Here is a 57,671-nt window from a genome sequence, read left to right as displayed (position 1 = left end):
TTTTTGATTTGGTCTTTCGCTTTCCTGCTACGGCCATACATCAAACGGATTTACAAACTTCGAATCAACATTAACCTATAAATATAGGGGCTTCGACCTGACAACCCATGATTTCTTATTAACATTCCATCAACACCGGAAGGTTCTTACCTTTACGCCATATGCGAAAGCTTCAAAACAAAGAACTGGGCCGGCTGGATGCTGATCAATTCAGAAAAGCAGACAAGCTTCCCTTGACGATCGTGTTAGACAATATCCGTAGCGCTCATAACGTGGGCTCTGTATTCAGAAGCGCGGATGCCTTTCGCGTTGCTGCTATATACTGTTGCGGTATCACCGCGGTGCCACCGCAAAAAGAATTACTAAAAACCGCATTGGGTGCGACAGACACCGTGACATGGAAATATTTCGGCACGACCGGGGAAGCCATTCACGAATTGAAACAATACAGCACCCGCATTATCGGAATTGAACAAACGGACATCAGCACATCGCTGAATGACTTCCGCATAGATCCAACGACATCCTATGCGATCGTTCTGGGACATGAAGTTAAGGGCGTATCCGCTGATATTCTTTCATTGTGTGATGCCGTTGTAGACATTCCTCAGGCTGGCACCAAGCATTCCCTGAACATTGCCGTTGCTGCAGGCATCGTTTCCTGGGCCTTCTTCAGACAACATTCCCTCGTATCCGAACAGACCCGTTGAGACGTTATCCTCCTCCGCTATAATTGATGGAAACCAAATCCGGTCGGTTCATCAAACAGATTATTGTCTATTAGCGACCGAATCTTAAACAGATTCCACCGAATTCTCATTTCCACCGGATGCATATGGAACTATACCCGTTCTTTGCTTCAGCTACATAAGGAATTTGCATCCGTGTAGTCAAAGAATCTGAAATAACACCCTGTGCATTCAAAAGTGCGGGAATGACATGGGGTGTTAGCACACCGATCGAAGGGATTAGGTTTGATCGGGGCAGAACGGGACATGACCATGTCCCGTTTTTTTTAAGTGTCCGGAAACTTTTTCATTCCCGCCGGATTCTTTGTGTCGCTTTATCAGGCTACGGCTAAAGCAGATCTTTGATCATGCAAACCTTCCGGCACATGAACATTAACGTAATCGTTCATTATAAAACGTACTCCTGACCGGGCAAGTTCTGCAGTCTGTTCAGGAACCAGGCCCCTCTCATTATGAGAGGGGCTTTATCATATCCATCCAATAAAAAAGCCCGCCGCAATGCGACGGGCTTTTATGCCTAATGAAAAACTAACATCTTAGAGCGCCTGGAAACCGGCATCTTCGAAGAACTTATGGAATTCCAGATCTTCCTTCGCCATGGTTTTGAATTTGGCATCAGCCTGGATTGCACTTTTCAGGTTTGAAAGGGTCTCATCTTTGTTACCGTTACGCGCAGCGGCAATGGCTTTCAGGTAATAACCCAATCCTGTTTTGGCATCGTCGGAGCAATCTACCGCTTTTACAGCGCCTGCTGTGTTTCCGCTCAGCAGCTTGGCAAGTCCTGCGTTGAAATCACATGCTTCACCAAGGTATTTGTTGGCTGCTGCATAGTCACCGATGATGATGCTGCAGATACCCAGGTTGTAGCTGGTTTCGGCACCTGGCTTGGATACTGATTTGTAAAGCTCCATGGCTTTGGCTACGTCACCACCTCTGCGGGCAATGATACCCATGTTATTTACAACGGCAGACTCTTCCGCGGCCAATACTTTTGCCTTCTTGAATTCAGTTTCAGCTTCACTCACTTTACCATCAAGTAGCAGGATAGCGCCTACGTTGTTAGGTCCTCTCCAGTCATCCGGATATTTACTTGCGAAAGCCTGATAAATCTGCAGTTTCTTAGCGTTATCGTCGAACAACGTTGCAGCATAAAGAATTTCAGTGTCATTCAGCGTGTCCATTGTAGAGAACACATAGTCCTTCAGTTGGTCTTGAGTAAATTCCTTCTTCTTCACGGAAACGCGAACCTCTGACCTTCTGAGTTGAGGGAAAATCTCTTTCTCCAGCATTTTATAGTTGGAAGACACTTCACGAATTTTCTTGTCACGTGAATTCGGATTGGGATCGTTCTTTACGATATTCATCACCTCACCTTTGGCATCCAGATCGGAGTTGTCGAGCAGTTTTTTGAAACCGTCCCAGTCACCAGCCTTGTTGGATTCTTTGAAGAAATCTTCCTTTGCAGTAGGTGCTACTTTTTTCTTGGCAAGTTGTCCTTTAATGCTTGATGTGGCAGTTGTGGCTCTTTTTTCGGAAAGCTTTTCATTCAAATCCGCGCTACCCTCAGGAGAAGCCCAACCAACGGTGGAAACACTCTGGAAGGTACCTTCTTCTTTTACATACTTGGCCACAAAGTCACGGAAATCATCCATTTGATCACCGTTGAGTTCTGAACTACGAACATTAGAGCTGTTCTTTTGATAGTAAATCTTCGCCAAATGCACAATCGGAGGCATGTTCTCATAATTATGCTGACCGAACATTGGCTTTTCATCGCTCTTCACCAGCAGTGGCGTTACGATTGTACCCTCAGCGATCTTTCTTTCAGGGAAAGACTGGGTTTTACTGCCCATGGCACCGTCGATCTTCAGAACCAGGTCGCAATTCTTCATACCGGCTTCATACTTCACCTGATCGTTGTATGAAAAACTTCCGCCTTCCGCTTTCTTGATCACCTGACCATCGCCATCTGCCTTCTCACCTTTGAGCGTAACAGACTTCAGTTCTTTGGAACCACCGTCTTTGTATTTAAGGACCGGTGTAGCCTTAACGATCACCTTTTTCTGAAAATATTTAGGAGGAATCTTACCATTTATGGCCACTTTCACCGTATCACCGTGCATCTCAAGAGGGTTCGGAGTAACATTGATCGTTACTGAATCTGCCTTCTTGATCATCGTGCCCAAACCTCCACAACCTGCCATCACAGTGGCAAGGGTGAAAGACAAAGCGTATACCAAATGCTTTTTCATCGTGCTTGAGTTATAGTACAAGAATTAGGGTTTTGTTTGGTGCAAGTATAGGCATAGTTTTTTAAAAATAAAACCTTTTTTGCCGGGAAAAGCTACTAATTTTCAGTCATATAGAGGGTGGTCACCGTACCAATTGGGTTGATCAGGTCGGGTAACCGAAAATCAAATCTTATTCACGCCGCCTTCATCCCGGCATTCCGCTAACAAATCCGCAATTGCCTTATTCATAAGGGGATGTCGCTGTTCTGCCGCTATCTCGGCAAGAGGGATCAATGCGAACCGCCGTTCATGCAAACGCGGGTGGGGTACCTGAAGATCCGTTTCGGAAATGACCATCTGCCCAAACAGGAGTATGTCTGCATCCAAAGCCCTCGGCCCCCATCGAACATGATCCTCATTTCGTCCGGCCTTCTGCTCCATCTCCTTCAATTCCTTTAAAACGGCTTGAGGGGAAAGGCTTGTTATCAATTCAACCGCCTGGTTCAGGAACACCGGCTGGTCCTTCAACCCCCACGGTTCAGATTCATAGATGGCTGATGTTTTAGTGATCTGTCCCACGTTTACCTCAACGTGCGCCCTTCCCAACGCCAGGTTTGCGTGACGATCGCCCAGATTACTGCCAAGCAACAAAAAAATCGTTGTCATGAGATTACAATCTCTTTGAAATGGAACGAATCGCATCCGCTTTCCACAGGGCAAAATCACCGGCCAGAATATGCCTGCGGGCTTCTTCCATCAGCCTAAGGTAAAAACGGAGGTTATGCAAACTGGTGATCATGGCACCCAGCATTTCTCCGGATATATGAAGATGGCGTACATAAGACCGGGTATATTGCCGGTCAACAAAAGCATCGCCACCAGGATCCAGAGGTGTATGATCGTTCTTCCATTTTTCATTGCGGATGTTGATCATCCCGTCCATCGTATATATCAAACCATTCCGCGCATTACGGGTAGGCATCACACAGTCAAACATATCAATACCCAATGAAATGCATTCCAGCAAATTCACCGGTGTTCCCACACCCATGAGGTACCTGGGCTTGTGCTCCGGTAATATGCGGCACACCATGTCCGTCATGGCATACATATCTTCATGGGGTTCGCCAACGGATAATCCGCCTATGGCATTACCTGCGCAATCCAATCCGGCAACATATGCTGCGGACTTCTCCCTCAGATCAGGATACACACTGCCTTGCACGATAGGGAAAAGAGATTGCTCATAACCATATCGCGGTTCCGTTTCTGTGAATTGTTTGTAGGAACGATCCAGCCAGCGATGCGTAAGTTCCATCGACTTCTTTGCCTGATCATATTCGCAGGGATATGGTGTACACTCATCAAACGCCATGATGATATCAGCACCAATGGTCCGCTGCACGTCAATGGCATGTTCCGGACTGAAGAAATGCCGGGAGCCGTCTATATGTGATGTAAACGTGGCTCCTTCTTCCTTTATCTTTCTGATCTCCGACAAAGAAAAGACCTGATATCCTCCGCTATCGGTAAGTATGGGGCCTTCCCATCCCATAAACCGGTGCAGACCACCTGCATCGGCAATCACATCCATACCCGGTCTCAGATAGAGGTGGTATGTATTTCCCAATATGATCTGCGCCTGAACATCAGCGCTCAGCTGCTGCTGGTAAAGCCCTTTGACAGTCCCCGCAGTACCAACCGGCATAAATATCGGGGTTGCGATGGATCCATGATCCGTTTCCAGGATCCCGGCTCGTGCGCGGGTTTTAGAATCCGTTATGTCCAGTCTGAACTTCATCATACGGCCGAAATACGGCATTGAGGCGGCCAAAGATAGTCAATTGATGCGCTTTGCATTACTTTTGCAACATGCAGGATCTGTTATCCATGCAACCACATCCCTGGATCATTGTCACATCAGTGGCGGTTGTGTTGCAACTTGTGTATTACCTCCTCTTCTTTTCCCGACTGGCACGCTATGACCAGAACAATGAACAGCCGGCTTCTTCTCCTCAACCGGTATCCGTAATCATATGCGCCCATAATGAAATAACCGCCCTTCAAAAAAACCTCCCGGTAATCCTGTCACAATCCCATCCGCACTATGAAGTGGTCGTGGTTGATGACTGTTCCAACGATGGCACCACCGGTTTCCTGGATCAACTGGCCGCCAATCACCCACGGCTTATGGTAATACACAAAACAGAAGCTGGCGGAAAAGGAAAACGCGCTCCGTTGACCCTTGGAATAACAAAGGCCTCGTATGACCGAATGGTGCTCACCGATGCAGATTGCCGGCCAACGCATGCAGACTGGCTATTACGCATGACCGCCCCATTCGACAATGGCAAGCAGATCGTACTTGGCTTTGGTGCTTATGAGAGAAAAACCGGATGGTTGAATCGTCTGGTACGCTTCGACACCTATTTAACCGCCTTGCAGTATTTTTCATTTCATCTGAGTGGGATGACCTATATGGGTGTGGGTCGCAACCTGGCTTATACCAAGGATGTTTTCAAAAAATCCGGGGGACTGGGATCCGGAGGAAAATTGCTCTCAGGTGATGATGACCTGTTTGTTAACCGGGCAATCAAATATGCGGACGCCGATATACGCCTTCATCCGGACTCGTGGACGATCAGTGCGGCACCGCAAACATTTACAGAATGGATCCATCAAAAACGCCGTCATGTAAGCACCGGACCCTCATATCGTCTCAAACACAAGATGGTGTTGGGCCTCTTCCTTTTTAGCCAGACCTTTTTTTATGTGATGATGATCGGCGGAATGTGCCTTATACCACAAAATGTATTCCAATGGTCACTGATTCTGATGAGATTATTAACAATCGGAGTGTTAAACAATTACTGCCTTAACAAATCGGGGGGACGGGATTTATTTTTATTTTCGCCAGTACTTGACCTGTTCTTCGCATTCTTTTACCCCGTAATTTTTACAATCGGACTCGTTTACAAAACCCGTACATGGAAGACGAATTAGATCATCTGTCAGAAAAAGCCATGCTTGACTACAAGCTGGTCCAGCAAGCCATCCATGATAAAAACCAGCAGGCTTATGCCAAGCTCATGGATCGGTACAGGGATTCTATATATTTCATGCTGCTGAAAATGGTGAATAACAAGGATGATGCGGATGATCTCACCATTGAGGCATTCGGCAAAGCCTTTAAAAACCTGCATCAGTATACACCCAATTACGCCTTCAGTACCTGGCTTTTCAAGATCGCTTCAAACAACTGCATCGATTTCATCCGGAAAAAGAAAAAGAATTTGCTTTCTATTGACCGGCGTTATGAAAATGATGAAGGCGGCGAAATGAGCATCGATCTCAAATCGGAATTTCTGGATCCGGAAGAGAAATTGATGAAAAAGCAAAAGATCAAGGTGATGCGCGAAGTGGTGGAAAAGCTGAAGCCGCGGTATCGCACGCTTGTTGAGCTGCGCTATTTCAAGGAGTATTCCTACGAAGAGATCGCCGACCAGCTGGATATTCCGCTGGGAACAGTCAAAGCCCAGTTGTTCCGGGCCAGGGAATTTCTTTATAACATCATGAAAAACACCGAAGGCAGTATCTGATCCTTCCAGTCCACAAAGGTGAACCTCGTCCGTCACTACTTTCCCCACCTCACTTCCGAACAGATCACGCACCTCGAGGCCCTGGCTCCGTTGTTTCTTTCATGGAACCAGCGCATCAACCTGATCTCCCGAAAGGATGAGGAACATCTTGAAACCAGGCATATCCTGCACTCCCTGTCCATAGCCAGATTTATCACATTCAACCCCGGCGCCACGGTGGCAGACCTGGGAACGGGAGGTGGCTTTCCAGGACTTCCTCTGGCCATCCTTTTTCCGGAAACCCATTTTGTTCTCGTGGATAGTATCGGAAAAAAGATCAGAGCTGTTCAGGCGATGATAGATGAACTGGGATTATCCAATGTGCGGGCCGTCCAATCACGTTTCGAAGACCTCGACATCAAAGCGGATTTCGTTACCTCACGGGCCGTAGCTCCGTTTCAGGATCTGATCAAATGGACACGCAATTCTTTCCAAAAAGAAAACAAGCATGTCATAAAGAATGGGCTGATATGTCTGAAGGGGCGGTCTGACGAAGAAGAAGCACGCTTGCTCAAACGCCCCTACACCCTGGTATCACTGACGGAGTATTTTCAGGAAGATTTTTTCAGTGAAAAAGCACTGATACATATTCCCATCATTTAAGCCGTCTCGAACTGGAGCTTGCTGAGGTGCGCATATAAACCTTCATCATTTCTGATGAGTTCCTCATGCCGACCCGTCTCCACCACTGTTCCATGATCCAGCACGACAATCTTATCGGCGCTTCTGATCGTGGAAAACCTATGGGCAATGATAATGGACGTGCGTCCCTTCATCAGCTTATCGAGCGCATCCTGTACCAATCTCTCCGATTCCGAGTCGAGTGAACTGGTGGCTTCGTCCAGAATAAGAATGGATGGGTCCTTCAATACGGCACGGGCAATGGCAATCCGCTGACGCTGACCGCCTGACAATTGGATACCACGCTCTCCCACAACGGTGTCGAGTCCATCGGGGAATTCTTTGATAAACGCCAGGGCATTGGCCTTATCTGCCGCAGCGATAACCTCTTCCTCCGAAGCATCTTTTTTCCCGTAGGCGATATTTTCACGAATGGTCCCACCGAACAAGAGCACCTCCTGGGGAACAATTCCCATGTTGCTCCTGACCTTATGTAAGGTCATGCTATCAATAGGTTTTCCATCCAACAGGATCTGACCGGAATCTGCATCATAAAAACGAAGCAACAATGCCGTTAACGTAGATTTCCCGGCACCACTGGGTCCAACGAAGGCCACCCTTTCTCCTGCGCGGATATTCAAACTGACATTATTGAGAACCGTAACCTCTTTCCTGCTGGGATATGCGAATGACACATCCTGAAAATCCACATCTCCCTTTAACCGTTCCCCATCAGATGATGGTTGCATCACATCTTCCTGTTCACCCTGCTGTATTTCCCTGAGTCTTTCTGTGGCACCAAGTGCCTGTTGAATCTGTGCATATTGCGCTGCAATGCCACCGGTGGAAGCGCCGACAAAAACCGTATACAACATAAACTGGATCAACAGACCCAGGTTCAGTTCCCCGGATTGTACCATTCTCAGGCCATACCATATCACGACAACAATGGAACCGAACAGACAAAAGATGATGAACGACGAGAATGCACCGCGCCATACCGCACCTTTCATCGCCTTTTTCACAATGCTTCGGGTGCTGTTACTGAAGCGTATCCACTCAAAGACTTCATTGGTATAAGCTTTCACGCTTGCGATGGCCTGAAGGGTCTCATCCAATATGGTATTGGAAACAGCTACCTCCTCCTGTACACTTTTGGATATCTTCCGGATATACCTTCCGAAGAATACAGCCAGTATGGCCATGGGTGGAATCACCATGACCATGATTCCGGTTAGTTTGAGGGAGGTGAAAGCAAGCAAGCCGATGCCACCGACGATGATGATCAGTTGACGGACAAACTCAGCGACATTCGTGGTAAAGGTACCCTGTAATTGGGTGATGTCGGCTGCCACCCGGCTGTTCAGTTCACCAACCCGGGTTTGCGAGAAAAAGGACATGGGCTTGCCCAACAGTTTCCGGTAGGTGTCCTGCCGGAGGTCGGCCAGCATATTTTCGGTAACCTGCACAAACAAATAAACCCGCATAAAGGAGAAAAAGGCCTGGGCTACAAACAGGATCATCAAAACGAGGGCCGCCTTGTCTATGTTTTGCGTCAGGTTTTGCTCCGCAGTACCAACAAGATCTCCCATTAATTTAGGAAAGATAAGCGCCGTTGCACTTGTAAGAACGAGAAACAGCGACCCGATGGCCAAACGCCAGCGGTAGGGTCTTACATAACGGAACAACCATAAACTTTCTTTCCACGACACCCTTGGCGCCTTCGTCTTTCGCTCTTTCATGGCAGCAAAGGTAATGACGGAAGTTTAAGGTTCAAGATTTAAGGTTCAAAGTTCGACACAACCTGCAATGTTAACCCTTAAACCTTGAACTTTAAACTTAATTTTTTTGCACTTAACCAAAAAGGATGTATTTTTGCAGTCCGAAAAAGTTATAACGGTTATGAAACGCACCTTTCAACCCTCAGTCAGGAAACGCAAGAACAAGCATGGTTTCCGCGAACGTATGTCCACTGCCAACGGCAGAAAGGTATTGGCTTCACGCCGTGCAAAGGGCCGCAAGAAATTAACCGTGAGCGACGAAAAGCGTTAATCAACGACTTAACATATATGAAAAGGCTACCATTTGGTGGCCTTTTTCATTTTAGAACTACCGTATCCGGGCCAATCTTCTCCACGCATTACCTGTTTCTTCTGTAAGTAATTCATGGCCTTCATTCACAATCAGGGTTCTGCCGTAGGCACCCATTTCTTTGGCCCACGGCGTACCCAGATGGGCCGGAATAATGCGATCGTGTTTTCCGAATATAAACCAGCAGGGAATGCAGCGCGCCATGATATTCCTGATGGCCCGTTTGCGATCCGGTTGCATTTGGCGTAGTGTCCACCACACGTCATACACGAATTGCCTGCGCTCCCGTGTATCCATATGCAGTTTCACGAACTTACGCAAAGGGCGTTTCAACAAACCCACGCTACCCAGAAGCGATGAAAGGCCAAACAACCAGCCGGGATACCGGATGGTGAACCTGAACAACATACGCCCCACCGTGGTATTGGTCGCCCACTTATTCCACACGGCAGGTCTGAGCCCATCCGGCGCGATCAACACCAACTCGGTGCACCGCCCATCCAGGTAGGGCAGTGCGGACAACACCACCCGGCCTCCGATGCTATACCCGATAACCCCGAAGGAATTCAACTTTTCGCGATCCGCAATCTCATGCACCCAATCTGCAATGTCTTTCGGCATCAGATCATGACCTTCGGTAATCTCGGTTGGCCCCTGACATGGCAATTCAAAAGCGATGATCCGATGATCCTCCCCCATTCCTTTCCAAAGTGATTCGTAATCCGAAGCCGGGCGACCATAACCGGGAAATGCAAAAAACACCCGACTGCCTTTTCCAAATGAAAGTCCGTGCACCCGGGAATGTTTCAATTCAATCTTAATCTTTTCAAATACGGGTGATTCCATACCAATGGCTTCGGGAAATTTCGGAATGTTCATAAAAGAATCGCGTTGCACACCACATTTTTCAGGCAAAAAATGTACTTTCGCCCCCGATTTTCGGGAAGCTAATATACGCTGAAATCTCTCATACTATGCCCAAGGATACTTCCATTAAATCGGTACTTATCATAGGAAGCGGCCCCATCATCATCGGACAGGCCTGCGAATTCGACTATTCGGGATCTCAGGCCGCAAGGTCACTCAAAGAAGAGGGCATTGAGGTCTCCCTTATCAATTCAAACCCGGCCACCATCATGACCGATCCGGTCACGGCGGATCATATTTACCTGCGTCCACTGGAAGTGGCATCCATAGAAGAGATACTGAAGGAACGTCACATAGATGCGGTATTGCCTACGATGGGTGGACAAACAGCATTGAATCTCTGCAAGGAAGCGGCCGAGACCGGTCTTTGGGAAAAATACAACGTGAAGATCATCGGTGTTGATATCGATGCCATAGAAACGACCGAGAACCGCGAGGCCTTCAGGAAACTGATGGTAGAGATCGGCGTAGGTGTGGCTCCCTCACAGATCGCAACATCCTTCCTTGAAGGAAAAGAGATTGCACAAAAACTGGGATTCCCCCTGGTGATACGTCCCTCCTATACCCTTGGTGGTACCGGCGGCGCGTTCGTACATCAAAAGGAAGATTATGATAAACTCCTGAACCGTGGTCTGCATGCTTCCCCCATCCATGAAGTCCTGATTGAAAGAGCGGTTTTGGGCTGGAAAGAATATGAGCTGGAGCTGCTTCGCGACAGCAACGACAATGTGGTGATCATCTGTTCCATTGAGAACATGGACCCCATGGGTATTCACACCGGAGACTCCATCACCGTTGCCCCGGCAATGACCCTTTCCGACCGCACATACCAGCGTATGCGGGACATGGCCATCAAGATGATGCGTGCCATCGGTGACTTTGCAGGCGGCTGCAATGTACAGTTCGCAGTGAATCCTGAGAATGATCATATCATTGCCATCGAGATCAATCCACGGGTATCCCGCTCTTCTGCCCTGGCCTCGAAAGCCACCGGGTACCCGATTGCAAAGATTGCAGCCAAGCTGGCCATCGGTTATAACCTGGATGAACTCCAAAACCAGATCACCAAAAACACATCTGCATTCTTTGAGCCCACCCTGGACTATGTAATCGTAAAGGTGCCGCGCTGGAACTTTGATAAATTCCAGGGAAGCAACAGGGAACTGGGACTGCAAATGAAATCGGTGGGTGAGGTCATGGCCATCGGTCGCAGTTTTATTGAAGCCCTTCAGAAGGCCTGTCAATCCCTTGAGATGAGCAGGCTCGGATTGGGTGCCGATGGAAAAGACTGGGTAAAAGTACAGGATGTGGTGGAAAGTCTGGAGCGTCCGTCCTGGGATCGCCTCTTTCACCTGAAGGATGCCTTTGGTTTCGGCCTGCCGATCAAAACGATGGTGAAGCACACCCGTATGGATCGCTGGTTCCTGCTTCAGATACAACAGCTGGTCAAGATCGAACAAGAAATCCGCCGTTATTCCCTTGAGAATATTCCGCGTGAGTTCATGATGGATATCAAGCAGAAGGGCTACTCCGATGCACAGATCGCCCACCTGTTGGGTAATGTTTCGGAAGATGAGGTCTATGAACACCGGAAGAAACTCGGGGTACGCCGGGTTTACAAAATGGTGGATACCTGTGCCGCTGAGTTTGCAGCGCAAACACCTTATTATTATTCCACATTTGAGAACAATGTGAATGATCAGGCAGAGAACGAATCCATCGTCAGCGACAAGAAGAAAGTGATCGTGCTGGGTTCCGGACCTAACCGGATCGGGCAAGGCATTGAGTTCGACTATTGCTGTGTGCATGGTATTCTTGCTGCACGCGAGGCAGGATATGAGGCCATCATGGTGAACTGTAACCCCGAAACGGTCTCAACCGACTTCGACATCGCGGACAAGCTTTATTTCGAGCCGGTTTTCTGGGAACACATTTACGAGATCATAGAGTATGAGAAACCGGAAGGCGTTATTGTACAGCTGGGTGGTCAAACCGCTTTGAAGCTGGCAGAGCGCCTGCATGAAAAGGGCATCAAGATCATCGGCACCTCATTTGACGACATGGATCTGGCGGAAGACCGCGGTCGCTTCTCAGATCTCCTGAAAGAGCTGGACATCCCTTATCCGAAATATGGTGTGGCACTTACTGCCGAGGAAGCCATTCAGGTGGCCAATGAAGTAGAGTACCCCGTACTTGTGCGCCCATCTTATGTATTGGGCGGACAAGGCATGAGCATCGTGATCAATGATGATGAATTGGAAGACAAGGTGATCCGTCTGCTCAAAAGCATTCCGGGTAATCGGGTTCTTATCGACCATTTCCTGGACAGGGCGGAAGAAGCGGAAGTTGACCTGATCTGTGACGGTGAAGATATTTGCATCATCGGTATGATGGAACACATTGAACCTGCAGGAATTCACTCCGGGGATTCATTTGCCGTCCTGCCCCCTTTCAGTCTGAGCGAAAAAACGAAGGCGCTGATGGAGGAACATGCGCGTAAACTGGCATTGGCATTGAACATACGCGGACTGCTGAATATCCAGTTTGCCGTGAAAGATGAGAACGTATACGTTATTGAAGCCAATCCCCGTGGGTCCCGTACCGTACCTTTCATCGCCAAATCTTATGGCGTACCCTATGTTAACATGGCCACCAAGGTGATGCTGGGAACACACAAGCTGAAGGATTTTGATATCCAGCCCAAACTCGAGGGCTATGCGATTAAGGAACCGGTGTTCTCATTCGATAAATTCCCGAATGTAAACAAAGAACTCGGCCCCGAGATGAAGGCAACCGGAGAAGCGATCCGGTTCATCAAAGACTTGAAAGATCCTTACTTCCGGCATCTTTACAACGAAAAATCGATGTACCTCAGCCGCTAGGTAGCTGGATATCCGGGAAGAATCTTTGTACCTTCGCTTTCAATAAGTAAAGCCAAGTATTACACGATGCGAAATATTCTCATCCTGGTAGCCATCTACCTTGTTTACCGGATCATTGCAAATTCATTGCGGCGAAGACAAACAAATCCTGCCGATACCATTTCCACTCCACCACCCGGACAAGCCAATCGGACTGAAAAATACAGTAACAAAGGAGAGTATGTGGATTACGAGGAAGTTGAGTAATTGTGTTAACCTCCCGTACACTTTTTCCTGAAATACCGTTGGCTGCCCGTTCGTAAGGGTTTCTTATCTTCACCCAAACTTTTTGGCCCCATGAACATGAGGAAATTTGCCCCACACATTATTGCGGTTATTGTATTTCTGCTCATCAGTATCATACAATTTGCACCCCTGCTTAAGGGGAAAGCGTTATATCAGGGTGACATTGCGCATTTCAAAGGAATGTCCAAAGAGATTGCGGATTACAGGGAAGCTACAGGCGAAGAGCCATTATGGACCAACAACATGTTTGGTGGTATGCCTGCATACCAGATCTCGGTTATCTATACAGGCAATCTGATGCGCTGGATAGATAAGGTTTTATACCTTGGACTGCCTAGTCCGATGCGGTATTTATTCCTATACTTCGTCGGGTTTTATATTCTTCTGCTCTGTTTGCGTGTAAATCCCTGGTTAAGTTTAGCCGGTGCCCTCGCCTTTGCGTTATCCTCCTATAACTTTATCATCATTGAGGCTGGCCATAACAGCAAAGCCCACGCCATTGCCTACATGGCTCCTGTGGTAGGTGGCGTCCTGCTTATCTTCAGAAATAGACTATTCTCAGGATTTATTTTAACGACTGCCTTTCTCTCCCTGCAGATCATGGCCAATCACCCCCAGATAACCTATTACCTGGCGCTTTGCCTTCTTGTTCTGGGGATCATCAAAGGGGTTGAGGCGATACGACAGAAAACCCTGCCTGCATTTGCCAAACAAGCAGGCATTTTGGTCGCCGCAGCCATACTGGCATTGGGTACCAACATCGCCAGTTTGTGGGCCACCCTCGAATACGGTAAGTATACCACCAGGGGACCTTCGGAGCTGACCATAGGAAAACACGATGAACGTACATCCGGGCTGGACAAGGACTATGCCATGGCCTGGAGTTACGGAATACCGGAAACCATGACCCTCCTCATCCCCAATTTCATGGGAGGATCGTCATCAGGAGAACTGGGCACCTCTTCTGAGATGTATAAATTTCTGCAACAAGCCAATGTTCCGAATGCCAAAGAAATGATCAAACGTCTTCCGATGTATTGGGGAGATCAATCCTTTACAAGCGGACCGGTTTATGCAGGTGCCATGGTGATCTTCCTTTTCGTACTGGGACTGCTTATCCTCAAAGGACCGATAAGATGGTGGTTATTATCAGCAACCATCCTATCCATCTTACTTGCATGGGGAAAAAACTTCTACGGATTCTCCGAATTCTTTCTGGATTACTTTCCCGGCTATAATAAATTCAGAGCGGTGTCCATGACTTTGGTCATTGCCAGCTTAACCTTGCCGCTGCTGGCATTCCTTACCCTTCATCACTTGTTTAAAGAACAACCGGACCCTGTTCTTTTCAGAAAAAAATTAATGCGTGCACTGTACATCACCGGCGGAGTTACCCTTGTGGTTGCTGCCATGGGTCCGTCATTTTTTGATTTTCACGGACTGAGTGATGATCAACTGAAGGCATCGGGATGGCCGTTGGATGCATTGATCAAAGACAGAAAGTCTATGATGCGGATGGATGCCCTGAGATCGTTGTTTTTTATTTTACTAACTGCCGGAATTCTATTCTACACCTTCATTAAGACAAAGCTGACGCATCGCAACGCGGCCATCTTGCTTGCGCTTGTGGTCGTTATTGATCTTTGGCCGGTAGGCAGAAGGTATCTCAACAATGATGATTTTGTGGCCAAACAGGAAATGAAACAACCCTATCAGGCAAGCCAGGCCAACCTTCAGATTCTGCAGGACAAAGATCCGAACTTCAGGGTTTACAATGTAACCCGGCGATTGGACCAGGACAGTGAAACCTCCTATTTTCACAAATCCCTCGGCGGATATCATGGTGCAAAATTAAAACGGTATCAGGAGTTGATCGACTTTCAGATCAGCCAGGGGAATATGAATGTGATCAATATGTTGAACACAAAATACTTCATTGTTCCCACCCCGGATAAAAAAGGAGTGATGGCCGAATCCAATCCAAGTGCATTAGGCAATGCATGGTTCGTGGATGACTACCGGCTGGTGGCCAATGCGGATTCAGAAATGACAGCGCTTTCCAATTTCGACCCTTCCACCCTGGCGATTGTGGACCAACGGTTCAAGGATCAACTGTCAGGGTTTGCACCTGGTAAAGACCCGGGAGCCACTATTTCCCTGACCAGTTACAAGCCCAACGAATTGATCTACGCAAGCCATTCAACCAAAGAACAACTGGCCGTATTCAGTGAGATATACTATGCAGAAGGGTGGAATGCCTATGTGGATGGTCAACTTTCGCCTCACTTCAGAGCTAATTATGTCCTGCGTTCCATGAGGGTTCCTGCAGGAGATCATACGGTTGCTTTCCGCTTCGAGCCACGGGTTTATCCGGTAGGAGAAAGTATTTCACTGGCCTGTTCCGGTCTTTTACTTCTCCTCTGCGTCGGCTACGGCTGGAAAACACTGGGTCATTCCCGGAAAGAGGAACCAGCGACGGAGGCCTAATACCCCAGGTATGCAGGCACTAAAAAAGGTCTTGGTCATTACCTATTACTGGCCTCCTTCCGGTGGGTCAGGTGTGCAACGCTGGTTGAAGTTCGTCAAGTACTTACCATCATGTGGCTGGACTCCCGTGGTGTATGCACCTGACGGCGGAGAGATGCCGGTTGAAGATCATTCCCTGGAGAAAGACATTCCACCGGGCACGGAGATAATAAGACAACCCATTTGGGAGCCCTACGAACTATATAAGAAATGGAGTGGGCGAAAGGGAGAGAAAGTGAATACCGGTTTTCTCAGCGAGAACAAAAAACCGGGACTGGCGGATAAAATCGCGATATGGGTCAGGGGCAATCTGTTCATTCCTGATGCACGCCGTTTCTGGATCAAACCTTCCATCAGGTTCCTCCGGCAATATCTCAGGGATAACCCGGTGGATGCCATCGTGACCACGGGTCCTCCACACAGTATGCACCTGATCGGGAGAGCACTGAAGAAACACACGGGACTGCCCTGGATCGCAGATTTCAGGGATCCATGGACCAACATCGATTTTTATCAAGATCTGATGCTGACCCGGTATGCCGACCGGCTCCACCACAAACTGGAACGGGCAGTACTTACAGAGGCCGATTGTGTCATATCCGTCGGGCCTACTTTGGGAAAGGAACTACAAGCATTGGGTGCAAAGCGTGTCGAAGTCATCACCAACGGATATGATGAAGATGATTATCCCGTCAGCCCTTCGCAACCGGACGCAAAGTTCAGCATTGCCCATGTGGGCACAATGGTCAAGACCCGCAACCCAGTAGCTTTATGGAAAGCCTTGCAACAGTTGATCACGGAGCAACCGGCCTTTGCATCAGATCTGGAGATCAAGTTGGTTGGTAAGGTTGATCTATCCGTGATGGCCTCGATCAAAGAACATGGTCTCACCCCCTACTTACGAAAGATCGATTACCTGCCACATGAGGAAGCCATCATTGAACTTACCCGGTCCCGCCTACTGTTGCTGGTATTGAACGATACACCGAATGCCAGGGGAATTCTTACCGGAAAATTTTTCGAGTACCTGGGTGCAAAGCGCCCGGTTCTGTGCATTGGTGATCCGGAAGGGGATGTAGGAAAAATACTGGCGAATATGGGGGCCGAAGCGATGGCATGTTTACAGGATGAGGCCAATATCAAAACCTTTATTCAGCGGTTGTATGTAAGTCGGAGCACGGCTGTTGAGATCAACATTGATCTATTCTCGAGAAGACAGCTAACCCGTACACTGTCTCAAGTTATAAAAGAATTTACCGGATGATCAGGCTTGGTGCACTAATCCGTTGCCCGATGACTAGAATGTGTCATAATCTCCACCTGTAAGATTCAATGATTCCAAAACATAGTCCTTATCGAACGGATAATACATCAATGGCAGATCATCCACAGCTTTGAAGTATTCAGACAATTGTTTATCCCATGCCGAGCCTGGTGAAACGATAAACACTACCTGCCTGAATCCCCACCGCCCTGCCAAACGTTTCAAGTGCTTGATGGTCTGAAGAAGGTCTTTCTTTTCACAAGAGAGATCACCTACCTTCATCCTGGTGTCAAATCCGACCCAGGCTTTCCCGTACCTTCCGATGTCCAGGCAAACAGAACCTAGATTCGCCTTATATTTAAGGTATGACTGGCTACGTGGAATACCATTAACGTCAACTTTAATATCGGATGGGAATGTCCCCTGTCGTTTTTTTGCTGCACCAAGGATCGATTGGTAATAAAATGACTTTAGCAGCTTCACTTTCCAGAACACTTCAGATAAAGGCAGGGTGGCCACGGGAAATATATATTTCTTCATCAACCCTAGTTCAAGCCAGTTTAACTTATTCTTGAAGCCGGGGTATGAATTTTTATTCGGCCACCCAAAGACAAGTTTAGCCCCTTCCTTCGCGGCAAGCTCATAGGTCATTTTAGCCAGCTTAATGAATAATCCTCTGCCACGGTAGTCAGAATGAGTCATGGTATCCGCTGATTGTACTGCGATCACATCCTTCCCTTTGATGGTCATTGGTACTGGTAACACAGCGTAATGTGCTGCCGGCTTATCTCCATCAAACGCAAAATATCCGATATATGACATTCCGAATTCTTCGGTATCATACTTATTCCTGATTTTGTCTATGCCTATCCTGACACCAAAACACTCCTGAAATAACCATTGAAAATCCTCAAAGTGATCGGGTCCGATCCTTTTAAAGGTCAATGAAGTACTTTCTTTTGTTTCAAGAGAAACCATCTTTGCTGAAACTTTTGTACAAGTGAATGATATTGGAATAATAGTTTGTTGTAGAACTGATGCCGTGACGGGGCAGGATACTTTGATCTTCTGAATCGCCTGGCAATAAATATCTCACGGCGCATAAATTTTCATATCCCGCATCCAGACAATATTTCTTGATTCTCTCATCATAATTACCATCGGGAAAAGCAATAGAGACAACTTTCTTATTTATAGCCTCTTCTAGGATCTCCCGAGATTTGGTTATTTCAGAAAATGCATCTTCCGGTGGAATCATGGCAAGGTTATAATGATGATGTGCGTGGGACGCGATTTCTACATATTCGCAATCTGCCATTTCCTTTATCTGGGCCCTGTTTAGCAATTTCCATTGGGTTTTATCAACCCTTGTCAGCAGCTCATCAAAACTAAATTTCTCTCTCACAAAGTCGATAAAATTTGTTCTACTGTCGTAGCCCATATGCTTTATGTAATCACTGAGGTATTGATGTTTCTCATTATCTCTCCAATCATATCCATATGGGGTAAAATGATACCCCCCATGGCTTATGGTTCTTCCCGATTCAACCCTGAGAACATCACAAAGGTCCGGCCACAATATGGCGTTTTCCTCTTCCAGGCATACAGAAGACACAAAGAATGTTACCGGAACCTGATGCTTCTTTATCAAAGGAAAAGCATGAGTAAAGTTATTCTCAAAACCATCATCAAAGGTTATAGCAATAGTATCTCCAGAAAACGGCTGACCACTGCGATATGCTTTGAACATCGTATCCAAGGAAACAATTCTAAAATTTTTCTTTAAATATTCGAGGTGCCGGTCAAATCGTGTTTCTGAAATATGTCTACCGTTATAACGCAACCCTCCGTCATTATTAACACCATGATACATCAGCACCATACCTCTTCTGCCATCCTTGTATAAAAGCTTATGGATACCTGTTTCATAGACAAGAGGAAACACCAAATTGCGTGCAATCCATTTAGCTGGTGTCATTTGAAAGTCGATTGTTGATATATTAGCAAATATCTACAAATTCAAAATACGGCACGAATAAATATCGGCACAGGGAACCATGTTGTTTCAATAGTATTGAAACAACATCGTGATTTTGCGATTACCTTACAAATATAGGTTAGATGAATATTCTATTTCTCACATTCTGGTATCCAACCCAAGAGTTACCCGGTAAAGGTATTTTTATTCAGGAACAGGCTATCACCATTGCAAAAACGGGTGTAAACATTCATGTTGTTCACGTTTGCATCCAAAAAGGTTCCGGGTTATTTTCTATTGAATACCGAAGTGAAACAGTAGCTGATCTGCCTACAACAAGAATAATTATCAGCTCTATGCTGTGGAAGGGTTACTACTACTTTAGTCGTTTCTTTTATAAAATTGTTGAACGAAGGGTGTTTAAACTGGCGGAGGCAGGAAGATTTGATATGATCCATTCTAACGTTGTCTTCCCTGCCGGAATCTTCGGCGATCGGCTTTCGAAAAAAATGGGGATCCCTCACATTATTAGTGAACACTGGTCAGGCCTGAACAAGTTTTTTACCACCCATCTGGATAAGAATAGGGGGCGTCAGGCGTATAATCGAACTGCTGCAATCTTAGCTGTTTCTGATTTCCTGAGAGAAGCAATAAAACCATTCGTAAATGATCCGGCAAAAATTTCCATTGTCCCCAATGTCGTGCCCCAGGAGACATTCCACTTCAAAGCTAAAAAACCTGACACTGATAGACCCATTCGTTTTATTGCGGTAGCAAATTGGACCAGGGGAAAGGTTCAGTTCAAATTCCCGGAACTGGTTATCCAGGCTATAGGTAACATTCACAAAAGCCACCCCGGTTATAAAATTGAACTGGAGTTCATCGGATCCGGAAATATGATCGATGCAATGAAAAAACAGGCAAGCGACCTTGGGATCAAAGCCATATTCTCAGGGCAAAAACCCAAAAGCTATATTGCTCAGAAAATGCAATCTTCGGATTTTCTTCTGCACCCTACACTTTATGAAACATTCAGTGTGGTCATTGCCGAGTCACTAATGTGTGGCCTTCCTGTCATCGCATCTGAGGTAGCTGCCATTCCTGAATTAATCAACGAAGAAAATGGTGTACTCACAAAAAATGATGTCCCGTCATGGGAATCCGCAATCCTTCAGGCAATGACCAGAACCTTCGACAGGGCAATGATCGCAAGTACAGTAGCTAACAAATTCAGTCAGAATTCTGTTGGTCATCAAATTAGCAGCATTTATACGAGTGTATTAGAAAGGATAAAGTAGTTAGTTATGCGTGCGTCCCAATCCTTAAATAGCAATCATAGTAAAAACATGCAGATAAATAAATATCTTTGAATGATGGGTATCACTTGACTGTCATTCTTGTATATCAGATATCATCTAGTCGTCATCCTAAAAACATGATATGAAAGACATTGTTCTCTGCATGCTTTTTTTGCTTGTCCAGGTAGTAAACGGACAAACAACGGTGTCGATTATTGCAGATTACGATGCTGCGATTGGATATCATGACAATTACAATACCGCAAATAATAATTATGGTGATGCTGTTCAAAATCCTGCATACATCATACCCGGAGCCTCGGGAGGATTAAACGAGAACCGGGCATCGATCCACTTTGATCTTTCAGGAATACCAAATGGGGCAACCATAACCAGTGCTAATCTGAATTTGTATGCCTTAGGACCTGTTGGTACATTACCCGGTCATACAGGACAGAACAACAGCGCCTTGTTACAAAGAGTCACACAAAATTGGCAGGACAATACCGTTTCATGGAATTCACAACCGACCACGACCAGTCAAAATGAAGTAACACTGCCTGTGTCCACCAGCTCGGTGCAGGATTATCCGCCATAGATGTGCGATCGTTGGTTCAGGATATGTACTCAGGCGACAATTTTGGTTTCCTGCTAAGGCTTGTTGATGAAACTCCGTCCAATGCTCTATTGTTCTGCTCCATAGATGTCGCAGATAGTACAAAACATCCCACACTGGAAGTTTGTTATGCAACGGAAAGTGGGATATTCGGAAACGAAAAAGATGTTGAAGAACTGAGTATATTCCCGAATCCGTCTACCGGTGGTATTTCTGTAAAAATTCCTTCTAACTTTCATAACGAAAATAATACCGTTCTGGAAGTGTACACCATATCCGGAGTGCGTGTTCAATCAATTCAGGTAAGTCGTGATAGGGTATCCATTGATCTGTCAAATCTGCAACCTGGTTTTTACCTTGTTAAAGTAATCTCAAACAAAGGGATAGCCATTGGCAGAATTGAATTGATCACTCAATAAATACAATATCACCCGCTATTCTCGAGGATGATCTAAGTCGCACCATCAATAGATGCTGGATGAATGAGTCATGCGTCTACCCGCTGAATCCATACAATCTCCCAGCCTTTGTATTAAACCATTCCGAAATAAATTACTATGGTTATCTTTAATCGGGATTTGAAGGTGCTTATGGATTGACAAATACTTACCCAAAGATGCTACAACTGATTTACAGGATCATATATTCCGAGAACATAAATTATGTTTTAAGAAATATTAATAAACTTCTGAGTCCCTTTCTTCCCAATTCGATACGGATACCGCCATCCGGAATTATCAAAGCGAAGAACAGCAACGGAAATAGCATTAAATTCAGCTTAAATCAAAGTTCAGGGTTCGGATCGGTTATTTTTTGGGATGGATACCAAACCTTTGAGTATACCGCCATCTTTATAAAGCTCATTAAGAAAGTTCACTCATTTTATGATATTGGTGCTAACCTCGGGTATTACACATTAATTGCCGCATCCGAGAACAGTGGTATCCGAATTGTATGTTTCGAGCCGGCTACAGGTCCGGCATTTTACCTGAACCGCAATATTACCATTAATGGCATATCCAATATTACAGTGGAAGCAATTGCCCTATCAAACATTGAAGGCACCATCGATTTTTATGAGATTCGCAATAAAAAATACAAATTCCTGGAGCACTGTCTGGCTGGAGAAAGTAACGCGGGAAGCATAACGACCGGCAGAAATTTTCACATCTCGAAAGTCAGGACTACTACCCTGGATCAATACGTTGCAACAAACAACGAACGGGAAATAGATCTTATTAAAATGGATACTGAAGGAACAGAACATCTCATTCTATCCAAATCGACAATGGTATTAACCCAGATGAAACCCATAATTATTTGCGAGACCTTATTTAATGTGATCGAAGAACAGCTGGAAGAAATCATGACTGGTTTTGGATATGAGTTTTATAATCACATTGGAACGGGCTTAAAAAAGGTAACCTCAATCAAGAGAACACAGGATGACGGCGTAAGGAATTGTTTTTTTGTTCATCCAAGCAAAAAACACCTTATCGAGGAATTTATTAGTGTTGAATAACGGATTCAAAAAACTTTGGCACTGGCATACCCCTTCACTCAATGGGTACGATGTACAACACACGACCATCAGGACCAATCCCATACCGGCACACGACCCAGATCATCCGTCTCAAACGAAAACCGTGTGGTTCCGATCTGCAGCCCGATATCCTCCAATACAAATTCAAACCTTCGGGACTTTTGCAGTGAAGCCTTTGGGAAGGCCAGCAGCATTTCAGTGCCGCCGGTCATGCCATACATGCGGGGATAGATAAAATCCGCCAGATGCACAGTATCCTTATGATCTGATATGATGTAAACGAAACGCCCCATATCGAAAGACAATCGTTCAATCATTTGTGTAAATACAGTGCGGTCGGACAGACTGGCATGAGCCACTTCTTTGTTGTTGACGGACATACTCAGGATGAAGTAATGGAAATCCGAATAAGGTGCACGCGCTGAATCGATGGCTTCCTGCGTGATCCGCTCCCGGTCCCTCAGGTCCCGTTCCACCAACAGGTCCACCGGGCGGTAGGTCAGACTGATCCTTGCATTTCCCACTTCACGTTGTTTGGTAAGACCGTGTTCCGCATCCCGGAGATATTCCTGAAGTTCCTGCTTCGTCACGGTATCTCCGGAACCACAGGAAACCAACAATACACATCCTGCAAACAGGAAACCGATCAGCGAAAAGTATGCTGTAAAAACCCGGCCTGGCAACCACATGACCGGAAGACTACCCCACACGCGAGGCAACTTTAAACCTTAGACCTTGAACCTTAAACATACCTATTCCTCCCCGTTCAACATTTTCAGCACCTCATCGGTGACATTGATGGCCTCATCCGCATAGACCACGTTTCCCATATTTGTGGCGCCCATGATGATGCGGTAGTGATGTTCCTTGCCCCAGTCCTTGATAAGGGTGTTCATTTGCTGGATCACCTCGCCCTGGTATTTTTGTTCTTCCTCACGGTATTTCTGTTGCATGGCTTCGGTGTATTGGCGGTATTGCTGATCTTTGGTATTCAACAATTCTTCCATCAGTTTCAACTCACTTTCGGATAATGAGGCACGTTTCTTCTCATACTCCTGAAGTTTGCGCTGCATTTCAGCGCCCAGGGTATCGACATTGTCCTGCCATAATTTAGCCTTTTGTTCAAAGGCGGCGCGGGCTTCTTTCATGGCCTTGTATTCCAGGACCAGGCGGGTATTCTCCACGTATGCTATTTTATCACCTGAAGTAAATCCGAAGAAATATAAGGATGTCGACAGCAAAAGTGCGGCGACGCTTAACGTGAGGGTTACTTTGTTCATCATTGCATGGTTATTCTATGGTTGCCGGCCAAAGTTATACTTATAATCACTCACCTTGACAAAGCCCCCGGTCTCACCTGCCTTATCGGCAAACTCCCTTTTCACCTCCACCAGGCGACCGGCGGGATCATAGCGGTATGTGGTGGCGAAGTTCTCGTTATCAAGGGTAGCCACAACCTGGCCTGTGAGTTCATCGTAAACCGTAGACGTCATCGGTGCATCAATGGGACGGAAGCGGAAATCATCAAAGTAGGCCGCCTTGCTTCCGGGATTCCAGAGATAGACGCGTACATCGTCATGGGCATTGCCTCCCGAGGATACATAATTGGAAGGGATGGCCACATCCAGGTTCAGCAGGTACCAGTCGCCGGCCTTGATGGCATTGGTTGAGCTTTTGGAAATGCTGAACGGTGTCTCCCCGTTAGGTGCATTTGTACCGCTGACGTGCACGACCAATGTTGCCTCATCGGGGCTGTTCTTATGCACCCAAACGCTGGCGCGGTAAGTGCGGCCCCGCTCAATATTATCCGTATTACCGGGGGTATATTTGACAATGTATGCAGGGCCATATTGTCCGGCGGACACCTTCGCAACATAGCTACCGGTGTGTGCCAGTACTTCGCGTGTATTGCGCATCTGGCCGTTGGTGATCTCGCTGTCGAAGAGCGTGACGCCGGTGGCGGGGCTGTATGATTGCTCAAAACCGGAGGAGGCCATACTGTTATAATCAGCGCCCGCGGCAGAAGCAACCATATGAATTCCCGTGGCATCCAGGCGGGTGGAAGCGTAATTGCCATTGATATCCTTCACTTCCAGAGGATGCGAATAATGATTGTAGCGGGTGATCTCACTGGCTACGAGCCAGCCTTTGGCTTCGTTGGCGACTTCCTCTCCGGGCGTCCAATCAAAGTCATCGGCGCCGGTATAGCCGTTGATATCCGCCACCCCGGTATTGGATGCATTCATGAGGAGGCCCTTGCGTTCGTCGTCCAGCAATGATTTATATATATAGCTTTTATACTTGCGCCATACGGGCGTTTGGGATGCAGAAGTTCCTTTGTCCTCGTAGGCTTTCTTGCTGGCATTGTATTCCCGGTAATTCCATTCATCATTCCAGGTCTGGACGGAGGCGGCAATGGGCTTCCACGCCCCATCCACTTTGGTGTAGAGGTACTGGGCACCTTCCTGGGTGAGCATATTCTTGTTGTTGATGTCATCCACTTTGGAACCCATTGCATCATATATTTTGTATGCCGGCACGGACATGGTCTTGTACTCATCCCCGAAGGAATTCCTGTACTCCGTTTCCAATACATTGCCCGTCAGAAAATCATAGGCCGTGTTGGTGATGGTTTTGGACTGACCTTTTTCGGTAAGGATAACGGATTGAAGGATTGATGGATACGTAACCTTGGTTGTGCGTAAGAATTTATCAGCTGCTGACCAGTGCGTTTCACCATCCTCTGTATACTGATAACGTACACGGTCGCAAAGTAACGTGCTCTCAGTAAATTGCCCGATATAATCATACTTTGCCAGATCACTTTGCTTCCCATCCCAATAATTGTACTTTACGCTTTTATAGGTATTGCTCCGTTTATCAAGTTCCTTTACCTCCTCCAGCTGACCTATACGTGATGTGTAATTTTTTATTATATGACTGGCAACCGTGACACTACCATTGGTTAACTCAGTACCGTAAGTCTTGGTATACAGTTTGAGCATTTCATGATGCGGTACAGCAAACGTATATTCGCTTCTTGTCAGATAATCATTCTCATCATCACCTTCAAACTGTCCTTGAAGAATGTCCACATATTGATACAATACGGGTGTTTGAGGACAATCATAAAGGTCATAGATTTCAAGATCTTCTCCTCGGTCAAGCTCTGATTCCATGGAACATACGCCAGAACTCACCCCATCCGACCGATGATTCTGGGTATATATATACCGTGTCTGGCTCTCATGTCCTTCGGTATTACTCGCTGTAATTTTGGAGACCCTTAAATCCCCGCCGTACTTTTTCTTAGGCGTAATCAAAATATAGGAAGAATACGGGAAGTTCACCGTTTTATTCGAACAATCAATAGCATCACTTATCTTGAAGTAATCATTTCCAACCTCGGTTACGGTTTGATTAACCACAAATGATTGAGGCAAACCATGGTTACAAGTTGCGAATGCATGAACTTCAATTTCATCTCCAGCCTCCAGCAAACCGTCTTTTAAGTCTCCATATGCCGAATAAAAGACGGTCTTTGTCTTATTATTATAGTTACTCGCATTCAGGGGAACTTTGATCTTAACCGGATAGCCACTCACCTGGCTGTAGGTGTCGCGCTCATAGTCGATTTCAACAGTTGAGCCCAGCGGAGTTTCTATCTTTGTCAGTGACCATGCTATTCCTGCATTTTCCGGATGTCTTCCTTCCATGTGGTTCTCTCCGGAGGGCTTATACATTCCCCAGGCATCATAGTGGTTCAGTCGATAGTTCGGATTTTCACCACTGTAATAGAATTTATAAGCAGGCATGGCCCGGACATCCTTTCTGCCATAAACTTTCACCTCTTTTAAAGTAAGTTTACCATCTTTCCCTGTATATGTAGGTAAGGTTCCGTCCATCCATGAACGATCTGCCGTATTCAGGTCAAATGAATTCAGTGTTTCTTTGCATAATGAATAGTCCATTTCAAACTCTATCCTGCTCAATTGGTTGTATCTGAGAAAGATTCTAATGTCCGAAGTAATATCTTCGCTATCCAACACATAATCGAAGGTATCTCCATTTTCAATCTTGCTGTTATTCTCGGCCCCCACCGCCCAGTGTAATCCTTTTCCTCCATCACCAACTTGTGTCAGCAAGTGGTAGTCCTCGTTTCTAAGAACAATAACTTCTTTTAGTTTAAGACTTGACGAAGGAAGTAATATCTCAGGATAATCATATTTTGAACTGGACGCAGCGTTAATATTCGGGTTAATATCGGGCTGATATATATTATAACTCCCTCTGCCATCTTTTCTTAAATCTTTAATAAACAGTGCGGTATGACTACGGGTTGAGATCGTATTCAGGTAGTAGGTTTCTTTTAATCCTGTGGTATAAGAAGCCCCATCCGACGTATTCGTAAAACCCCAATAAGGGAACCTCCATTTGTATTGTGAAGCAAACCTGCCATAGTCCAGTTTAACCCAATAACCCCAATCATGTTCATCAATATAATGGTTGGCATCCTTCTTAAGCAACCCACCTCCCCGATCAACAAAATCGGGTCCGGTGATGGCCGTGAGTAACCACGTCACCGCATAAGGTTCATCCATAGAAACCGTTGAGAAGCTACCATCACCTGTGCCTTTTTTTGATAACGAATGTTGCTTTACATTATATACAGGCAGTGAATAGTGGAACACCATGCCATCTTCCCTGGTTATCGAAAAGCCACCGATACCTGCGACCGGAAGAGACTGTCTGAACTCTTCTCTTGTTTGCTGTTGTCCGCTCATATAATGCTGATCGTTCTCCGGGGGAAGGAAGTCCACAAAACCCGTGAGATCGACCAATTGTACGGCATATTCGGACGCTATTTCCTTATTGGTAAAATAACTTATATGCCTTGCGCCGGCCAAATGCCTGTTTTTTAACCCCTCGGCAGGAGCGCGATCTGGTTCTGCCTGATAACCATTGTATACGTATTCATCTCTGATTTTATAATTTCTTATGTTGGGCCTAGTACCTGCAGGATCGTTAATGGCATATGCAATACCTGAAAAATCGTCATCGGATTCCACAAAGCGTGTATCATACGTTTCTTCATGTGCACTTCCCGCATGATATCTGTAAGCATTAGCCACCTCGCCGACGTACTTGAACTGTACAGGATTTTCCCAGAATTCCAAGCCACCGTAAAAATTCTCCTCCTTAAACTTCACCGGCTGATACCTGCTGATATCCAATGCCTGATTAGGGAATGCCAGGGTTCCTATATCCAGTCTGTATGGTGTAATCGAGCCGCTGATTCCACCACCCATTACATTATAATTATCATACGCAATGCTCGTTGGAGTATAGGACTTATGATAAGAATCCTCCACGGTCATATGCATATCGCTGGCTTCAAAACTTCCAAAAGGCTTGGCAGGTTCGTAGTCAGAGTCAAAACGTTCGCCCCGGTGTATATAGGTACTGGGAGTCTGCGCATTCGGTGCTGCAATATGCGTTCCGAGGTACATGGAACCCTTCATGGTATGATCCGCTTTCAGGTTCAGATAGTACTTCCAGTCACTCAAAGAAAAGAAGGGCGGATTCCTCGTGCTCGATTCGAATTTCCATCCGTTCATGTTGGCTATATTGGATGTTCGGCCTGACATGAGAGAGTTCAATCCCATCCCGGTAAACTCACTTACTGCCAAACCCATAACTTCACTTGTTATCGCTGCAGAGGTTGTTGCGCCAGCTGCTACCGTGGCTGCCGCAGAAGCTCCGGCAGATAATACCGTCATAGCTGCCATTGCTATACCCACGGGATCCACCTTTACACCTTCATCATTCAATGTTACACCCACCAAAGTCAATCCGGCATCGTTACCGAATCCGACCCTGACCAAACTTCCCAGGCCTATTGAAACGCCTGTTCCTTCTTCGGAATGGTTAGTGAAAGTAAAGAGGGGCATCGAAACAACCGAGCCATTTGCACCCGGATCCCATGCCGTAACCAGTTGCCGTTCGGTGACTGCATCATCCGGATACTGAGAAATATTTCTTACAATAGCTCCGGGATTGAGGCTCCAGCCTAAGCCCACCCAGGATGCTTCCTGGTTTGTCTGAATACCTCCGTGATATGACAAGGGCATAGAGAAACCTCCTTCAGGTCCGGGTACAAATACGGTGGGTATAGACCATGTGAAGTTACCGGTTATCAGGTTGACCATATCCGAAGAGCTATTACTCTCGTAATTTGCGTATTCCTGTTGATGCATATTGTTGGTAAGTGCCAGGGAGACGGTGGGGGCTACGGCCGCTTCGGTCATGACCAGAGCAAAGGCAACCGCCAGGATACGGCGAATAAAACGAGGTATGATCATATTACTTCAGGGATTTTCAGGAGTTCGTTTATCTGCTTTCTTGTTATTGTCTGAAGCGCTTATAAAATGAATGAGCGATGCCATGGCCACACCGAAAGCGGCGATGCCGAACAATACCCTTGCGGTTTCCTGTCCATCTGAAACAGACTGCATGGACATATCCCCCGGAATAGCGGCATATGACCCACTCAACGCGCTGGACATGATCAGCCATGTATTGGCGGTCTTTCTTTGTTTTTGTGCTTTAATACGGTAGTCCTCAGCACTCATCCCGCTCTTATCACGCACAGGCAGGTCCTGCGCCGCCTGTGCGGTATCTGCTACCGTGGAAGGGATGGTTGCCGGGGTATCATTCTGGGCGTATGCAAAGGATACCGTCAGCATAAAAACCGGAACAAAAACACGTATGCTATTTCCTATATTCATTGCTTCAATAGTGCTCATTGTTAAAAACCGGGGCACTCTCAGGTTTCAATGGTAACATCAGCATAGTTAATTATGTATATACTCTTCTTTTTTTGTTATTTAATTTGTCCATTCATCACTAGCGTTTGGCGCGGATTGCAAATCCGCGCCAGCGTAGGGTTTTTCGTCTTAACGATTCGCACTTTGACACCTATATACTGCCCCATCAAAAGTGTATTCAAAATATAACACCCCATACCTCTCACCCACAACTAATTTTTCGAACAATGGTGCCACTGATGCAGCAGTTTGACCTATTAAATATTGATTGCTCGAACTATCACTATGATTTGTCTTATTTTTATACACTTGTTCAAACCCTTTAAGATCGTATAAATGCAAAGTATCCTTCAAAGCATAATCATAAATAATGCTATTCTTTTCAAGCAAATGATATCGAAGATAGGGTACTGCTAAAAGTTCGGTTTTCTGTTCAGGATTATTAAAATCAAATAAGCGCAAAGGGCTGTTAACAGTAAAACCAGGAGGTACACCAATAGCATCTCTAAACTCAACGACATTATTATTAAGACGAAGAAAGTAGGTTGTACCTATGCTATCAATGTAGTCACTCAAAACAGCTGAAGTATCTAGTGCATATCTAAATTCTATAGTATTTCCAAAACGGAATGGATACCAAACATCCCCTCCCAACAACATAGGTTCTTTAGACAAATACAGGGGCATTTCTGTTATTTTCAGTAAATCCTCACTACCAGCTCGTGGAACAAAAACATAACAAAGACAAGTTTGCTGTTCCGGCATCTGCGGAAATGGTCTTTGAATATTATTTGAATTTACCGATGGTACCCCGAGCATTATAATGTAAAGCAAAAGATATCGCATCATACTTATCGATTAAATGGTTGCATTAACAGCAATTATTAATAAATCTTTATTTATCTATATTTAGGTAAATTCTGAACTTTAACAATTCTTCTCGGCTGGGTTAACAATATCGTTTTCCCCAAGACATAATGGACCTGCTTTGAGATCACTTTACTAATAGGTTCAGGTGATGCATTCCAGGTTAACAATTGTGTAAGCTGATTGTAAGCCTTCGAGCCAGCATCAGTTAGTGTAGCCAAATCACGGGTTTCCTTTAACAAATATCCATCAGGTGATCTTGCTATTCCATGATTACCATATGCATTATGCCCAAGCGTCTCTGTCTCAGCCACCGTTCTGTTTCTATCTTCCCAGAAATTGGAGAAGACATGGGCATCTAGTTCATGTGCCAAAACAAAAGTTACAAGGAGAGCTTGATACTTTGCATCTTTCTCCTCCAAAAAATTACTACTAACTCTGATAAGGTGATACTCTTGATCACTGCGTATCTCTGTATTAAATCCACCAACAGTACGAAAGTGTTCCTCTGTTCCAACTGGTAAATTTAGTGTACTTCCAGCAGTTCCTATTACACCAAATTTAATATAGATATGCTTTGTAGGACTCGTCATATACTCCCTTAATTTGCCTATATTAGCTCCTGGGAGTTGACTATATAAATTTATTGCATTCAATAGTAGTTCTTCATTCCCACCAATTATATGAATATATCTTCCATCCCCGTCAACTCCCGCAATCGGCACATTCCCCATCCCCACATACGGGCTATGAAACTGCTTTGCCTGATCCGGGTTCATCCATCTTCCCAACCGGCTATCAAAACCGCGGTATTGGAAGGCTCCCATCTCCACCCCACTTTCCGCTTCCCCTTCCTGGCCCTGGTAGGTGTAGCGGTAACCGTTATCATAGCTGTGTTCGGCACCCGGCATCACCATGCCAAAGGGATAGTAGTCCGCAATGCTTAAGATCTCCGCCGTGTAACCCTGGGTACCCAGGCCGGGGCCGGTGATAAGCAGGTTGTCAAGATAGACCTCCGATGGATTGGCCGATGAGTTCACGAACTTGATGCGTGTGGTCGTGGTCAGAGCGGTAAACGTCATCTCATTCACGCCATCCGTGATCGCATGGTAACCTAAGATATCCGTGGAGGCGCCGCATTTGCGTGGTTCTATGCCAATGACACCGGAAACCATGTCCGCATCCAGGCGGATGATATACTCCTCACCCACTTCCGTTGATATCGAGAAATGAATACCTTCAAACACAGGAGTGATGACCAGATCCATGCGCTTACCATCCGGGCCATCCACCAGATCCGCCGTCACACCGGAACCTGATGCCCAGGTTCCATCCACACAAATGCCTGCTTCTTCATCAATCCCTTCAAAATCTTCAAAATAGAATTCCTCGTCTTCCTGTTTCTCGCCGCTCACCGTCACCCGCACATTGCCCAGGTGGTCCGTCAGTTCATACACATACACCTCAAGCCCTACATCATAAATACCCAACCGGCCAGAACCATAGAGCGAGATCTCCGTTTGTTCCAGATCACCTCCGTCACGTTCATAAATGGCCAGGGTGTTGCCGCTTGCATCACGGGCATACCAGGTGTATTTCGGACCGCTGTGATCTGTCTTCAGAATACGGAAGCCCGTTTCATCATATGCATAGGTCACCTTCGGGGAGGTGTGAGAGGCATCATTGTAAACACCTGTCACCTGTCCGGCAAGGTTGTAGGTATAGTAAAGTCCTTCTTCCAGGTCTTCGGCCAGCTGGCCTATATCATTATAAACATAGTCTGTACCGCTATGTTCGTCATCATAGTCCATGGAATAGTTGCCTGCCGTCACCGGATCGTCCACCTTCTGCAAGCGGTTGCCCGTGCGGGTCTGACCATGCAGGTCAAAGGTATTGTAGTGGTAGGTGAACTCGTCCATGCTTTGGGTGCCTCCGTAGCCGTTGCGGTTCAGGGTTTGCAGGTTGCCGTTCTTGTCGTAGGTGATGTTCCACACCTTGTAGTTGTCCGTGCCTGTTTTCATTTCGGTCGCCTGATCAAAGGTACCGAAATCCGCGCCGGTAATCCAGTAGCGGTGGTCATAGTTGTAGGAGTACATCCACTGCTCACCCGTCGGCGGGGCAGCGCTGGCGTAGGCATTCTGCCAGCGTTGCGATTTGATGTTGCCGTTGTAATAGCTGACGTCGGAGCTCAGGCCGCTGACCAGATCGGTGTAGCTGCGTTGGTAGTCGTTGTCGTAATAATCCAGCGCCATACCAAAAGCATCCTTTCCGAAAGCTGCGTGTTCACCTCCGTAGCCATCACGCCCGGGGTCTTTTCCGGCATCCAGATCAGGATGGTTGATGGCTTTCAGCCAGCCGTTGATGTTGTAGGTATAGTCGATGCCCTGGACATCGCCGCCCAGTTCGGTGCGTTTGAGCGGACCGTGCACATAATAGGCATAGGTCGCTTCCGCATGGTCACCCAGGCTGGCGCCATATTGGTCATAGCGCCGGGATGCCACTTCGCTGAGGCGGTTGTCCTTATCGTATTCATAGAGGTGCACGAAACGTTCGTTGTCCGTACCTGAGCTCTCCTGCTGGTATTCCACCTCGCTCACCGTTCCGGAGCGGTTGTACGTATAGTTGGTGGTCAGCAATTTGTGACCGGTACCGGAAGTTGTCATGCCTTCCACCTGTTGGGCTGTCCATTCCACACGGCCCTGTTCATCATAGCTGTACCATGTGGTGGACAGGCCTTCCTTTTCTGTTTTGGAGACCTTGCCCAGAAGGTAGCGTTGGCTGTATGTGCTTCCGAGTTCCGTATTCACAGATGCGATGCCGGCATCGTCCGCCACATCAAAAGTTGTGGTGATCACTTCGGAACAGTAGCTGTCGTTCAGTCCGTCAAGGACTTCCAGCACGGAGGCATCCGTTGCGGCGGTACACGGACTGCAACCTCCGGGTGCACTGTGTTCCCCCTGATGGTTCTGGAAGTAGACACCCGCACCGGATGAAGGAGATTCATATTCACCTGACTCCACCAACCGGCCGAAACGATCGTAGCTGAAGTAGGTAAACTTATCTTCAGAAGCCTGACGGGCATCCTGTGAGAAACGGATCTGTCCGTCCCTCCGGTACACGAATTCCGTTTTCCCTTCATCGGGTGTCACGGAAGACAATTGCTGGCCCAGGGAATTGTACTCAAAATGCGTGGCCTGGGCATGTTGCGGCAGGCCGGGGATGTTATGCACCGAGGCATTCAGAGACAGTTTCATACCGTCCAGCAGATCGTAGTCGAAGGTTTCAAGTTTTCCACCGATGGTATAATCAAACTCCTTCATAGAAACCACTTTTACATAAACCTGGGTGGTGGTTTCCATCAGGTCCTGATCGATGACAGCCCATTCAACGGCAGCGGTGTTGGTACCGAGGCTATTGGGATCACTCCGGAAGGTCCATTCGGGTGTTTTACCTTCATGGTGATAGGCGTAAAAGACGAGGTCATCCCGGATAAGTGCACCCTGTGCATCATTGCAGTACAGCGCCACCTCGATCTCATACTTGGGCCCTTCCGGTATGGGTTTGTCAGCACCGCAGGCCAGGCACCACTCACCACTTCCACGGTCAATGGCAATGGCTTCTTTGCCCCATGCCCCCATGCGGGAACATTTGTTTTCCGCATCACTGATGGCCGCCGCCTCACTACCGGTGAAGCACCAGGCACCCGGACCGCAATCACATCCCGGATCAGGTCCCTGGGCCAGCGGATCATCTTCATCTATAACCCCGAAACCGGTCACATCCGAAGGGACTGTATTCACCGTGGTCGTGCCGAAGGCTAACCTGCCGGAAGTGAGTCCGGGGTTTTGCGGATCGGATATGACCACGTTGGATTTGGACAGGGTCACGACCAGGTTGGCAAACGAACTTCCGGACGGATCAACGGCAGTGGCAAGATCCAGTGTAAAACCGGCAGCCTGTTTGTTGCTGACTCCCCACATACCACTGCCGGCATTAAAACTTTCGCTTTTCTTCCGCTTGCTTACCACAACGGATTTAGGGTCATAAGTATCATCGATGCCAATAGGCGGAATGATGGAGGACAGACGACCGGCCCGGTCATAATAGTAAGCGGTGAAGTCGTGGTAGTTCAGGTTGTAGGTCACCGGAAGCGCACCGCTGTAGTCGTTGTAATCCGTTACATGAATGATGCGGTAGAAGCCGGGGTCGAGGTATGGTTTTCCGCCGCTGAAGTTCACGGATCCGTTGACCTTCACGAGCTCATCGGTTTCCAGGTCAAGGATGTTGTAGATAAGATCCTGGCCGGAAGTCAGCTCCAGCGACGACTCGCAACCTTCCGGCAGGTGAATGTCGATGCAACGCTTTCCTTTCTGGAACGACTCCTGTACTTTCTGTGTCCGTACGTTGGCGCCATCCACACTGCCGCTGCGACAGGCAGCCACCATTTTGCCGTCATAATCGGTGAAGCTCACCGTTTCGATGCCGTTCGGGTCCACGGAGATATGCTTCATCACCTTGTAGGTTGCCTGGAAATTCCCGGCCACCGGCGTGCCGTGGGTATCGAAGTAATCTACGGTCCACCCGTTGGCATAACCGAAGACATAGTGCAATTCACCGGAAGCGGGCATGGAGAAGGCCACACCTTCACGTCCCTTACCCATTCGCAACTCATCGCCTACTGCCGAGACCCGTTTGACCTGGCCCGGGTTGTTGTCATCATATTCCACCCGGGAATACGGATAGCTGCTCACATCCACGTGGGACTCCAGGGTGTTGTTATCGCTGTAGTACCACCCCAGTGTACCAATATCAAAAGCACTGCCCCGAACGGCCCTCGGGTTGTTCACCGTACCATAAGTGCCCGCCTGGGCAATATGATCATCGGAATTGTCGAAGTCATTCGTATTGTACTTACCTCCGTCCGGGTTTACCACGAACTTTTGCTTGTAGCACAGATGGCTGCTGTTGATCGGAGCCGGCAGTGTTTGTCCCACTCGACGCCCCAGGTCATCATACATCGGTTCGGCAGCCAGTACCACATTCTCAGTCATATTCTTAACCAGCCCCTGAATGGGTCTTCCCATATAATCGCTGATACTTTTCGATTCTGCGATCACATTGCCCTGGCCGGTTCCATAGCCGTTGAAGAACCGCGAAGAAGACCAGTTCATATCCAGGTTGCATGGAGGGAATGCCGGACCCGGTGTTTCATACCCACCGATCGCCCCCACTTCAGCGCCATCATTGAACAGATGAATTTGCACGTGAAGCACCAGGTCGGTGTTAGGATAAGAATTGTAAAATGCCTCTCCGTTGTTTCTGTATACCACTTCACTGCCTATGCGTTCGATGCTCAGCACATCGCCGGCTTCCGCTGTGGCCATCAGGCCCAGGTTTATACCGGCCTCCATCACAAACACCTCACCACTGTCGATCAGGATGGCATGATCCAGGCTATCGTAAGGTGCACCGGATTGTGAAAGACCGAAAATATATGTATCCGTTTCGGTGGTCATGGAGAATTCCGCATAGCCGTCGCCACCGCTGTCGATGGAGTCTTCAGAAATTGCGTATGCATCCGTCCAGTCGCCATCCGTACCCGACTTTGTAATGTCACCATCCACAATACTCACGTTGGCGGAAGAGGCCCAGGTAAACAAATGCCATGTGGTATCCGACAGAAGCGTAATGGGGCATGTTCCGCCGTATGAAGACAGCTCACCGGCAACAAGGGAACGCACTTCCACATTGTAAGAATAACCGTAAGACCAGCCTGAAACGCTATCCAGCGGCAGGATACCTGCACCCGTGGTATCCGTATACAGTTCATCAAAGGCCAGGTCTGTATTGTAAATATGAAAATCGTATTCCGTGGCACCGGTCACCGGCTCGGCATAGACCGCATCGGTGGTATCCAGGTTCACGGCGTAGCAACCCTCTGCATCCAGCGAAGTGACCGGAATATCGGCCAGCATGGCGATGGTGCATGCGGCACCCCAATCGGACGTATCCGCACCTGAGACCACCTTCACATACACATCATAAGCGTTGCCATAACCGAGGTCTTCGATGTCACCCAGTACGAGGCCGCCTCCGACACTGTCGATGTAAGTGAACAATTCCGCCGTGGCCGAGTCCTCGAGCTCGAAGAGGTAGCGGGTGGCCCCGGCGATCTCATCCACCGAGAGCACATTATCCAGTGAAAGGTCGCGTTTACTGCAATCGGTGGATGTAAGTGTGGTGGACGGCACCTCATCCGGTGTCCGTATTTTACATGTATCACCCCAGGCGGAAGTATCGCCGGCCACATAAGTGCGCACCGCCACGAGGTAGGTCTTTTTATAAAAGAGACTGTCCACCTCTCCGAGGAACAGCAATGGATTGCCGTCATCATTCATATAGGTGGTGGCAAAGGCCGTGGCGGAATCCATGATGGCGAACTCATAGCGCCAGGCTGCTCCGACCGTATCAGCGGTTACCGTATCATTCAGCGCAACACCTGAACTATCGCACCATTGCTCCTGCAATTGTGTTGTCGGATGGTCGATGATACCGATATGGCAGGTATCGCCGTATGCGGAGGTATCGTCACCGGCATATGTCCGGATAAACACACGGTACGTATGGCCATAGGTCATGCTATCCACATCCGCCAGAATGAGCAATCCGTCGGCATCGTTGCGGAAATGCGTTTGGGTGTAAGTAGCACCGGTCACCGTATCCTCGATCACGAACTCATAGATCGAAGCGCCCGGTACAATATCAGCCGCCAACGTATCAGACAGACTAATATCATTGCTATCGCACCAAAAAATATTCAGTTGGGTTGTGGGATGTTCGATCAGCGTTATCTCACAGGTGTCGCCCCAGGCACTGATTTCTTCACCAACAATCGACTGCACACTGACCAGGTAGGTACGACCGTAAGTCAATCCCTCCACATCCACAAGCGGTAGCTTGCCATCGGAAGAATCACGCATATGGAATGCTTTGAACTCCTGCCCGGTCACCGTATCCTCGATGGCAAACAGGTAGGCGCTTGCTTTTGCTATGGTATCCACCTGCAGCGTATCTCCGATCTCGACATCCGTGGCATCGCACCATGTGGTTGATAATTTCGTAACGGGATGCGATTCGATAGATATTGTACAGGTACTGCCATAGTATGTGGTATCACCACCCAGGACGGCTCTCACCCGAACCTCGTACACGGTCCCGTATTCAAGGCTATCCACTTCACCCAGCGGCAGCATGCCATCGGTATCGTCACGCCACCAGGTGGTGGTGAAGCTGGACGCGGTATCCGCAAGGATAAATCCGTAAGCAGTGGCACCGGTAAGAAGGTCTGCATAAAGGGTATCTGTAATACCTGCATTCATGGTATCGCAGTACAATGCTGCCAACTGCGTGGCCGTATCCGTTCGAAGGTAGCATGTTCCACCGAACTGGGCCGTATCTTCATCCATCACCACGCGTACCCTGACAGCATAGGTTACAGGATTGGCAAGGCCTTCCACATCGGCCAGGATCAGTTTACCATCTCCATAGGGTCTTATATAAGAAAGCGTATCATCCGCTGCGGTATCCACCAGCATGAACAGGTATTGATCGGCACCCACAACAAGATCCGAATACACGATGGCATCACGCGAGATATTGAGTGAATCACAGAAACTGTCATGAAGCTTGGTCACCGGAATGCTATCGAACATACTTACGAGACAGGTATCCCCGAAGGCGGTTGTATCTCCCCCGATCACGGCCTTTACGCTCACGGCATAGGTGGTGGCATATTTCAGCCCGGGTACATCCAACAAAGGTATACGGGGGGTATCATCAAAAATGGTATCGGAGACCATAAATTCGGAGGCCGTCACCGTATCCTCGAAGAAGAAAATGTAAGTCTTTGCGCCACCGATGGCTTCCGCCTCCAGGGTATCGGCCATGGATACGCCGATGGAGTCGCACCAGTAATCGGTAAGTTGTGTAACGGGAAGATCGGTCAGGCCGAAATAACAGGTATCGCCATAAGCGGAGGTATCTGCTCCCACCACGGTAGCCACTTTCACGCCATAGGTTATTCCATAACGGGCACTGTCGAGATCGTGCAAAGGAAGAAGTCCGTCATAGCTGTACCGGTAAAAAGTTTCCGTGTAGGTACCTGCAGCAGCGGTATCCCAGACAAAGAACTGATAGGTATGTGCACCATCCACTTCCTCGGCTTGCAGGGTATCCGCCAGGGTAATGTCCTCCACGTCGCACCATGTCTCGTTGATATTTGTCAGCGGGTGTTCGATAAAAGTAACCAGACAGGTATCGCCATACTCGCCTTCATAACTACCTACGATGGGTGCGACACGCACATAATAGGTGGCACCGTATTCCAGTCCCGTGGCCTGCAGCAAGGGCAACACCGCATCCGTGCTGTCCACCACCACTTTTCCGATATAGCCGGTGGTGTCGACCGAGTTGGTATCCTCAAAAAAGAATACATAAGAAGTGGCACCGACCACGGGGTCTGCCTCAAGGGTATCGCTCATCACAAAGTCTGTCACATCGCAGTCTTCCGTGATCAATTTGGTCAGTGGTTGCTCGATCAGCATCAGGGAGCAGGTGTCACCGTAGTTGGCTGTGTCACTTTCCACGATGGTACGCACCAGCACCTGGTAGGTCTTATTGTACCTGAGGCCTTCAACACTATCCAGCACCAGAATCCCGTGTGTTGCATCTATGACATATGACAAGCGGAAATTGGTGGTATCATCTATAAAAGTAAACTCATACCCCGTACCAAGTGGAACAGTATCCGCCACCAGGCTATCCTGGAGATTCATGAGCTTATCGCAGTCATCCGTGATGAGCTGGGTCCTGGGCAGAAGTTTGATCCGGCAGGTATCCCCCCACTGTGCGGTATCGTTATTGATGGCGGCCCGGACAATGACATCGTAAAGCACGTTGTATTCAAGATCCGTCAGTTCATTGAGGTCGAGGAGACCGTCGGCATTTTCCCTTGTATAGGTCTCGCTATATGCTGAATCCGCATTCTCCACTTTGAATTGATAAACCGAGGCGCCAGGCACCAGTTCGGCATAAACTTCATCGTCAAAATCCAGTTGGTAATTATAGCATGCGTTCTCGTCAAGTATTGTTACCGGCACACTATCAAGAAGGGTTATCATACATGTATCTCCATATGCAGAAGTATCCGTGCCGACAATGGTCCTGACAGCAATGCTGTAAGTTGAATCGAATAAAAGTGCATGAATATCGGACAGCGGGAATTTTCCATCGGTATTGCCCCGGGTGTATACGGTATCGATCTCCCCACCTTTGAACAGATGGAACTGGTATTTCTCTGCGCCAGCTACGATATCTGCCAGCAGCGTATCACCAATACTGATACCGGAGCTGTCACAGTACTGCACCTGAAGTTTGGTAATGGGATGTATATCGAGTCCGATGTAGCAGGTATCGCCGTATGCGGACGTGTCCAACCCTACAATACTTTTTGCCGTGACCAGGTATGTGACACCATATTCCAGACCATCCACATCGTCAAGTGCGAGGCGGTATGTATCATTGGTATACTCGGCAGTAAATGTGGCGCCGGTGGCGGTATCTTCAAAATAAAACTGGTAGTGGAGTGCACCGGGCACAATCTCTGCTTCCACGGTGTCTGCCAGTGTCAGATCATTTGCGGGGCACCATTCACTTTGCAGTTTGGTGAGGGGATGATCAATGAGTTCAATGTGACAGGTATCTCCCCATGTAATGGTATCCTCACCCACAAAATAACGAACCGCCACACGATAGGTGATACCATACTCCAGGCTGTCCATAGCAATCAAGGGCAACTTACCATCCCTGCTGTTACGCACATAGGTTTTGCTGTAAGTAGCTGCGGTAGCTGTATCTTCAACAAGAAACTCATAGCCTTTCGCGCCTGGCACAACCTGGGCCTGGAGGGTATCGGCAATGCTGACATCATCCACATCACACCATGTTGACGTTAATGAAGTAGGAGCGAATTCATCAAAAATAATATCACAGGTATCACCATATGCACCCAGCTTTTCTCCTACCAGAACCCGGACCTGTACCTGGTATGTACTTCCGTACTTCAATCCGCTGACCAGTGAAAGCGGCAATGACACATCATCGCGAACAACATACCTGGCAAAACCTGTGCTATCAAAAATGTAGAACTCATAACTGGTCACACCGCTGACCGTATCAGCAAGGAGTGTATCCGAGAGTGTGAGGCCCGCCATATCACAAAAAGCACTTTGCAGATTGGTGGTGGGGATCACACTGGCGAGAGTGAAAGAGCCAAACGCGGTCACTGCAGCGGGTGACTGGATCGTACCGTTGTCAGCATCTCCCGAAGTTGATCCGATGCCCAGGTTGGCCCATATGGAATCTCCTTGCCAATAGGCGATTCTGACATCAGAGGATTTGGAAATGTCACAACTATTCGTGTTCCATCCGAGGGTGATGGTCACATCCGAACTTCCGGATGTCCGGTTCAGATTCCAGAATTCACAAGTACTTAGGTAGTTTAATGAATCATCCTTTTCAAAACCGAGATCCTGTTCATAATCAAAATATTCTGCCACGTATGCATCGGTGGCGGAAGCGGGTGCGGTGATGACCAACGGTTGATAGCTATCTCTTCTTCCCAGTGGAAAAGTAAATGCTTCGTCGCCGATCTTTTTCATCGGCCCCTGCACGAAACTGCTGCCATTACCTCCGGTGGCACCGGCGTCATCATTCATGATCAGGTAATTGGAAGCAGAAGTGATCAGCACACCACCGGAAAGCAACAAACTATCCATGATAGTGATTGTTGTATCTGCTTCCACGGCATTATCGGATTTTCCCAGACGAAGTTTATAAAACTCCGTCGGGGTAACTCCAGTAACATACTGCTTGTATCCACCAAAAAATTCTACGGCACCATTTCCGCTTTGATCGCTAAAGCCAGGATTATCTGCATTATTTGTCCAATCTCCTTTCAGGCGAAGTGTACCACGGAGATCAAACTCTCCGCTTTTCTTGTTCACAACATCACCATGTACCTGAAGCTTTACGCCATGATACAATTTGATGCGCGCCCCATTATTACTGAGCTGTGCCTGCACGGGTCCTGTCAGAAGGAAGAAACATCCCAGACAAATAAGGAAACGTTGGTATATGGTGGTAAGGAACATCATCTGTGGCGATAGGCGATGGATAGTTTTGCGATCTTATTCGTTCTCCAATGCTTCTATCCTGCTTCTCAACTCTGCATTCTCCGCATCCAACTGTTTCAGTGCATTGATCATAACATAGAATAATGCACTCTGATCATAACTTAATGCATCCACCTCATATACCTGCTCCTGTCTGTGTACCGGTTGCAAAATGATGCTATCATTGGGCCCCACCAATGTATCCGTACGAACATATATGTTGTCCGTACGGATGTAGGTCTTTTCCTGGAACATGTTGGCATCCCGGCCACGCACTTCGATCTTGTGTGATTTGACCGTGTATGGTGCCACAGACTGCATATCCTGAGCAATCACACCTACAAACTCCGTGGTGGTGTCCGCATAGATGCCCCGGTATTTGTATTTCATGGGATGCACCTGGCGGATCGTTTCAATGCCGTCTGTGAATGAGGCTGTATCTTTTTTCACTCTTCTGTCTGAGAAGGTGAGCCAGGATCCGCCTCCCTGCATGGAGGCTCTTCCATTCACGGAAAAAGTCGTGTCCGGTGTCGCTGTATTGATACCCACCCTCGGAATGTTATGCACACTGCCGGCCGAACCCAGACCAGTACCATAGATCAGATTGCCGATGTTCAGCTGGTTCGAACTGGTCACCGAAAGGCCGTTGCGTACATCATTCCCGATCAGGATATTGTTCGAGCCGGTGGTGATGCTGGAAGAGGTGCTGGGGAAATTCCCCAGGATGGTATTGTATGAACCGGTGGTGATATCGTGTCCGGCCTGAAAACCGATGCCTGTATTACTTCCCGCGGTGGTACTGTTTTTGAGCGATTGATAACCGTTGCCGGTGTTGTTGCTGCCGGTGGTATTGGTGTATAACACATATGAACCTTCCGCCGTATTATAGTTACCGGTGGTGTTACTATACAATGCCTGGGTTCCGTTAGCAAAGTTAGATACTCCTGTGCTATTGGTATACAATGCCTGCGGACCGATACCCACATTCAAACTACCAGTAGTATTTCCATTAAGCGTGAAGGATCCGATCGCTACGTTATAGGAACCGGTGGTATTGTTGATCAATGCATCCACACCGATCGCTGTATTTTGTCCGCCGGTGGTATTGGCTTTCAGGGCCTCTTCGCCCACAGCGGTATTATTAATTCCGGTAGTATTATTATACAATGCACTGGAACCGATTCCCGTATTAGATGTTCCGGTGGTATTGTACCGCAATGAAAAAGAACCCAAACTGGTATTGCCGTTACCTGTGGTATTTGAGTTTAACGAAGTGATACCTACCGCGGTATTGTAACTTCCGGTAGTATTTGATTGTAATGCATTATAGCCGATTCCGGTGTTATTGGTACCTGTCGTGTTTGTGTAAAGCGTCTGGTATCCGATACCGGTATTCTGACTTCCGCCCGTATTGGAGCGGAGGCTGTTTGCACCCAGAGCTGTATTCTGGGTACCGCTGGTGGTAGAAAACAATGCACCTATACCAACGCTCGTGTTATACTTACCTGATCCGGAAGTCAGACTTCTCAAACCGTTTCCAAACGCGATCGAACCTATCAATTGAGAACTGCCCTGAGCTGCCAGATAGACCATTGGTGTATCATTAACAGCAATCGTGCGGTCCGCAATTGACGAATTGCCCGCAATACTTAAACGATAGGCAGGGGTCTCCGTACCCAAACCGAAATTACCTCCCGTATAGTAAATATCACCTCCACTCTGCTCCCATAATTCACCTGCTACCTTTGCCCATTCAGTTGTTGTACCGTTATAAAAATACACCGCACTTTCATCCGTATCATAAACCATCAAACCATCAGCAGGAGATGAAACTGCGCCGCGTTCCGTGGTTGTCATACGAGGAATAAGCATTCCTTTTGTTGTTGACATCACATCCAGAATTGCAGACGGGTCAGGGGTTGTATCGGTTATACTAATCACAACACCCACCGTATCCTGGGCGTGTACCATCTGCCAACCAACCAGTGCAATAAATACAGCAACTACGGTCAGCCTTTGTTTTTTACGGATCATCTTCATGAATTTATAAATACTGTGATAGATTCCTGCCCGCCCAAATAACCATGCGGCATTGTAATATTATCTAAAGTAGAGCAAGATGGATTTTCTGACCACACACTGACTGCCATCAATGTCAGTTCCGCGAATAAAATGACGCACCAAATTCTCAGGGTGCAATTATATGATTTCAATTTATTCTAACCAACTTTTGTATCAATTCGCCATCTGAATTATTGAAGTCACCACCTGAAACATCGTTTATTTATAATAATCATAAGCCGTATTAAAATATTAACATTTTATCATGTACCATTTAACACCAATACTCAAATAAAAAATAAATACGTATTAATACTTAATTATTCCTGCTTATGGAATGCGTTTCCCAAAAAGACATGTCACATGGTAATCCAGCAGAGAATCTCTTCCGAACATAGCATGGATAAAGAGAAAAGCAGGAGGACCCTCCGGCCTTCAGAAATATTTGCTATTGCATCACGCCGGTGCTGAGCTGGAACAATGGCAGGTACATGGCAATGAGAATAACACCCACAACAAGGCCGAGGAAGATGATCATCAGCGGTTCCACAAAACTACCAAGCAGTCCCGTCTGGTATTCCACCTCTTCCCCATACTGTTTCGCGAGTTGTTCGAATATGACATCCAGTTGATTCACTTCCTCGGCTACTTTAACAAGTGCTGTTAATCTGGAAGGGAAAATGTCATGTGCACCCAGGCCTTCATGCAATGTTCCTCCCTCCATCACTTCCTTCCCGATTTGATCCAGGCTCTTTTCCATAGGATAATAACCGATCATGTTGCGCACCAACTCCAATGCCTGAAGCATCGGAACATTGGCACTCATCAGCAAGGCCATGGATCTGCAAAACCTGGCCGCATATATTTTCTTAACCAACAGACCCGCCACAGGAAAACGCAGCACCACCATCGATAGCACTTTCCGAAAACCATCCTTCTTTCGTTGTGAATAACCTGCAATAAGCAAACCCACGAGGCCGACCATCAGCCAGCCACCCCACGCACGGACAAAAGCGGAAAGGTCAACGATCATTTTGGTTATGGGTGGAAGATCACCGCCGAACCGTTTAAAGACATCCGCAAACATGGGTACCATAAACTGCATCATAAAATAGATGGCACCGAAGGCGACCGTCATGACAATGGCGGGATATGACAAAGCGTTGATCACCTGTCTGCGTTGCCGAATCCTTGCATTGAAATATCCCGCCAGTTCGCGGAACACTTCCAGCAACTTCCCTGATTCCTCACCGATTTGCAAGCTGTAATATTCATAGGGTGAAAACTTCCCTGTCTTCCGGATCGCTTCGGAAAGGGTCTCCCCGTTCAACACACGACCACGGATATCGGCAAACAGCACCTGATCCTTTTTCTTCTTCTGTTCTTTTTCAATATGATCCAAACACGATTTGATGTCCACACCCGCACCCATCAGAATCTCGAGTTCATGATAAAACGCTTCCTTATCCTTATCCGGTAACGCGCTTCCAAAGAGCTGTATGTCCCTATTAAGGAAATCCATAAAGCCTTTCGATCCGGCTGTTCCGGTTGTGCGCTTATCAGACTTAACAGTTGATGCCTTGTATTGTTTCAGGTCAATGGCCATGGATCATGCTTATCTGCCGGGTGTGTGATTCAGAATCGCTTCGTGCCGCATTTTCTCGTCTGCCGCATATATCTTATAAAAACGAAATGATACCGGCGTCTCGCCGATTTGCGCTTCCCATTTCCACTCATCAATAGGCGATACATTCGTTGTTATGGTGTTGCCATTATAGTATGATTCTCTTTCTGAAATATCAACATAAAAGGTATCCGTAACCTGACCGGTTTCACGAACCACCCCGTTGGCTAGAATATGATATACGATATCAGGACCAACCATTCGCTTTAACCTGACTCCATCCACCTCGCTCAGCACCTCCAGGGACCGGTCCGCATCTCCCTGCACGGCACCTTCAAGCCGGTATACCTCCAGCCATTTCTCCCGGCTGTCTTTCAAATGGGCTAATCGTTCGCCTGTAATGCGAAGTGCCGTAGCCGCCGTGGCAACCACAATGCCGGTGATGATCATCACCACCACCAGTTCGATCAGGGTAAAGGACTGCAGCCTGTCAGCGGTTCGCATGGATCAATACCTTATAAGTTGCCAATGATTTCTGGCTTTCATCCAGTGCACTCACCTCGAGAACTTTCACACCTGTCCAGCGACTTTCCCGGATCGTTTTCCGGATCATCAAGCCGTCCGCATTCCATGACTCATCCAGGAAACGTTTGTGCATCAATGCATCCGCAGCAGCATCCTTGACCATCACATGGGCTTTTACAACAGAGGCATTCTGACCCCGCTGCACCACGTTTGTATAAATCATCATACCCACTCCGAACGTTCCCATTACGATCACCATAGCAATCAATGTCTCCAGCAATGTGGATGCACTCAATTTATGAACTCTTATTCCAGCCATTGCACCCATTTTTTTTCTGCAGCATCCGGCCACAGTGCGGCGCCAACATAAAAATCCGAAAGTGATTCCCGGTCAATTACCGCATCCAGCAAATGGTTCTGATAAACTGAGGAAGGGGTTTTCAGGATAAGTTCATCCACGGTGAGATTTCCATGAATCGTACCCTGAACCTGTGCATTTCCCTGCACATAAACCTGTCCCGTCAAAGTGGTTTCCTCTCCCAAAACAACCAACGTCCGGCTGTTGCGTTCCCGGGGCATAACAAAAATCACACCGCCCACGGACGCATTTTTTTCCATACGGACTTCAGATGATTCTTTTCCGGTTTTTTGTGACCTCAGCACCAGTGCGCTCGGGTATGCCAGCTGACAATCTTCGCCCACAATGATATCTTCGGTTGCCAATGCCTGTAAGCTACCGTTGAATCCGGATTCTATTTCAATGATGGGCGCAATCAACAACACCTGCTTCAAATGTGCGGATCTTAACACCGATATCTTACGGTCTGCCTGTATGACGATGTGCCCCAGCAAATCCACATCACCTACCACGATGCTTGTTCCTGTAATGACACGGGGAGGTGCCGTGAATGACTGATGCATGTTTAATATAGGTTGATTATCAGCAAAAATGTAAAGGCTATCTTCCGTCGAAAATCGCTCGGTCATCTGACGGTCCAGTTCACCTAGCGCATCTGTATCCGGTGGCTTAACGGCCTTATCACTTTTGGAAGTTACCCCATCAATCAACCGTTGACCATCGAAGCTCTTTCCTTCAATATAGGCTCGTTTCACCATGGCCTCGGGAAGGTATGCTTTCCCCCTGACCAACGTTTTCCCGCAAACCGACAAGGCCCGGTTCCGGTCGCTCAGGTACAGCGCATAATCACTATCCGGTCCGGGCTTTCTTCCCATGAGGACTGCACGTTCTGCAACATTCCTGGTGAGTGTCTGCGCTACTGCAACCTCAAACACCCCCCACGGATAACGCCGGACAGAAATGTTGTCGCTGCCATCACCATACAAATCCACCTCTGTTGCCTGCTGTCCGGGCGCATCCTCACCCAACATCAGGTAAAGGCCCGACAATGTATTGCGGGATTCCCGTGCACGTTCATCCATCCGGAGGGTCTGCACATTGAACAGGTACGATAAAAGGATAAAGGATGATGAGAGTGCTGCAATCAGAAGTGCCACAGCCAGTGCATATATGAGGGAAGACGCTTTTAGCATAGGGCGCTCCTCACTCCTTCTTTTTCCCGGATGGTGTCTTTTTCTCCTTAGGCTTCTGCTTGTCGGTTGACTTATCCTTCTCCTGCGTCTTTTGATCCTTCAGATTCTCAGGCGGCGATTTCTTTTTCTTCCCGTCATCTTCTTTGCGCTTCTTATTCTCCCTATCCACTTTATCCACCTTCTCTCTATCTTTCTTCTGACTTTTCTCCTTGTCCACTTTTGTTCTTTTTTCTTTATCGGATTTTGGAGATGTCCATGATTTGATCGCATCTCCGGAAGATCGCCAGACCCTGACTGCACCCGGGGCCTGATATTCCCGGAGGTTTCCTTTTTTGTAATAGAAGACCTTTGCCGAATCACCATCATATTCTCTTAACCGGCCATGTACCTTCCCTTCACAATGTTTTCCGCTCTTCTGCAATTCATTTTTTTCATTGTAATAACGAAAGGCTCCATGGGCTTTTCCCTGCCGGTAGTTCACAATCTGACGAACATGTCCGTTCTCATCCCACTGCATCCACTTCCCTACCTTCAAACCGAATCTGTACTTCCCTCTTTTCCTCAAGTCATGATCTTTGTGGTATTGTGTATACCAGCCATTGAGAACCTGTCCGTCCACACCGCCAACCGTGCGATGAATCTCATAGGATCGGTGCCATGCATAGGTGCGGCTTTCCCTGGCCCTGACCTTTTTCTTCTTCAACAGATATACGCTGGCTTTGGCTGGATAGCCGCTATCAATCACCGCCACCTCACCGTTTGTCTTGGTATAATTAGGCGATTGTGCACGGGTTGTCAATGCCATACTGGTGACAACCAGGCTCAACAGGGAGATCTTACAAAACGAAACTGACGAAACAAATTTCATCATCATATATTATTTTCTTAGAATGGTCTTCTTTTCTCCTTCATATTTCAGTTGCACGGAATCGGAGTACAGCTTCACCACCTTCACCTGAACCGCTTCCTCACCTTCCGCCAAAAGGAAATTCTTATTGTCCACCGAAAGTATCGCTACCTCCTTGCCTGCTCCTTTCACAACGCCACTGAACTTGACATCAGGCCATCGCAACGGCGGTTTCGGTTCAGGCTTTGCCTTGGGCTTGACAGGAGCCGAAGACTGGCTGCTGACCGGCCGATAGGTTCGCACGTTGTTCCTGATGACCGAACGTTCCAGAAACGGATCCGATGGTAACTCCAGCAATGCAAAACTGTTGTTCTCGAGATCACATGGCACTTCCTTCATGACAGCAGGAACAACGGCATATGTTTCCTGTCCACCCCATCCGTCGACAAGGCGGTAAATGACCAGGCCCCAGACCACAGCGGCAGCTACCAGAAGTATATAGACGTTGGTCTTCTTTTTCATTTGACCGTAAATATTCTTTTCAGGCTGCTTTTACTCAGGTGACCTGAGGCATCTTCAGACTGCACCTGCCAGTAATAAACCGAATCAACCGATGAATGACTAAAAACGTAATTCGGCTGTGTCAATACCTTGGGGTATCCGGGCAACAATGTATTGCCATCCGGGTGGTAAACCGAGAGGTAGTCTAATGCCACATCCGCCGCATGGCTCCACGACAACTGAACGGGAAAGGAATCCAATACCGCATTGTTGGGCGGGTAAGTGAGTGTCGGAGCAACCGGCGGCGTAGTATCAATCGTTAACGTACGCACGGAATAGCCCGAGTTATAAGTATCATTTCTTCCCAGAACCCGCCATGAATGAGCGCCATCGGATTTGAAGGTGTATACAAATGTGGTATCCGTTGTATTGTAGCTGTTCTGAACATTCTGCGGTTTGCTGAAATCCGGTTTTGCAAACTCAATCGTGTATGTATTGGCACCAGCAATACTACGCCAGGAAAATTCCAGGGTGGTGGTATCAGAAATATACTTATCATCAGGCGAAAGCAACTTCACAATTTGGGTACTTATATCGTTCGTAGAATCGATGGTCAGCGTTCTGTAAACATAGGGGGTATATGACGAACCGTTCTCTGCTCTCAGTCTCCATTGATATTCCCGTCCCTGGTTCAGCACAAGGGTAACTCGATCCGCCTGAATTAGTGAATCCACTGCAAACTCAACGATGCTGTCAAAACTGGGATGCACAACCTGCAAATGATACGACAGTGCGCCTTTGACCTCTTCCCATAAAAAGAGATTCTCCCGGTTTTTGGATTTAAGTTTATCGGTAGGCGCAATGATCTTCACCTGCTTATTGGTGATGTCCTCTTCAAAGAAATCCTTGCATGCTTTTATCACGAACATACCCGGCACCAGGATCAGAAGCAGAAGCAATTTGTTACGATACATGTTTTACAATATTTTGAAGATATATGGATGCCATCAGGTAGCTTCTCTTGGAACGCACGTCTTCCACCACCTGAAACTGAAGAGAAGATACATGTCCTTTGCTGCCATCCTTTTCCAGCATATAAGCCAGTTGCATTAAATCATTGAACTTCCCCTGAACAGTCACCTTATAAGTGATCATATTCAGATCACCACGAACTGTTTCCGTACCCGCTGGGAATGAAGCCAGGATCAGGTTATGGTCTGCACAAAAAGTGGCCACCGATGCCAGGATCTGATCCTGATTCACACCGGAAGCATATTTTCCCATCTGCTGATTCAAACAGGACAAGCGACTTTCCAACACCTCCAGTTTACGGGGTGCATTCCTTGCCTGCTCAATCATTTGTTCCGCTTCCCTTACCTCAGACGCCAGGTTCACGGTATTGCGCACGGCAAGGAAATATGCCAGAACCGCAAATGCTGCAGCACCTATCCACAGAAGTTGAAGCTTACGTTTATATGAGGTTTTTCTGTTCATTTGCCCAGCGTTGCCTCCAGTTCAAAGTAACCAATACTTTCATTGCTCTTCTGATGGTAATCCGTGATCTTCACATCGGTAATTCCCTCCACGGATTTGACAACCTTGATCCAATCGTTAAGAATAAGGCTGTTCGTGGTTGCTCCTGAAATAACCATGTGTTGTCCGTCAAACTGAACATCCGCCTTGGTAGCGGAAGCCACCTCACTTTTCCTGGGAGGATATACATGCAACATGGTCAATTGAACCTTCTCGGGAACCGAAGATGCCACCCGGTTGACAAAGTACGATGCCTGAGCGGAAGCATTCCATCCCGCGTTTGACAGGAAATGTTCCTGCTCATCCAGTAAGGCCTGCATTTCATTGACCTGATCTACCTTTCTGCCGTTGATGGATATTTCCTCCTCCAATCGCTGGTTCTCTTTTTCATAATGACCATACATCAGAAAATTGGCGAGCAACATGGTGAAGAAGAAAATTAACAGCATCCATCCCGATTTCCTGAACAGCACCTTCTGTTCATATTCCACCTTCCCCCGCTTCATCAGCTCATCATCGGATGCCGGTGCCGGATCAATACCGGCCAGACTGACAAAAGCCTGGGAGAACCCAATCAACTCAGACGCTTTCCAGCTCTTTTGATCAATCTCAACAGCCACATCCTCTGTTGGAGAAGTACCATTGACATTGAACTTTTCCAATCCCTCCTTACCGATCCATAAGTGAAAATCACCCACGTGCATCTCCTCCTCTTTCACCGTCAACAAAGGAAGTACATGATCCATCAGCAACGGCCCCAGTGTCACATTCACCACATCCAATCCGGCCTCCGAAAATATGTGCAGCCATTTTTCAAGCTGATCTTTCCGTGTGGCGGATACACATGGTGCTGTTCTTTCACCGGGTTGAATTTGCACCAGCAGATCTTTTAGTCTGGCGTTGGGTAAGATCTGGGGCAGCAGATCAACATAGTCTCCCTCGAATGCCGTAACCTTCTTGTGCATGATGCCCTTTCCATGAAGACATATACTCACCGGCAAACCGGGTGATACATGTTGTTTGAGTTCTTCGATGGATGTAATGCCGGAGAACGACCTGTCATGCGTCACGGATTCTTTCTTTCGCGACAGCACCACCCCGCTTATCAGCATCTTTCCGTCGTCCAGAATCTTGACATCCAGGCCTGCAACAGAATCTGGCCTGGTCAATTTTCGCCGTATGTTGTCAATCTGATGCACAATCAATAAATGACCGTTGGTTTGATAAACAGACTCAGTTTGGATTTTGAATCCTGTTTTGTACGACTGCTGAAGAACCATTTAAGAACGGGCACCCGCGATAAGAAAGGTGTGCCTGTACCCGTATCGTTATTGGCTTTTTCTTCCAGGCCACCGAGCACCACCATATCTCCGTTCTTCACCCTTACGAGGGACTGGAAGCTGCGGGTCACTTTGCCAGGAGGCGCTGTGTCACTCACTCTTGCAGTGAAATCAGACTGCTCCACGGTGATATCCAGGGTCACATGATCATCTCCCGAAACCACCGGGGTTATTTTGATTTTAAGGCTTGCCTCCAGACTCTTCCATACCGTCTGCGTTATGTTCTGTGGCGTTTGCGTACCTACCACACTGTTGGTCACCTCCGGATAAAAGGCCGTTGCCCCGATACTCATATTCGCTTCATTTCCATTGATAGTAGCGAGCTTGGGCGTTGATCTTTTCTTGATAAAGCCCTGTTGCTCCATCGCTTCAATGTCTATATAAAAATTAGGGCTTACGCTGCCGAGGTTGATCAGGCCACTGGTACCCATGAGGGACAACAGCTCGTTAATTCTTTCCGCATTCATCGTGTACTTGACACCGGGCAGAAGTTCCCGGTTATTCGGAGGATCATCCGACAATCCGGCCTTAATACCGGTGCTGACCGTCGTATTGCTGTTCACATCCACTATAATAATTTCAATCAGGACGAGGGGTACCACCTTATCCACCCCTTTCAGGAATTCCTGAATTTCCCTGATGGCCCGTTCGGAACCACTCATCACAAGGCTGTTCTGTTCTTTCTCCACCACAATCTCCACACCGGCTCTCAGGTCCTTGGGTATCACTTTTTCTATTGTTTCCGCCCTTCTGTATTGCAATGGATGAACAATGGCAAGCCTGATGCTCTCGGTTTTTCTTTCTCCGATCTGGTAGACCTGACCTTCCTTGGTAAAGCCGTGGTCAGTACCATTGAAAAGAAATGTCAGCAATTGATCATAGGTGACCCTGGTCAGACTCATGTTCGCATCGCCTTTGGGTTCCGAGAGCAGGTTGAAATTCACCCCCAATTGCTGGGACGCTTCAGCCACCACATCTGCGATGGGAACGGCAGTGGCATCCACATTCATAAGCACGGGATCGGTTCCCGCAATCACTTCCACCTTCAGTCCGGCATTTGCACTGCGGTTTCCACCACTGCGATCTCCCTTTTTGTTATTGCGACCTCCGTTGTTGGATCCGGCATCATTGCCCGCAGATTCCTTTCCGATCACAAAAAAACCATCGTCGGTTTTGTTCAGTACCAATCCGTTGGCATAGGCAATCTTATCCAACGCACTCTCAAAAGGCACATTCTGAAGAAAGCCACTTATGATCTGACGACTCACCTCCTTTTGAATGATCACATTCTTACCGGATCGTTTGGTAATCTCGCGGGCCACCAGTTCGAGGGTATCATTTTTCAGATCCACGGTGAGGGCATCCCCCGCACTGTCGTAAGAAACCGTAATGACTTTAGGCACATAAGCCTTTGGTTCCGGCTTGGGAGCCTCGTATTTGGAGATAGAAATAATAGACCCGATGAACTTCAGGTCCAGGTCATATTGCTTGCATAAAAACAGCAGGATATTCTTGACAGATTCTCCTGCAAAGTTGTTCACCACCGTAATATTCAGGTTCGGATCAACATTGATGTTAAGTGAATTGGAAATGGCCATGGCCCGGACAAACTCCTGAATGGGTGCACCGGAAACCGATGTCCTGACGGTCTCATTCAGATTAGGCGCAGTGGTTTCGCCCAAAGCTTCCAGCTGCATTTGCATCACCGCAAAACGATCCGGGGTTTGAGCCGTTGCCACCCCCGAAAAAAGCATGAGCACAAAAATAAATACTCTGAATTGCAAGCCAGTCATCAGCTATGATTAATTAAAAGTGGATAAATCTCTTCGAGGGATGTTTGCCCGCTCTCCAGCAGTTCCAGCGCGTTACCCGCTAACGTTTTCACGCCATATTTTTTAAGATGGTCTTCGATGTCATGCGCACCCTCCCTGATTGCGGCCTGCAACATTTCATCCACAGGAATCACTTCAAAGATAGCTTTCCTGCCCTTATATCCTGTATAATAACAGGACTCACATCCAACGGGTTCGAACTGTTTGGCAATATGCGATGCGGACCGGAAGCCATCCGGAAGATCATTGCCGGAGAGGTCTTTCTGTTGTTTACAATCAGGACACAGCAGGCGTACAAGCCGTTGGGCCATGGTGGTATTCAGGGTGCCGGCGATCAGAAAGGGAGGTATCCCCATGTCCACAAGCCGTGATACCGTGCCCCAGGCAGAATTCGTATGAATGGTGGATAGCACGAGATGGCCGGTCAATGAAGCCCGAATAGCCATAGCAGCGGTTTCTCCATCCCTGATCTCACCCAACATGATGATATCCGGGTCTTGCCGGAGGAATGTGCGCAGTGCCCGGGCAAAGGTCAGACCGATGTCTTCCTTTAGCTGCACCTGGTTGATGCCCTCCAGGGTATACTCGATCGGATCCTCGATGGTCACAATGTTGCGACTTTCCTTATTCAGCAGTTTCAAAGTCGCATACAATGTGGTGGTCTTTCCTGATCCGGTAGGTCCGCTTATCAGCACAATACCGTGAGGCTTTCTCACCCCTCTGAGGTAGTTCGCCAGGTCGGTTTCGGAAAAGCCGATTGCTTCCAGGTCGATGTCCGTAGCATCTTTGTTCAATAGCCTCATCACGATCTTTTCTCCGTGCAGGGTGGGCAGGATACTCACCCGGATATCGAACTTTTCTCCACCTCTTTTAAATCCGATCCGGCCGTCTTGTGGCAATCGTTTCTCTGCGATATCCAGGTTGGCTTTGATCTTGATCTTGTTAACAAATCCCGGGTAATCCGACTTACTGATCACATAGCGCTCCACCAATTGCCCGTCAACCCTGATCCGCACGCGACAGCGGTCCTCGTACGGCTCTACATGAATGTCACTGCTGCCAAGGTGTTTTGCATCATGGATCAGGTTTGCCAGAAAATCTTCTGCTTCGGCCTGATCAAGTTTTGCCGGCGCTTTTGAAGTTTGCCGGCTGGTTTTCCTGTAGAACTTCGCCAGGGCCTTTCCAATCTCCTCAGCAGGCCGGGGTGTGAATGTCACCTTTTTCCCCAGCACCATTTCCAGCTCCATGGCCGTATTGGACACTTCCACCGTTTCATCCACAAAGAATGTCAACAGGTCATCTGCTGACGTACCGGGCAACACCCTGTAATGCCAGGCTTGTTCCGGGGTGATCAGTTGCAACAGATCTGTGGAGGGTGCAATAGCCATGGTCGTTAGCTGAATTGGAGTATCAGGCTTTTGAAGTCGGGCTGAAAAATCTGCACGATGGTCAGCAAAAGAGCCAAACCACCGGCAAGGGGAATCTGATGTGATGCCTTTGTGAACAACATTCTGTAAATAAGAAAAACAAAAAGAACGACCATCAATCCACCCAGGTATAATGCCACAAATCCGGGAAGTGAAAAGCCGAAACACATGATCCCTATAAAAAGTATATCACCCCACCCGATATAGACATCCGCCAGATGAACAAGCCTTCTTTCCTTCAGGGAGAAGTACAGGGTAAGCGCTCCGTACTGCACTGCAAAAAAACCGATGTTCACCATACTCTCCCGTAGCCATATCTCCCACCCTGATCCGGAAATGCTTTGCCAGGCAATGAGCGCACCCCAGACGACAACGATAAGCCAGGACACCGCACGATAGCGAAAATCCTGGTATGCGATAATCATCAGCAGCAATATGCTGACAATGGTGAGGTAGGTCTGCAAGGAATTAGTCTTTTACGGTTTCGGTTAATTGTTTCTCCTGGTTTATCTCCCATATGTTCAATTCTCCGTCGCCGTCAAAATCAACAGTTGCTCTTGCACGGGCAATAAAGCCGTTCCCACCGCCTTCTACCAGCTCTATCACATATTTTGCCGTTCCTCCCTCATCCACCAGTTTTTCCTGTTCGAATGATATCTCGTCCAGATTGGCGGCATACTTCGAATGCTCCATGAAATAAGTTTTCTGCAGTGTATAGACGTGTTCCAGCTGCAGCTTTGCCTCCGTGCTATGGGCCTTGGAGATAAGGGGCATCAGGTTGGGCAGCGCCAGAAGAACAAGGATACCTACAATGACAAGTACGACAAGGAGCTCGGTGAGTGAAAATGCCTTAAGTCTATGACTTTTGATTCGTGTTTTCATGTTATTCAATACTTTATTGGATTCCGTTGCCAAAAAGGGGAACCAAGATACTACACTCCCGGCACTTATTAAAACCATACGTTTACCCATATACACCAGTGGTTTGTCAAACTATACCTGTTGTTTACCGAATGTTGTTAATATGTTAATTTGAGAATTTGAAAATGTGTTGATTTGAAAATGGGCAGGCTGGTGTGCTGATATGAGAATGCAGGCTCAACGGTGATTTCATTGAATACCCAGCTAGCGCGAATGTTCTCGAAGGCAGCTGGCGCGGATTTGCAATCCGTGCCAATATACCAATATAGACGATGCACGAATTAACATCCCATGAAGCTTTCGCAAAAATTCACACAAGCTGCGTATTGGAACATCGGCGTTAGCGGAAATGCACGGATTGCAAATCCGCGCCAGCCAGGAGTGGTAACATGAAAATGCAAGCTCAACAGTGATTTCATTGAATATGGTTGGCAGTGGTGGTTGGGGAACTTACACTTCTTCATTTTGTTCCCTGTTAAAGTTAGCGACTAATTTCTATTTTTATTCGCTACGCTTTTTAGGGGAGTCTTCAGAACCATCACCGGGAAACGCTTTTATTTACAATAACCTTGACCTGTGTTAAAATATTAACATTTTAGCGTGTGTCATTTTAACTTCAAGATTAAAAAAACGAAACTACGTAGTAATACGTAGTAAGTAATTTCCCAGAAACGCATCTGGATGATCGAAGACATTTACGAAACTTGAATGCTCTTTTGTAAGTTTGGATATCAAAAGGAAATTCAAAGTGCTTTTATCGTGGCATTGAAGAAATTATAGTCAGGTGTAATCTGAGATAAATGGGTATCATACAAAGACAAAGCTTACAAAATACCATTGTCACATATATAGGTATTGCTGTCGGATTCATCAACTTACTGATTATCCAACCTGCCTTCCTCACACCTGAAGAAATAGGGTTAACCCGTGTCTTATTTTCTCTTTCCTACCTAATTGCCGTGATCATTCCCATCGGCGGGGAAAAGATAACAACAAAGTTTCTACCTCTCTTCAAGAGCTCAGATAACGGAGACAATGGCTTCCTGGTTCTAATCACCGGATACATGGTTTGCGGATTTACCGTTGTCTCGCTGATCATATTTTGCTTCCGCTCTTATTTTATCAATATATACGCAGATCAATCACAGGTTCTTGGTGAGTATCTCGGTTATGTTTTCCCATTATCCTTTTTTCTTGCTGGTGTCAATGTGTTGAACGTTTATACATTTAGTTACTTCAAAACTGTATTCCCTTCTGTTCTTAATAACATTCTTGTACGAATCATATTTATCACGCTCATCAGTATTTATTCAATAAAACTGATAACCTTAAAAACTTTTATTCAGCTCTATGTGGGTATTTATGGCTTGCAGATCCTAATTCAATTCATTTATATACTCCGGATTTCCAAGCCCACATTGATAATCAATCGGAAGATCCTGAAAGAAGTCAGGGTAACCAAGGTAATTACCTTCGGTTTATTAATTGCATTGACCGCATTTTCAGCCATAGGGTTAAAATATCTTGACACGGTCATGCTTGCAAACTACATTTCACTTGATTTGGTAGGTATATATGCCATTGTAGCCTTTATTCCCACTGTAATTGAAGTTCCTTTGGGTGCAATAGAAAAAATCAGTGATCCTAAGATTACCACGGCACTTATAACAAACAATACCACTGAGATCAAAGCTATTTATTATAAATCCAGCAAGTATATGCTGATTCTGGGTGGTCTGATATTCCTGTTAATTACAGCCAACATTAATTTTCTTGTTCAATTACTTCCGGAGGAATATGCTATCGGCCGGGATATTGTACCGATCTTATGCGTTGGCGCTTTCCTGAATATGGCATTTGGATCAAACAGCACACTAATTTTTAATTCTCACCTATACAAGTATGGGGTTTTATTTATTTTCCTAATGATCGTTT

The 57,671-nt window shown here is 47.2% G+C and carries 42 protein-coding genes (1 of these 42 running past the window's edge); 14 read left to right on the top strand and 28 right to left on the bottom strand.

Going from position 1 to position 57,671, the window contains the following annotated elements:
- A protein-coding gene (gene mutS, locus KDD36_01655; GenBank protein MCB0395326.1) for a DNA mismatch repair protein MutS crosses the window boundary here: on the bottom strand, positions 1–37 show its start. It extends 2,606 nt beyond the left edge of the window; only the first 37 of its 2,643 coding nucleotides appear in the window; the start codon lies at positions 35–37; its stop codon lies beyond the left edge, outside the window.
- A 124-nt stretch (positions 38–161) separates the two neighbouring features.
- On the opposite strand from mutS, the gene KDD36_01650 reads away from it, so the two are divergent.
- Positions 162–710, top strand: coding sequence for an RNA methyltransferase (locus KDD36_01650; GenBank protein ID MCB0395325.1), 549 nt, complete (start codon positions 162–164; stop codon positions 708–710).
- Positions 711–1,285: 575 nt separating this feature from the next.
- Here KDD36_01650 and KDD36_01645 read toward each other — a convergent pair.
- From KDD36_01645 to tgt, 3 genes are all read right to left on the bottom strand, one after another.
- Positions 1,286–3,001, bottom strand: coding sequence for a hypothetical protein (locus tag KDD36_01645; GenBank protein ID MCB0395324.1), 1,716 nt, complete (start codon positions 2,999–3,001; stop codon positions 1,286–1,288).
- A gap of 162 nt (positions 3,002–3,163) precedes the next feature.
- A complete protein-coding gene (gene folK / locus KDD36_01640; protein MCB0395323.1) occupies positions 3,164–3,646 on the bottom strand; it encodes a 2-amino-4-hydroxy-6-hydroxymethyldihydropteridine diphosphokinase in 483 nt (160 codons plus the stop codon).
- 4 nt (positions 3,647–3,650) lie between these two features.
- Positions 3,651–4,781: a tRNA guanosine(34) transglycosylase Tgt gene (gene tgt, locus KDD36_01635; GenBank protein MCB0395322.1), complete on the bottom strand. Its 1,131-nt coding sequence runs from the start codon at positions 4,779–4,781 to the stop codon at positions 3,651–3,653.
- A gap of 71 nt (positions 4,782–4,852) precedes the next feature.
- Between tgt and KDD36_01630 the strand changes: the two genes are divergently transcribed.
- The 3 genes from KDD36_01630 to rsmG are packed head-to-tail and all read left to right on the top strand — an operon-like array spanning position 4,853 to position 7,221.
- Positions 4,853–5,983, top strand: a complete 1,131-nt coding sequence (locus tag KDD36_01630) for a glycosyltransferase (protein MCB0395321.1) — start codon at positions 4,853–4,855, stop codon at positions 5,981–5,983.
- Positions 5,968–6,579, top strand: coding sequence for a sigma-70 family RNA polymerase sigma factor (locus tag KDD36_01625; GenBank protein MCB0395320.1), 612 nt, complete (start codon positions 5,968–5,970; stop codon positions 6,577–6,579). The genes KDD36_01630 and KDD36_01625 overlap by 16 nt, the downstream gene beginning before the upstream one ends.
- An 18-nt stretch (positions 6,580–6,597) precedes the next feature.
- Positions 6,598–7,221, top strand: a complete 624-nt coding sequence (rsmG, locus tag KDD36_01620; protein MCB0395319.1) for a 16S rRNA (guanine(527)-N(7))-methyltransferase RsmG — start codon at positions 6,598–6,600, stop codon at positions 7,219–7,221.
- Here rsmG and KDD36_01615 read toward each other — a convergent pair.
- The gene (locus KDD36_01615; protein ID MCB0395318.1) at positions 7,218–8,981 is read right to left on the bottom strand and encodes an ATP-binding cassette domain-containing protein; all 1,764 of its coding nucleotides are present in this window, start codon (positions 8,979–8,981) and stop codon (positions 7,218–7,220) included. The two genes, rsmG and KDD36_01615, sit on opposite strands and share 4 nt — an antisense overlap.
- A gap of 160 nt (positions 8,982–9,141) precedes the next feature.
- Here KDD36_01615 and rpmH point away from each other — a divergent pair, with 160 nt between their 5' ends.
- Entirely contained in the window at positions 9,142–9,291 is a 150-nt protein-coding gene (gene rpmH, locus KDD36_01610; GenBank protein ID MCB0395317.1) for a 50S ribosomal protein L34, read from the top strand.
- Between the two features lie 57 nt (positions 9,292–9,348).
- Here the strand turns inward: rpmH and KDD36_01605 are convergent, their stop codons facing one another.
- Positions 9,349–10,209: an alpha/beta hydrolase gene (locus KDD36_01605; GenBank protein MCB0395316.1), complete on the bottom strand. Its 861-nt coding sequence runs from the start codon at positions 10,207–10,209 to the stop codon at positions 9,349–9,351.
- Positions 10,210–10,304: 95 nt separating this feature from the next.
- Between KDD36_01605 and carB the strand changes: the two genes are divergently transcribed.
- The 4 genes from carB (at position 10,305) to KDD36_01585 (ending at position 17,214) form a co-directional block, all read left to right on the top strand.
- Positions 10,305–13,139: a carbamoyl-phosphate synthase large subunit gene (carB, locus tag KDD36_01600; GenBank protein MCB0395315.1), complete on the top strand. Its 2,835-nt coding sequence runs from the start codon at positions 10,305–10,307 to the stop codon at positions 13,137–13,139.
- A 66-nt stretch (positions 13,140–13,205) separates the two neighbouring features.
- Positions 13,206–13,385, top strand: a complete 180-nt coding sequence (locus tag KDD36_01595) for a hypothetical protein (protein ID MCB0395314.1) — start codon at positions 13,206–13,208, stop codon at positions 13,383–13,385.
- A 90-nt stretch (positions 13,386–13,475) separates the two neighbouring features.
- Positions 13,476–15,911, top strand: coding sequence for a hypothetical protein (locus KDD36_01590; protein MCB0395313.1), 2,436 nt, complete (start codon positions 13,476–13,478; stop codon positions 15,909–15,911).
- A gap of 10 nt (positions 15,912–15,921) precedes the next feature.
- The gene (locus tag KDD36_01585) at positions 15,922–17,214 is read left to right on the top strand and encodes a glycosyltransferase family 4 protein (GenBank protein MCB0395312.1); all 1,293 of its coding nucleotides are present in this window, start codon (positions 15,922–15,924) and stop codon (positions 17,212–17,214) included.
- Between the two features lie 33 nt (positions 17,215–17,247).
- On the opposite strand, the gene KDD36_01580 is transcribed toward KDD36_01585, so the two are convergent.
- Both KDD36_01580 and KDD36_01575 read right to left on the bottom strand, forming a co-directional pair.
- Entirely contained in the window at positions 17,248–18,192 is a 945-nt protein-coding gene (locus tag KDD36_01580; GenBank protein MCB0395311.1) for a GNAT family N-acetyltransferase, read from the bottom strand.
- Complete coding sequence (locus KDD36_01575) at positions 18,179–19,192, bottom strand: polysaccharide deacetylase family protein (GenBank protein MCB0395310.1); 1,014 nt, start codon at positions 19,190–19,192, stop codon at positions 18,179–18,181. The genes KDD36_01580 and KDD36_01575 overlap by 14 nt, the downstream gene beginning before the upstream one ends.
- Before the next feature lie 143 nt (positions 19,193–19,335).
- On the opposite strand from KDD36_01575, the gene KDD36_01570 reads away from it, so the two are divergent.
- From KDD36_01570 to KDD36_01555, 4 genes are all read left to right on the top strand, one after another.
- The gene (locus KDD36_01570; GenBank protein ID MCB0395309.1) at positions 19,336–20,490 is read left to right on the top strand and encodes a glycosyltransferase; all 1,155 of its coding nucleotides are present in this window, start codon (positions 19,336–19,338) and stop codon (positions 20,488–20,490) included.
- Positions 20,491–20,632: 142 nt separating this feature from the next.
- On the top strand, positions 20,633–21,088 hold the full coding sequence (locus KDD36_01565) for a DNRLRE domain-containing protein (protein ID MCB0395308.1): 456 nt from the start codon (positions 20,633–20,635) through the stop codon (positions 21,086–21,088).
- A gap of 2 nt (positions 21,089–21,090) precedes the next feature.
- The gene (locus tag KDD36_01560) at positions 21,091–21,525 is read left to right on the top strand and encodes a T9SS type A sorting domain-containing protein (GenBank protein MCB0395307.1); all 435 of its coding nucleotides are present in this window, start codon (positions 21,091–21,093) and stop codon (positions 21,523–21,525) included.
- A 197-nt stretch (positions 21,526–21,722) separates the two neighbouring features.
- The gene (locus KDD36_01555; protein ID MCB0395306.1) at positions 21,723–22,628 is read left to right on the top strand and encodes an FkbM family methyltransferase; all 906 of its coding nucleotides are present in this window, start codon (positions 21,723–21,725) and stop codon (positions 22,626–22,628) included.
- A gap of 68 nt (positions 22,629–22,696) precedes the next feature.
- Here the strand turns inward: KDD36_01555 and KDD36_01550 are convergent, their stop codons facing one another.
- From KDD36_01550 to KDD36_01455, 20 genes are all read right to left on the bottom strand, one after another.
- On the bottom strand, positions 22,697–23,359 hold the full coding sequence (locus KDD36_01550; protein ID MCB0395305.1) for a hypothetical protein: 663 nt from the start codon (positions 23,357–23,359) through the stop codon (positions 22,697–22,699).
- A 42-nt stretch (positions 23,360–23,401) separates the two neighbouring features.
- Positions 23,402–23,929, bottom strand: coding sequence for an OmpH family outer membrane protein (locus KDD36_01545; protein ID MCB0395304.1), 528 nt, complete (start codon positions 23,927–23,929; stop codon positions 23,402–23,404).
- A 15-nt stretch (positions 23,930–23,944) separates the two neighbouring features.
- Positions 23,945–29,011 (bottom strand): hypothetical protein, encoded by a 5,067-nt coding sequence (locus KDD36_01540; protein ID MCB0395303.1) that lies wholly within the window; start codon positions 29,009–29,011, stop codon positions 23,945–23,947.
- A 6-nt stretch (positions 29,012–29,017) separates the two neighbouring features.
- Positions 29,018–29,455, bottom strand: a complete 438-nt coding sequence (locus tag KDD36_01535) for a hypothetical protein (GenBank protein MCB0395302.1) — start codon at positions 29,453–29,455, stop codon at positions 29,018–29,020.
- 150 nt (positions 29,456–29,605) lie between these two features.
- Entirely contained in the window at positions 29,606–30,325 is a 720-nt protein-coding gene (locus KDD36_01530) for a hypothetical protein (protein MCB0395301.1), read from the bottom strand.
- Between the two features lie 50 nt (positions 30,326–30,375).
- The gene (locus KDD36_01525; protein ID MCB0395300.1) at positions 30,376–41,556 is read right to left on the bottom strand and encodes a hypothetical protein; all 11,181 of its coding nucleotides are present in this window, start codon (positions 41,554–41,556) and stop codon (positions 30,376–30,378) included.
- A 33-nt stretch (positions 41,557–41,589) separates the two neighbouring features.
- On the bottom strand, positions 41,590–43,608 hold the full coding sequence (locus tag KDD36_01520; GenBank protein MCB0395299.1) for a tail fiber domain-containing protein: 2,019 nt from the start codon (positions 43,606–43,608) through the stop codon (positions 41,590–41,592).
- Positions 43,609–44,083: 475 nt separating this feature from the next.
- Positions 44,084–45,241 carry a type II secretion system F family protein gene (locus tag KDD36_01515; protein MCB0395298.1) on the bottom strand — a complete coding sequence of 386 codons (1,158 nt, stop codon included), beginning with the start codon at positions 45,239–45,241 and terminating at the stop codon, positions 44,084–44,086.
- Between the two features lie 9 nt (positions 45,242–45,250).
- Positions 45,251–45,763 (bottom strand): prepilin-type N-terminal cleavage/methylation domain-containing protein, encoded by a 513-nt coding sequence (locus KDD36_01510; protein ID MCB0395297.1) that lies wholly within the window; start codon positions 45,761–45,763, stop codon positions 45,251–45,253.
- Positions 45,750–46,103 carry a hypothetical protein gene (locus KDD36_01505; GenBank protein MCB0395296.1) on the bottom strand — a complete coding sequence of 118 codons (354 nt, stop codon included), beginning with the start codon at positions 46,101–46,103 and terminating at the stop codon, positions 45,750–45,752. The genes KDD36_01510 and KDD36_01505 overlap by 14 nt, the downstream gene beginning before the upstream one ends.
- A complete protein-coding gene (locus KDD36_01500) occupies positions 46,091–47,335 on the bottom strand; it encodes a hypothetical protein (protein ID MCB0395295.1) in 1,245 nt (414 codons plus the stop codon). The genes KDD36_01505 and KDD36_01500 overlap by 13 nt, the downstream gene beginning before the upstream one ends.
- Positions 47,336–47,345: 10 nt before the next feature.
- Positions 47,346–48,206: a hypothetical protein gene (locus tag KDD36_01495; GenBank protein MCB0395294.1), complete on the bottom strand. Its 861-nt coding sequence runs from the start codon at positions 48,204–48,206 to the stop codon at positions 47,346–47,348.
- Between the two features lie 6 nt (positions 48,207–48,212).
- Positions 48,213–48,704: a hypothetical protein gene (locus KDD36_01490; GenBank protein ID MCB0395293.1), complete on the bottom strand. Its 492-nt coding sequence runs from the start codon at positions 48,702–48,704 to the stop codon at positions 48,213–48,215.
- A complete protein-coding gene (locus KDD36_01485; protein MCB0395292.1) occupies positions 48,701–49,657 on the bottom strand; it encodes a hypothetical protein in 957 nt (318 codons plus the stop codon). The genes KDD36_01490 and KDD36_01485 overlap by 4 nt, the downstream gene beginning before the upstream one ends.
- A complete protein-coding gene (locus tag KDD36_01480; GenBank protein MCB0395291.1) occupies positions 49,647–50,177 on the bottom strand; it encodes a hypothetical protein in 531 nt (176 codons plus the stop codon). Before KDD36_01480 ends, KDD36_01485 begins: the two co-directional genes overlap by 11 nt.
- Positions 50,174–51,385, bottom strand: a complete 1,212-nt coding sequence (locus tag KDD36_01475; GenBank protein ID MCB0395290.1) for a hypothetical protein — start codon at positions 51,383–51,385, stop codon at positions 50,174–50,176. The genes KDD36_01480 and KDD36_01475 overlap by 4 nt, the downstream gene beginning before the upstream one ends.
- Positions 51,386–51,417: 32 nt before the next feature.
- A complete protein-coding gene (locus KDD36_01470; GenBank protein MCB0395289.1) occupies positions 51,418–53,349 on the bottom strand; it encodes a hypothetical protein in 1,932 nt (643 codons plus the stop codon).
- Positions 53,349–54,776, bottom strand: coding sequence for a type II/IV secretion system protein (locus KDD36_01465; GenBank protein MCB0395288.1), 1,428 nt, complete (start codon positions 54,774–54,776; stop codon positions 53,349–53,351). The genes KDD36_01470 and KDD36_01465 overlap by 1 nt, the downstream gene beginning before the upstream one ends.
- A 5-nt stretch (positions 54,777–54,781) precedes the next feature.
- Positions 54,782–55,279, bottom strand: coding sequence for a hypothetical protein (locus tag KDD36_01460; GenBank protein MCB0395287.1), 498 nt, complete (start codon positions 55,277–55,279; stop codon positions 54,782–54,784).
- Between the two features lie 4 nt (positions 55,280–55,283).
- Positions 55,284–55,697 carry a prepilin-type N-terminal cleavage/methylation domain-containing protein gene (locus tag KDD36_01455; protein MCB0395286.1) on the bottom strand — a complete coding sequence of 138 codons (414 nt, stop codon included), beginning with the start codon at positions 55,695–55,697 and terminating at the stop codon, positions 55,284–55,286.
- 839 nt (positions 55,698–56,536) lie between these two features.
- Between KDD36_01455 and KDD36_01450 the strand changes: the two genes are divergently transcribed.
- On the top strand, positions 56,537–57,671 hold a 1,135-nt coding region (locus tag KDD36_01450; GenBank protein MCB0395285.1), incomplete at its 3' end, for a hypothetical protein.

It is taken from the genome of Flavobacteriales bacterium (genome assembly GCA_020435415.1).
Taxonomy (GTDB): domain Bacteria; phylum Bacteroidota; class Bacteroidia; order JACJYZ01; family JACJYZ01; genus JACJYZ01.
This window is presented reverse-complemented; position numbering and strand designations above follow the sequence as displayed.

Bases quoted from the DNA above. Each gene is read 5' to 3' on its own strand.
- KDD36_01650 (MCB0395325.1), top strand. From the start codon at position 162: ATGCGAAAGCTTCAAAACAAAGAACTGGGCCGGCTGGATGCTGATCAA.
- KDD36_01645 (MCB0395324.1), bottom strand. From the start codon at position 3,001: ATGAAAAAGCATTTGGTATACGCTTTGTCTTTCACCCTTGCCACTGTG.
- folK (MCB0395323.1), bottom strand. From the start codon at position 3,646: ATGACAACGATTTTTTTGTTGCTTGGCAGTAATCTGGGCGATCGTCAC.
- tgt (MCB0395322.1), bottom strand. From the start codon at position 4,781: ATGAAGTTCAGACTGGACATAACGGATTCTAAAACCCGCGCACGAGCC.
- KDD36_01630 (MCB0395321.1), top strand. From the start codon at position 4,853: ATGCAGGATCTGTTATCCATGCAACCACATCCCTGGATCATTGTCACA.
- KDD36_01625 (MCB0395320.1), top strand. From the start codon at position 5,968: ATGGAAGACGAATTAGATCATCTGTCAGAAAAAGCCATGCTTGACTAC.
- KDD36_01615 (MCB0395318.1), bottom strand. From the start codon at position 8,981: ATGAAAGAGCGAAAGACGAAGGCGCCAAGGGTGTCGTGGAAAGAAAGT.
- rpmH (MCB0395317.1), top strand. From the start codon at position 9,142: ATGAAACGCACCTTTCAACCCTCAGTCAGGAAACGCAAGAACAAGCAT.
- KDD36_01605 (MCB0395316.1), bottom strand. From the start codon at position 10,209: ATGAACATTCCGAAATTTCCCGAAGCCATTGGTATGGAATCACCCGTA.
- carB (MCB0395315.1), top strand. From the start codon at position 10,305: ATGCCCAAGGATACTTCCATTAAATCGGTACTTATCATAGGAAGCGGC.
- KDD36_01595 (MCB0395314.1), top strand. From the start codon at position 13,206: ATGCGAAATATTCTCATCCTGGTAGCCATCTACCTTGTTTACCGGATC.
- KDD36_01590 (MCB0395313.1), top strand. From the start codon at position 13,476: ATGAACATGAGGAAATTTGCCCCACACATTATTGCGGTTATTGTATTT.
- KDD36_01585 (MCB0395312.1), top strand. From the start codon at position 15,922: ATGCAGGCACTAAAAAAGGTCTTGGTCATTACCTATTACTGGCCTCCT.
- KDD36_01580 (MCB0395311.1), bottom strand. From the start codon at position 18,192: ATGGTTTCTCTTGAAACAAAAGAAAGTACTTCATTGACCTTTAAAAGG.
- KDD36_01575 (MCB0395310.1), bottom strand. From the start codon at position 19,192: ATGACACCAGCTAAATGGATTGCACGCAATTTGGTGTTTCCTCTTGTC.
- KDD36_01570 (MCB0395309.1), top strand. From the start codon at position 19,336: ATGAATATTCTATTTCTCACATTCTGGTATCCAACCCAAGAGTTACCC.
- KDD36_01565 (MCB0395308.1), top strand. From the start codon at position 20,633: ATGAAAGACATTGTTCTCTGCATGCTTTTTTTGCTTGTCCAGGTAGTA.
- KDD36_01555 (MCB0395306.1), top strand. From the start codon at position 21,723: ATGCTACAACTGATTTACAGGATCATATATTCCGAGAACATAAATTAT.
- KDD36_01545 (MCB0395304.1), bottom strand. From the start codon at position 23,929: ATGAACAAAGTAACCCTCACGTTAAGCGTCGCCGCACTTTTGCTGTCG.
- KDD36_01540 (MCB0395303.1), bottom strand. From the start codon at position 29,011: ATGATCATACCTCGTTTTATTCGCCGTATCCTGGCGGTTGCCTTTGCT.
- KDD36_01535 (MCB0395302.1), bottom strand. From the start codon at position 29,455: ATGAGCACTATTGAAGCAATGAATATAGGAAATAGCATACGTGTTTTT.
- KDD36_01530 (MCB0395301.1), bottom strand. From the start codon at position 30,325: ATGATGCGATATCTTTTGCTTTACATTATAATGCTCGGGGTACCATCG.
- KDD36_01525 (MCB0395300.1), bottom strand. From the start codon at position 41,556: ATGATGTTCCTTACCACCATATACCAACGTTTCCTTATTTGTCTGGGA.
- KDD36_01520 (MCB0395299.1), bottom strand. From the start codon at position 43,608: ATGATCCGTAAAAAACAAAGGCTGACCGTAGTTGCTGTATTTATTGCA.
- KDD36_01515 (MCB0395298.1), bottom strand. From the start codon at position 45,241: ATGGCCATTGACCTGAAACAATACAAGGCATCAACTGTTAAGTCTGAT.
- KDD36_01510 (MCB0395297.1), bottom strand. From the start codon at position 45,763: ATGCGAACCGCTGACAGGCTGCAGTCCTTTACCCTGATCGAACTGGTG.
- KDD36_01505 (MCB0395296.1), bottom strand. From the start codon at position 46,103: ATGGCTGGAATAAGAGTTCATAAATTGAGTGCATCCACATTGCTGGAG.
- KDD36_01500 (MCB0395295.1), bottom strand. From the start codon at position 47,335: ATGCTAAAAGCGTCTTCCCTCATATATGCACTGGCTGTGGCACTTCTG.
- KDD36_01495 (MCB0395294.1), bottom strand. From the start codon at position 48,206: ATGATGAAATTTGTTTCGTCAGTTTCGTTTTGTAAGATCTCCCTGTTG.
- KDD36_01490 (MCB0395293.1), bottom strand. From the start codon at position 48,704: ATGAAAAAGAAGACCAACGTCTATATACTTCTGGTAGCTGCCGCTGTG.
- KDD36_01485 (MCB0395292.1), bottom strand. From the start codon at position 49,657: ATGTATCGTAACAAATTGCTTCTGCTTCTGATCCTGGTGCCGGGTATG.
- KDD36_01480 (MCB0395291.1), bottom strand. From the start codon at position 50,177: ATGAACAGAAAAACCTCATATAAACGTAAGCTTCAACTTCTGTGGATA.
- KDD36_01470 (MCB0395289.1), bottom strand. From the start codon at position 53,349: ATGACTGGCTTGCAATTCAGAGTATTTATTTTTGTGCTCATGCTTTTT.
- KDD36_01465 (MCB0395288.1), bottom strand. From the start codon at position 54,776: ATGGCTATTGCACCCTCCACAGATCTGTTGCAACTGATCACCCCGGAA.
- KDD36_01455 (MCB0395286.1), bottom strand. From the start codon at position 55,697: ATGAAAACACGAATCAAAAGTCATAGACTTAAGGCATTTTCACTCACC.